Genomic DNA, 57671 nt, shown 5'->3' on the forward strand with positions numbered 1-57671 from the left:
TTCCTCTCAATCGAGGAGGAAAGCCACCATGACATCGGGATATTGCGTCCGCCTGCTCCACGTGGACGATGCGCTGATCGCCTACAGCCTGATTCAGGTGGCGGCTCCGTGCTTTTCTGCCGACGATTGGGCGCAAGTGGTGGGGAACGCCGATCTGTGGACGCTCGTCTCGTTAAAGGATCCGGCAGGCTATGTGCGTGGGCTGGCCGCCTACCGGATCGGCGCGCATCCGATCGCCGGACGATTGATGGACGTTCCGATCTTCGCGGTGGCGAGCGTCATTGACGACATGACCATCACGGACCTCCTATTCACCTCGCTTCGAAGGCGATCGGCGGGATGCGACTACATGCGGTTCTGGGCGCAGTTTCCAGGTGATTTCTCAGAGATGGAAAGCGAAGACCGATTTCGTCGGTGGGATCATGGCCTGATGTTCAGGATCGACCGGAAGCCGTCTCCGGCCTTGCTGTAAAGAGATATCCGACGCCACGAACAGACTTGATCAGGCTTGGATTTGCCGCATCCGTCTCAATCTTGCGCCGCAGCCTGACGATCAGTGCGTCGATGGTGCGGTCGAAGCCGTCGCGGCCACGCTTGTGCGTCAAGTCCATCAGCATGTCACGCGTCATGACACGCCCTGCATGGGTGGCGAATACATGCAGCATGTCGAACTCCCCCGTAGACATCGCCACTTCGTCCCCGGCCGGGTTCGTCACCGCTCTCCGTTCCACGTCAAGCCGCCATCCAGCGAAAAAGAGCACGCCTGCTTCCGGGGGTGCGGCTTCGTTGGAAACTGTGCGTCTCCGCAGAACCGTCCTCACGCGGGCGAGCACCTCCCGGAGATGGAATGGCTTGCCAATGTAGTCGTCCGCGCCGACCTCCAGACCGACGACGCGGTCCATGACATCGTCGCGGCCAGACAGTATGATGATGGGAACGTCCGACCCTGAACGGATTTCCCTTGCGAGCTGGAGCCCGTCGCAGTCTCCCGGCATGACGACGTCAAGCAGAACGGCGTCGAATTTCGCCCCCGCCATTCTGGCGCGCATCTGTGAGCTGCTGCCTGCCACGTCGACGTCGAATCCCTCCTCGCCGAGATATTGCGCGAGCATTCTTTGGATCCGAACATCGTCGTCCACGACAAGTATGCGGGTCCGTCTGACAGTTCCGCTCGTCATTCCAGCATTCTTCGCTTGTTACGGATTGTTACACGATCGCACCAAGTCTTACGCTTCTCGCATTCCGGTGTCATCAGCGTTCGGTCAAATCCAGGCCACGCAACGGCAGATGGAGCCACGACATGCAAGCGGTATCAAACATCCATTCACTCGAACGGCCACTGTCGCATGGAATGATCGACTTCGCCCCGCTGTTCATGCGCCAGACCGTCGAGACTGCCCAGTCGGGAACCACGATCTTCTTTGAGGGCGACGCCGCCCGGCACGTGTTTCGCATCGTGCGCGGGAACGTCCGCATATGCCGGTTCCTTCCCGACGGCCGCCGCCTCATCATCGGTTTTCTTGGTGCAGGCGACCTGGTCGGACTATCATTTCGCAACCGCTACATGTTTGCAGGCGAGGCTATCGATGAGGTGGCCTTCACCCGAATGAACAAGCGGACGCTGGAAGAGGAACTGCAACTCGTGCCTGATTTCCGGCTTCAGCTTCTGTCGCAACTTCGCGACGAAATCTCCGCAGCGCAGGACCACATGCTCCTGCTGTCGCACAAGAACGCCGAGCAACGCGTCTGCACCTTCCTGCTGCATCGGCTGGAACGGAGCGAGGGACGGGACGGCCGGACGATCAGTCTGCCGATGGTCCGCGCCGATATCGCCGACCATCTCGGCCTGACGATCGAGACCGTGTCGAGGACGCTTACCAAGCTGGTCGCCAAAGGCATACTATTGCCTGCGGACAAGCATCAGTTCAAGGTTGCGAGCCGGTTGGCACTGGCCCGCACCGCCGACGAAGACCCGGACGACGTGTTCGAGGACGTAGACGCAGGAGCACGCTATGCTGGAACACGCTATCAGTGAGACAGACCTGGACCGGATCGTGCGCATGTTCGACGGCTCCAATCTGATCGTCCACGGCTTCGATGGCGTCATCCAGCGCTGGACCTCGGGCTGCGAGCAGCTCTACGGGTGGTCCGCGTCGGAGGCCGTGGGAAAGGTGGTTCACGATCTTCTGGACACGCGATTCCCGGCGGACGTGGAGGAGCTTCGGACCGAAGTGCGTAACAACGGGTCCTGGACCGGACAGGTGGGGCACCGGCGAAAGGACGGTGCCAGACTCACGATCGTGACGCGGTGGACCGTTCTCGAACTTGGGGATCCGCACACGCTCATCGTCCAGTCCAACAACGACGTGACCCTCAAGCAGCAGGTCGAGGACGAGCTGCGGGAGCGGCAGGCACACCTCCAGTCCATCCTAGCTACGGTCCCCGACGCGATGATCGTGATAGACGACAAGGGTTGCATCGCCTCGTTCAGCACCGCGGCGGAAAAGCTGTTCGGGTACTCACCGCACGAGGCCATCGGGCAGAACGTCTCGATGCTGATGCCGTCTCCGGACAGGGAGGCGCACGACGGATATCTGGATTCATACATTCGGACCGGACGCCGCCGGATCATCGGCTACGGGCGCGTGGTCGTCGGCCTCAGGAAGAACGGGACCACCTTTCCGATGGAGCTCTCGGTCGGCGAGGCGGTCGCCGGCGGCAAGCGGACCTTCACGGGCTTCGTCAGGGATCTGACGAGCCGCCACCGCATTGAAGCCGAGCTGCGGCAGTCACAAAAAATGGAGGCGGTCGGACAGTTGACCGGAGGGCTCGCGCACGATTTCAACAATCTGCTCGCCGTCATCAGCGGAAATCTCGAAATGCTGGAGGCCCGTCTTGCCGAACCGGGGCAGTTGTCCCTGTTGCGGGAGGCGCAATCAGCGGCCGACGACGGCGCGAGACTGACCTCCCAGCTTCTGGCATTCGGAAGGCGGCAGGCTCTCGCACCAAAAGAGCTGGACGTCGGCGCCCTGCTTGGAGAGTTTTCAGACCTCGTCCAGCGAACGCTCGGCGACTCCGTCGAACTCCGGACGATCATTCCTGGACGGCGGCTGAGCGCGACGGCAGACAAGGCGCAGCTCCAGAGCGCGCTTCTCAACCTTTCGATCAACGCCAGGGACGCGATGCCCGCCGGCGGCCGGCTGACGATCGAGATATCCGGCGTCGAGATCGACTCCGACTACGCCGGGATGTTCCCGGCGATCCGGCCCGGCAGATACGTCCTCATTTCGGTCACCGACACCGGCACCGGGATGACGTCCGAGGTGAGGGAGAGGGCTTTCGAGCCGTTCTTCACCACGAAACCGACGGGCTCGGGAACGGGTCTTGGACTCAGCATGGTCTACGGTTTCGCCAAGCAATCCGCAGGACACTTGCAGCTCTACAGCGAACCTGGCGAGGGGACGACGGTGCGCCTCTTCCTTCCACGCGCCGACGCCGGGAAGAATTCCCATCCGGACGAGCAGCGGGCCGAGGACGCCCCGTCTCGGGGCACGGAAACCATCTTGGTGGTCGAGGACGACGCGAGAGTTCGCAGAGTGACGGTCAGCCGCCTGCAGACGCTTGGCTACTCTGTGATCGAAGCAACGAACGGGATCGACGCATTGAAGGAGCTGGAGGCGGGGCACGACGTTGCACTGCTGTTTTCAGACGTCGCCATGCCCGGCATGAACGGCGACGAACTGGCCCGCAAGGTTCGCGAGCGCTGGCCGAGGGTGAAAATCCTTCTCACGTCCGGCTTTTCAGAACCCCATGCTGCGGAGAAGGAGATCGAAGCCGGCGCCGGCTGGCTAAAGAAGCCATACACGGCGTCGGAGATGTCGACCCGTCTCAGGCTGCTGCTCGACGCGAGGCATGATAGCGATTCTGGTTGAAGGTGGGATTCCAAGTCGGCGAAACGGGTCTCATTGGCGCTGTCGCTGTTGGTATACGTAACATCGACGACGGTATCCGTCCTGGCGACAGATCCAGCTAACATCCCCGATCGGCCTTTCTGGACAACAAGCTTTTCCTGACGCTCGGGACGGAGGCTCAGCATCGGCAAGTGCAGAATTTCGTTTCGAAGACGAGAGTGACGCGGCAGTCGGGTAAAGCCGAAGAGACGGTCTGATCTTCAATCACGGGATTGGTAGCGTATGCGAGGGCGCTCGCAACGGCGCCCTTGCCGCTGAGCGGGCGGAGCGGCTAACGTCCAGCCGCTCCCAATAATTCGATCACCCAACCGTCAGCCGGTCGTCGAGAGTGCCGATCCCCGGAGCGGACCATGCAGCGCGCTCCGCTGCCTGCCGCTCGGACCAGGTCTTCACATTGCCGGATAGGGTGACCTTTCTGCCTTGGACGTCGATTCTGATTGCACCGGCCTCCAGAGCGGCGTCGCGCTGGAACGCATCTTCGATGAGTTTCTTGACGTCCATGGCTGTAATGCGCGGCTTCAGCTCCACGAGATTGGATACCCCTACAACGCCGGCGAGATCGCGCACCGCGTCGTAGGCCGCGTTCTTTTGATATTGCCACTCGACCTGGCCCCGTAGGGTGATCCACCCCTTGAGAACCCGCACCTGCACGGAATCCTTTGGCACGGAGACGTTCCAGTCGAGCATCTTGACAGCCCGACGGGCGATGTCGTCGTCGTCCGTTTCCTTCGGTCCGAAAATCTGGACCTCGATGTCGGCAGCTATTCCGCGTACGCCCTTGAAGCGACGAACCACCCGCTCTGCGGCCTCTTTCTCCGCGTAGGTACGCACGTGACCGGTCAGGGTTACGATCCCGTTGTGGACCGCGACTCCGATGCCAGCCGCGTCGATGCTGGGCTCGAATTCCATTTCGTCGAGAATGCTCTGTCTGAGATGAATGTCGTTCATGACAACCTCCTTCAGGTTTGCGACGAGACGATCTTGCCAGTGCCGGAGAGTTTGGGCGTTGATCTTCATCAAGCACGAGAGCGACCTTGGGATTTCAGCGAAAAGAACACGGTCTGCGGGGCTGTTACTGGGTCTGCACGTCGGCGGCGACAAAGAGGCTGTGGCCGTTCCTCAGGACGGTGACGAGAGCGCGGGTATGCTCCTTCACGAGTATTGCGAGGAGTTGCCCGACGTCCGTCACCGGCTGCTGGTCGAGAGCGACGATAACGTCGTCTGGCTGCAGGCCGGCCTGTGCCGCGACCGAACCCTCGGCGACGACGACGACGCGCGCGCCGAGGCCGTCGGGGGAGTTCGCCATCTCGACGTCGGCGAGAGGGCCACGGGAGATATGGATGGTACGAGGAGCGGCCGGTTCGGCGACCGGTGCGGCGGATACCTCAGGAAAGGCCTCTATCCTTCGGCTGGCGCGATCGATCTGGAAGGACGGCTTGGATTGCAATGGTAGCGATCCCACAAGCCTGCGTACGTCGGACGCGCCGCGCACCGTCCTTCCGTCGACCATTCGGACGACGTCGCCCGGCTGAATTCCTACATTGGCCGCCGGCGAACCGGGAAGGACTTCGCTGACGAGCGCCCCCGGCCCTTCATCGACGCCGAACGCCTTTGCGAGACCCGGCGTCAGGTCCTGCGTGACCAGTCCGACCTCGCCACGTACAAGCTTGCCGGTCAGGATGAGCTGCCTCATCACGATGCCGACCGTCTCGGCGGGCACTGCAAAACCAATGCCGATGCTTCCTCCGGCGGGGCCGATGATCGCGCTGTTGATCCCGACGACGACGCCGTCCTCGCTTACAAGCGCGCCGCCCGAGTTGCCGGGATTGGTCGACGCGTCCGTCTGAATGAATCCTTCGTACCCCTCCGATCCTACGGCGCGGCGTCCCAGCGCGCTGACGATGCCCATCGTGGCGGTCTGGCCCAGCCCGAAGGGATTCCCGATCGCGACCACGACGTCGCCGACATGGAGTGAGGACGCGCTTCCAAAATCGGCCTGAACAAGATGATCGGGTGGAATTTGAACGACGGCGACATCCGTCTCGGGATCAGCGCCGACGAGTTTCGCTTTGAAGCGTCGGCCATCGGAGAGCGCCACCTCGATTTTTGAGGCGCTTGCGATGACATGCTGGTTGGTGACGATGTAGCCGTGGACCTCGTCGATGACGACACCCGAGCCGGCCGATTGGAAGCCGTGCTCTGCCGGCGCGGCGTCGTCAGGTAGTCCGAAGAATTTTCTGTAGAAGGGATCGGCGAGTGTCGCATCCGCGTCGTCGAGTTCCCTGCCCTGCACCGAGATGCTGACGACGCTCGGCACGACACGCTGGAGCATCGGCGCGAGCGACAGGCTGTCTGCAACGGCTGGAGCCGACAACAGGCTCTCACCTGCGATGAAGAGCGCCCCCAGGGCTACCAACGAACGCGACATCTCTGATCTCCTCGCGGAAGCGCCGCCGGTTGTCGACGAACGTCCTGACGAAGAAGCTTCCGTTTTGCCCGAACGATCCGCATTGATCCTCGTCAACGAGGACGGCGGCTATGGAACGATCACGGCGGCTCCAGTGACGCGGCCTGCGCGCAGATCGTCGAGAGCCTCGTTCGCATGCTCAAGAGCGTAGACGCTGGTGACGCATCTGACCGCTGCCGCCTTCGCGATCGAGAAGAATTCCGACCCGTCGCTCCGCGTCAGGTTCGCCACCGAGACTACCCGCCGCTCGCCCCAGAGCAGACGGTAGGGCATGCTCGGGATGTCTGACATGTGGATGCCGCCGCAGACCACCGTTCCGCCCTTCCGCACTACGTCGAGCGCCATCGGCACGAGCTCGCCGGCCGGCGCGAAGATGATGGCGGCGTCGAGCGGCACCGGCGGCCTCTCACCGGAGAACCCGGCCCAGACGGCGCCAAGATCAAGCGCGAACTTCCGCCCAGCCTCGTCTCCAGGACGCACGAACGCATAGACGCTCTGGCCCCGATGCTTGCACACCTGCACGAGGATGTGGGCGGCCGCGCCGAACCCGTAGATGCCGATCGTCCTCCCCTCGCCCGCCATCTTCAAGGATCGCCACCCGATGAGGCCAGCGCAGAGAAGAGGCGCGGTCGCCACCGGGTCCGTATCGTCAGGCAGTTCGAACGCGTAGCCCGCCTCGACGACCGCGTGCGTCGCGAAGCCGCCGTCGATCGTGTAGCCGGTGAAGCCGGGGGCGTCGCAAAGATTCTCGCGACCCTCTCGGCAATATGCGCAGTGGCCGCAGGTGTGGCCCAGCCAGGGTACCCCGACTTTTCGACCGATAAGACGACGAGGAACGCCCTCGCCCGTTGCGATCACGGTTCCCACAATCTCATGACCCGGAACGAGGGGAAGCTTTGGCTGGGAGAGGTCTCCGTCGCAGACGTGAAGGTCCGTCCGGCAGACGCCGCAGGCCTCCACCTTGACGACGACCTGGCCGGGCGACGCTGGCGGGTCCGGCCGCTCCACGAGACGGAGCGGCCGCCCCACCTGTTCGAGTACCATCGCCCTCACGCTTCCCTCCACCGGCATGTGCCACGCTCTAATTGTATCACCACCTTCCCGACCTTGGCTTGATCCCGGTCAAACATCCGGATTGATGCTCGTCAAAGACGGAACGCCTTGGAGCAGATAGGCTTCTGGACACAGCGCCACGACCTCATCCAAAGGAGACGGACATGCGCGAACAAGAAAAGACCCGCAAGGCAGCAACCGACATAGCCACGACCATTCCTCCAGTCGAGCGAACGTCCGCAGACCTTGTTCTCGAACGTCGGGACGAGGATCGCTGGGAGGTGACGGCGGCCACGCCGCGAGGCCAGGCGTGGGCGAGAGACCATTTCTGCTGCGCGCTCCGGCAATCCTTCACTGGCACCATGTGTCTCGACATCATGAGCGCCGATCGGCTTCTCAAGGAAGCGCATGACGATGGACTGACCACCGAGTTCGTCAGCCTGTCTGGAAAGGACATATACTGACATGTTCGCCACAGTCGTCTGCGCCATCGGCCGAGGATCCCGGCAACGCATGCTCCAGCTCGTCGAAACGGCCCGCGCGCAGCTCGCGCCCAACGGAAGCCTCCACCTCATTCACGCGGTGGAGGGCCTGCCCTCGTCGGCATCGCCGGACGATTGGGCGGTCGAGGTGATGGCCGCTGCCGAGACCAGACTTTCGGAAGCCCTGCGGTCGACCGGCACTCCTGCTTCAATACACGTCCGGGCGGGCAACCCGTCGCAGCTCATCGTCGCCATCGCGAAGGAGATCGCCGCCGATCTCGTCTTGATCGCCTCTCACCGGGACGACGTGCTCGACCGGGTCTTCGGCTCAGTCGTGGACCATGTCGTGCAGCGCGCACCATGCTCCGTACTCGTCTTGCGAACGACCCGGTGAGCCGCGCGCTTCAAACAACCGTCTTCGCTTCAGCCTCCCTGACCTGACCGGCGGCGGCTCGATACAGTTCGGCGGCGTGCGACAACGTTCGTGACCCGGCCTCGCACAGCCGCGCCACCTCCCTGGGATACTCCTCTAGCTCGCTCTCAACGTAGTCCGAAAGGACCTCGACAGCATCACTGTTGTCAATACTACAGACAAGTCGAGCCAGGAAATCGAAGTATCGGAGCCCCCGTCGCGCGGCGGACGCCGTCAAATCCGTGGTGACCCTCACCGACGCGGCGCAGATCTCGTCTTGAAACAGGAACCCCGTGCGAACAATGGGCGCGAGGTTGGCGTTCAGCGTGGCGCTGCGATGCAGGCTGGGGGGATATGGCATGTGGTGCTCCTTTTGTGGGATGTGGTCTCGGCTCGAGCTTCGGCGTTCACTCCGTTCTGACTGCGCTCCGTCCCGACACGGCCGTGACAGCAATGCCGTAGAAGACATGAGGAGAACCATCGAGCATTGGGACCTCGTGGGGCTTCATGGAGCCGATCTCCCACCAGTCCGAATACTTTTGGAGAAGCGACCACGCATGGAACCTTTCGCTTCGTCGCGCGTCGCTGTCCGGAAACTCCTCGAACCGACCGTCGACGACGACGCTTTTCCAACCGCCGGCGGCAGGACGCTGCTCGACGTGAAGGCAGACCCTGTCGTTTCCCCGCATCCACTCGAGCTTCTTGCCGGGCATGGTGAAGCTATAGGCGACGCCGCTGGAGAAGGCGAAGTAGATTGCCGCCACGTAGGGCTGGCCATCCTTGCAGCATGCGAGATGACCGAAGCGCTCGTTCTCAAGGATCCGGTAACACTCACCGGGGTTGATCTCCGTCAGCTTGATCGTCATGGCCGTGTTCTCCAGCTTTAACCAAGGCACGATCATAGGAGCTTCGTTGGGCCGCGGCCTTGACAAAGCGCAATGCGACCTCTCTCCGCGGCATGCATCATGACGGCTGTTTAACCTCAGGAGGCCAGCATGAAGCCGCAGTTCCATCTTCCGTTGTCGACCTATCCCGACCCGAGTTCCTTCACCATCATCAACAACGCGATCGACCTCGCTCGGCAGAACGACGCCGATCTCGTCGCCAGTGTCCCGCAAGTCCGGATCCCCCAGGTCCATCAGCCCTTTCCCACTTTTATCGATGTCGACACATGGCGGGAACAAGCAGAGGGGAATAGCCGGGACAACGGGACTTCGCTGCGGGAACATCTCACTGGAGCTGTTTCAGAAACCGGCGTCGAATTACGAATCCATCGGTTCGAGGCCACGGACCCGTTCGTCTACCAACGTTGTTCCGAAATCGCCCGGTGCCACGACCTCTCCATTGTCGAGGCCTCTGAACTGTCGCGCCAGTTTTCCGAGACGCTGTTGTTCGGAAGCGGCCGTCCCATCGTGCTGTTCCCCGCCACCAGCGTCTGCTCCCGCGTGGACACGATCGCCATTGCCTGGGACGGTAGCGCCACCGCTGCACGTGCCCTATCCTGCGCTCGCTTTTTCGTCGAACGCGCGACCAAGCTCCATGTCATCTCGATCACCGACGACAAGGAGATCGACGAGGCGAACCGCTCGCTACTGATTTCGTCTTTGAAGCACTCGGGATTCGACGTGGACGACGTGTCGATCCAGGCGGGCACAAATACCGCGACCGCTGCAATCCAGTCGGCTGCGCTGGAACGAAAGGCGGACCTCCTCGTCGCGGGCGGATTTGGTCATTCGTGGCTTCGTGAGTTTATTCTCGGCGGCGTCACTCGGGAACTGCTCGTCAAGGCCGAGCTGCCGGTGCTTCTCGCCCATTAGAGGGCGCGAAGGGCATTGAGAATGACCGCCACGTCGATAGCCTCCTGAAGCAATGCGCCGCCGACTGGCCGAAGGTATCCCGCTCCCGCAAACCCCATCGCGAGGAGCGAGAGACCTATGCCGGCATAGATGCTTTGAAGCGCGATCTTGCGGGAACGACGCGCAATGCCGATCGCCGTCGCTATCTTGGTGAGGTCGTCCCGGACGAGCACGATATCCGCGGCCTCCGCGGCCGCCGCAAGGTTCTCGACGCCGACCGCGATTCCGACATCGGCTGCCGCCAGCGCTGGCGCGTCGTTCACGCCGTCGCCGACCATCAGCACTTTCCCGTAGACGCGCTCTTTCTCGATGACTGCGACTTTGTCTGCGGGAGCGAGCCTCGCCGCGACGTCGTCCAAGCCCAGCGAGCGAGCTATGGTTGCCGCGACAGCCAACTCGTCCCCAGAAGCCAGGACTATTCGAGATATTCCTGACGCCCTGAGCTGAGTAACGAGTTGGACAGCATCTTCGCGAAGCCGGTCTTCGAGCGTGATCGTGCCAGCCGGCGTGCCGTCAAACAGCACCTTTACACGCATTGCACTGCGTGACCCGTTAGCCCCGGACGACGGCACCTCTCCGAAATACGTGTCTCCTCCGACGCCGACACACACGCCATCGACGATTCCGGAAATTCCGGATCCCGCGGTCTCGGTCACCTCCGATGGACGGCTCAGTACCAACCCACGTCTATGCGCCTCGTCCACCAGCGCGCGTCCAACCACGTGCCCCGATGCCTGGTCCAGCGAGGCGGCGAGCCGCAGGATCCTGTCGGGATGCTCCGGTCCCTCGATGTGCCCGACTTCCGGCTGTCCCGCAGTGAGCGTCCCCGTCTTGTCGAACACCGCCACGGTCGCCTGGGCGAGCGCCTCGAGAGGTCCCGCACCCTTCACCAGAACGCCCTCCTTTGCGGCTTTCGAAGTGCCGGCCGCAAGTGCGACTGGTACCGCAAGGATCAACGGACAGGGCGTGGCGACGACCAGCACGGCCACGATCCTTGACAGGTCTCCGGACATGAATGCCGAGACTCCTGCAATCGCTACCGTGGCGAACAGGAACCACACCGAGAACCGGTCGGCCAGGCGCATCAGCTTCGCCTTGGAGCGCCTCGATGCTTCCACGAGCCTCACTATTCCGGCATAGGTGCTGTCCTCGGCTCGGCTTAGAACGCGGATTTCGATCGCGTCCCCCTCGTTCGTAGCGCCACTTGAAATGTTGCCACCCCTGGCGATGCGCACTGGGAAAGGCTCTCCGGTCAGCACCGCCTGGTCGATCGTCGCGACTTCGCCGACGAGAGCCCCGTCGGCCGGTACGACGTCACCCTTGCGTATCAGGAGCACGTCGCCGACCGCGACCCTCTCGATCGGAATTTCTTCGAAACCGGTTCCGGCAAGCCGCAGAGCCGTCCGCGGAACTTGCGCCAGCAAGGCCGACATGCCCTCGTCGGCGCGACGATGTGCGTATGCCTCCAGAAACTGACCGCCGGAATACATGAGACCGACGATCGCTCCAGCAAGATATTCGCCGAACCATAAGGAGGACCCCATGGCCAAGGCTGCGATCAGGTCCAGACCGTATTCCCCATTTCGCACCTTCTTGGCGATCTCAATACAAAGAGACAGCAGAATCAGGCTGGTGCAGCCTACCAGGATCAACCGATATCCAAGGCCATGATCCGCGAGATAAAAGGCGAGTGCGGCCGCAAGCGCAAGGAGCGACGACAGCACCAGAAGGCCCGACCGGGAGCCCGCCGCCCTCAGTCGCGACATGCCGCCCTCAGGCCACGTCCACCTACCCACCCTCCAAGCCGCCGCTGTAGCCACCTCTCACCCTCCCATCAATCCAGAAGTCAGCGGAACGATTTTGCGCAATCGATGCAGAACGGCGTATAGGGAACCGCAGTTAGCCGCTCCTTGCCGATCGGATGGTGGCATTTGACGCATCGCCCATATGTGCCGTCGTTCAGCCGGTCGATAGCCGCGTCGATGGCCGCGATCTGATCGCGCCCCTCGGCTTGCATCTCGCGAAGAACTTCGTCGTTCTCAACCTGGGTCGCACGCTCCTCGCTGTCCTTCTCGAGCGCGACGCAGAGATCCGCATCGATCGCTCCGAGACGACGGACAAGGTCATCCTTCATCGTCTGCAACACGGCCTGTACTGAGCTATTATTCATTTTAGTGCCTTCCAATCTTGCCTGATCAATGCGGGTCCACACGCGGCATCGTCGGGAACCAATCCAAGCGCAGCGCGTGGCCGCATAAAGGCGCGGTCCATAAATCGGCTCCAGCATATCTCAGTTCGATCGAAGCTCCTTGATCCCGGTCAATGCCTCGTGCGCGGGAGCACATAGGCTGTCGGGGGAGCCTTCAATGAAATCGTCGCGACAAGCCCGGAGCCCATGATGAATCTGACGGCGCAGACACCCGCCCCCACGACGCCTGCGGTGATCGGACTGACAAGCATCGAGGCCGAGGAACGCCTCGCCGAGCTTGGACCCAACACGCTGCCCGAGCCTGAGCCCCCATCGCCGCTGCGGGTCTTTCTCATCCAATTTCGCAATCCGATCATCTACATCCTCTTGCTGGCATCGGCGCTCTCGTTTGCGACCGGCAGGATCGAAGACGGCCTGTTCATTCTCGTCGTGCTTCTGATCAATGCCTCCATAGGCACCTACCAGGAGTACTCTGCGGATCGAGCGGCCGCCGCCCTTCGCAAGCTTGAGCAGCCGTCGGCCAGGGTCATACGGGACGGCGTGGCTTGCAGGATCGAGGCCAAGCGGCTGGTCGTGGGCGATCTCGTTCTTCTGGAATCCGGCGACCGAATCCCTGCCGATCTGATGCTTGTCGATGCAAGTGATCTCCGATGCGACGAGTCGCTTCTGACCGGCGAGTCGATGCCGGTCCCCAAAGGGCGAACCGTCGAAGGATCGTCGGATGAAACCGCCAGTTCCATGCTGCTGCTCGCGGGTTCGCTGGTGACACGCGGACGAGCCCAGGGCGTCGTGACCGCTACGGGTACCGCGACCATGCTTGGCGGCATCGCCACCGAGTTGGGAAGAGCCAGTTCGTCGCAGCCCCCGCTCGTTGCCCGTCTGGCGAAGTTCACGAATGCGCTCGCGGTTTTCGTAGGATTGGCAGCTTTGGTGCTGGTCGTCGCGGGCTTCATGCGGGGCCTCCCTCTGCACGATCTGATCATGATGTCCGTAGGTCTGGCGGTGAGCGCTGTTCCCGAAGGGCTCCCGATCGCGATCTCCGTCGCGCTTGCCGTCAGCATGCGGCGGATGGCCGCCCGCAACGTCATCGTCCGAAGCATGCCGGCTGTTGAGGCCCTCGGTTCGACCACGATAATCGCCACGGACAAGACGGGTACCTTGACCAGCAACGTGCAGACGGTGACCGAAATTCGCCTGCCGGACGGCACGGATATCGCCCTGGACGCCCATGCAGATCTCGACAAGTGCGAGATCAGGGCGAGCGGCCTGGACAGCGACCTGGTCCGCGAGAGGGCGCGCAGGCTGCTACGCGCTGCACTGCTCGCAAACGAAGGAACCCTGGCTCGCCGCGACGATCTCTGGGTCGCCGCCGGAGACACGGTCGACGTGGCGCTTCTTGCAGCAGGACGGAAGGCCGGGCTGGGACAGGAAGAGTTGAACGACCGATACCCGCTGGCGGCAAGGATCGCCTACGAGCCCGAGCACAAATACGCTGCATCCTTCCACCACGGCAGTGATCGGATTCATGTCTTCGTCAAGGGGGCGTCGGAGGTGCTCATAGAAATGTCTGATCGCATGGACTCCGCGGGAAACGTAGTCGAAATCGACCGTGCGTCGCTTTTGGCGCAGAAGGAAGAAATGGCCGCTCGAGGCCTCAGGGTGCTCGCGTTCGCCGAAGGGGAAATCGGCGCGTCCCTCGCCGGAAGCCTCGGACACGGTCACCTTGTCGATCTCGTGTTCTTGGGGCTGGCCGGACTGCAGGACCCTGTTCGACCTGAAGTGCCGAACGCTATGAAAGACTGCCACGCGGCGGGCGTGGAGGTCGTGATGGTGACCGGGGACGACCCGCGGACCGCTGCCGCGATTGCCCGAGATGCCGGCCTGAGCTTTCACGCGGGCCAGGTCGTTTCGGGCCACGACATCGATGAAGCCGCTCGAGCGGGCGACCAGCGGCTGGACGAGACCACGAGAGAGGCCCGCATCTACGCCCGCGTGCAGCCAGTGCAGAAATCGGCGATCGTCGCATCCCTGATCCGCAATGGACATATCGTCGCCGTCACTGGAGACGGTGTAAACGACGGTCCGGCGTTGAAGAAGGCGCATGTCGGCGTCGCAATGGGGCTCAGGGGAACCGAGGTGGCAAAGGAAAGCGCCGATCTCGTCGTCACGGACGACAACTTCGCATCCATCGTCGCGGGGATCGCAGAAGGCCGGGCCGCCTATCGCAACATCCGCAAGGTGGTGCTGATGTCGGTCGCAACAGGCGCCGCCGAGGTCCTGCTCTTCATGCTCGCGCTACCATTCGGCCTGCCCATGCCGCTCCTCCCTGTTCAGCTCTTGTGGCTCAATCTCGTGACAAACGGCATCCAGGACGTCGCGCTTGCCGGCGGCAGGCCGGAAGGAGACGAACTGGCGGGGCCGCCGCGTTCTCCGCTCGAGCCTGTCCTCGATCGGACGATGATCCGGCGCGTCGTCCAATCGACGGTTGTGATCGGCGGAGCAGCGTTCCTTGCCTTCCAGTGGATGATTGCGCATGGATATGGCGTTCCCGAAGCACGCAACATAACGCTTCTGATCTTCGTGATGTTCGAGAACGTCCAGACCCTGGCGTGCTCCTCCGAAAGACGATCGATATTCTCCGTCGATATCCTTCGGAACCGGTTCCTGCTCCTCAGCGTGCTCGCCGCCCAGACGATCCACATCTCGGCGATGTACGTGCCGTGGCTTAGCGGAACGCTCGGCCTGTCGCCAATCACGCCTCTTGAATGGAGCCTCAGCATGCTGATCGCTAGCTCCCTCGTTCTAGTGACCGAGGTCGACAAGTTCGTCTCCCGGCGACGCCGCGATCGTTCATCCCATGCTTGACGAAGATCAAAGAACGTCGCCGCAAGTGCCGTTATCCTCTCGATATTCAACAAAAGAGAGGTGATCGAAATGTCCATTCGCACGGTAATGAGCATCCTGACTTCCAAATATTTCGACGAAGACCTGAAGGCCGCCGTGGAGTTTTGCGGAGCCTCCGGAGCGCATCTCAGCGCGGTCGTGATCTGCATGGGCGCGTCGCCGATGATGGGAGAATACAACTCCCTGTCGACCGTCTGGCTGGAAGAACGCCAGCGCGAAATCGAGGAACTCGTCAAGAAAGCCGAAGAGATCAAGGCGTATCTCTCGAGCACCGAACTGTCCTACGATGTGCAGGACGTCTATACGGAATATGCCTTTGCGCGGGAGGACATTGCAGAACGGGCGCTCTATGCCGACGTCGTTCTCGTCGGCCGCCAAGCGTGCAAGGACGAGGAACTCCAGAAACGGGTCATGGATGGCGCTCTGTTCCATACGCCGACGCCGGTCATCATCAATCGCGGACGGCGGCCGCTCTCTTCCACTTCCAAATCGATCGTACTGGCATGGGATTCGAGCGACGAGGCGTCGCGTGCCGCAAGGCAGGCCCTCGACCTGTTGAAGACGGCGGAATGCGTCTACGTGACGATGGTCGATCCAGTCTCGCGAGAGCGGGTGAATGGAGAAGAACCAGGCGCCGACATCGCGAGCTTCCTGTCCCGTCACGGAGTCAAGGTTCAGGTGGATCGCGTGGCCAGCGGCGGAAACGCGGCCGACGAGGTCCTGAGGCAGCATGCGATGGACGTGAACGCCGATCTGATCGTCATGGGAGCATACAATCACCCTCGCTGGCAGCAGACGCTATTCGGAGGCGTGACGCGCAACATGATCGAGCAAAGCAGCATGCCAATATTCATGGCGCATTGAGGAAGGACACGGCCGCGTTGCACGCGCCGTGCCGGAGTGGCGGCATGTCGCTTTCAGACACGATGGGTACGACCATCTCAATCAGCGACGCCGCCGCTGGTTTCTACAAGATCGTCAACGTATTGGTGTTGCAACGGTCGCCCGCTCTTCATGCGCGAGGATCACTTCTGGACGGAAGTCACGGCTCGCCTGCTGTCGAGTCCTTCGCTTGGCGCCTTCGCCCGGCACCACCGTCCCCCAGTTCCCATACAAAATGTATGCAGCAACCACGAAGATGAGCGCTGCGAACAGGCGGTTGAGGATATTCTTGTAGGCGCTGCGCTGCGCCGCGAGCAACATACCAAAAACGCCCCCGACAATGCCACCGCCGATAAACTCGGAGGCAAGCCACCAATCCATCAAGCCTGAACTGGTATAGCTCAGGGCCGTCGCCAGTCCGAACACAGCGACGGAGAGGAGAGATGTCCCGATCTCGTTGATCATCGGCATGCCCGTCGCCAGCATGAGGCCGGGAACGATCAGGAAGCCCCCGCCGATCCCGAAGAAACTCGATGTAGCGCCGGCGGCGAGTGCCCCGGCGGCGATAGCATGGCACATCTTAAGATCGATGGGCCGACATTCTGCCGATACTGGCTTCCTGGGCTTCAACATGTGGACGCCAACGACGCCGAGCGCGGAGAATACGGCCGCGCAGCGCCACCAGACGTGCCCCTTGATCGCGTGGCTTGCGAAGTTCGCGAAGGCATTCACCGAGACCGCAAGCGCACCCGTTCCGATCGCGATATGCGGCTGGGTCACGCCAACCACGTAGAGTAGTAGCGGCGTCGCCAGGATGGACCCGCCACCGCGAGCAGGCCGAGCATGAAGCCGACGATTCCGCCGGAGCCAGCTGGCGCCAAAATGGAGGTGTTCACGTCCGTCTGCTCCATACTCTGTCATACAAGGTCATCCCGACCAGCATGGCGATGACGAACAGGAACGTCTGGGGAAGGCCGACCGATAGCGATGCGATGGCCGGACCGGGACAGAAACCAGCGATCCCCCAGCCCAGGCCGAACAAGGCCGAACCAACGACCAGCGGAGCATCGATCCGACGGTTCGTCGGCACGTGGAAGCTGTCGTCGAAGGCGGGACGCTTCATCCGTTTCATGATGTGGACGCCGGTGAACGCGACAACGATCGCGCCGCCGAGAACGAAGGCAAGGCTCGGATCCCAGGCGCCCAACACGTCGAGGAAGCCTTGGACACGGACCGGGTTCAGCATGCCGGACAGCGACAGGCCGATGCCGAAGACGATACCCGAGGCGAGAGCGGCCATGAATTGGTGGATGTTCCGGTTCATAGTCCTAGACCTCGCAGAATTGCGACGGCGATGACGCCGGCCGTCAGGAACGTGGCGACCGCCATCATCGACCGCGGCGACAGGCGGGCAAGCCCAAGCACGCCGTGGCCGCTGGTGCAGCCCGATCCCATGCGCGAGCCAAAGCCGACAAGCAGTCCGGCCACGATGAGCAGCGGCCAGCCGGTGGTGATCTGCACGACCGGCCAGCCGCCGAACATGAGCAGATAGGCGAGCGGCCCGAGCAACAACCCGAGCGCAAAGGCGAGATTGGTCGTCAAGCCGATCCCTTGCGCGAGACGCCCCACGATCCCGCTGATCCCGGCAATCCGGCCGTTGAGGAGCAGAAGCATGACGGCCGACACGCCGATCAGCATGCCCCCGACCAATGAGGGGAGATACGCGTTCACTTGTCATCCTTTACGCAGAAAATGTCATAGAGGGCGGCGACCAGTTGCGCGGGCTTCTCTTCCGTCAGACTGTAAGGTCTCGCCATGGGCAAACAACCGGTCCCATTGCGAGCCGGTCGGAGGCAAGCCCAGGCCAGTTGTAGATGCCCTTCCACAGCTTCTGGACGTCCACGAAGCGCTCGCCGCTCTCCGTTTGTGCGCCGGTCTTCCCTTGCAGATAATGGGCGGCCGATTTTGCCCGTCTTTATGTCGCACTTATGAACATTTTGAATGCCCCTCATCAATGCGGCACCCGCCCTTAATAGGACGGGGATGAGGGTTTCACCATTCTGATGATTGCCCAGATCCGCAATCAGCATGATGATACGCCCAGGATTTCCGGCTCAACATGCGTCAATTATCATTCCTTGATCCGGGCCATGCATGTTTTACATCTTCAAGGCCATCGGCTTGACCTTGAGCGTCCTTCAACAAATCCTCTGCGTAGCCTTGCGCATCGGCTATATCGCGGAAATGAAGTCCCAAATTGCGGCCACCGACCTCAATGCCGCGAAGTACATCTGCAACTAAATCTTGCCTTTCCTGAGCGTTGTGAAGGTGAAGCAATCTTGTGACACAACTCAACGCAACGAATTCAAGAACTAGCAGACGACCTTCAATTTCTCCAATCGTCGGCGCCGATGCACCGTTATTGTCGTGAGGATTTTGGTCATCGGTTTTCGACATGGCAGAGATCCTTGTAAGGAGACGAGGAACTCTTCGCTTCTCGTCTGATCGATCCTTAATTCATTAACTGTCCGTGGTGCGTCCGCTCATATCGACGATCTCCAGCGCATAGAAAATGTGTGTTTGTGATACTGCATCCGCCAACTTGGAGGCGGGCTTCAACGCGCCGGGCTCCCACCAGTCAACGTGTCGTGAAAGGAGAGCCCATGCCCGATCCTTTTCTTCGCGACATTCGTCCGCTCCGAGGTCAATGAATCTTGCATCAATGATCACACTTTTCCATGACTGTCGGCTCTTTAACTTGTCGATCTGGACGCAGACGTTGGGGTTACGTCTCATCACATCCAGCTTTTTCCCAGGCAACGTGAAAAAATACAGTCGATCATTGGCAAAGGCATATTGAACAGGAACGACGTATGGGATGTCGCCTTCGGCGCAGGCCAACCGGGCAAGCCATTGTTTCTTCACGAATGCGATACAATCGTCATATGGCATTTCTTGGATGTTCATTGCTGCTCCTATCGGAATATCCAGCCTTCCATCACGAATAGTACACGCAGTTTCGGTTTGTCGGTTTTTGGACGTCCGATAGATTTTTCATTGCGATGAAACGCGAGGACCGAGTGTCGCAGTTCATAGACGGGTAATAGAAGCGGATCGATGGTTTAAAATGCCACTCCATTTCTCAACGCCTTAAAGCTGCGGTTCCCCCTGCTCGCTCTAGCGCTTCGTCGAGTAGCGCTTTGGCATATTGCGACGTAGCCGTGATGTCGGATTCAAGCAGTTTCGATCGTTTGCACTTTCTTTCGATCGCGCGTTGAAGTGATGTTATCAGTTCGGTCTGACCACGGGCGTCACGATGGCTCAGGAGCCTTGTTAGAGCGGTAGCCGCTATCACTCGGAGAACAAAAAGGCGACCTTCAATTTCACCCAAGGATTCCACCGCGCTACCTGGCGGACCACCAAGGCTATCGCGCTTAGCTCTCAACATTGATATCGCTCCTGTTTGGCCGGCTAAACGAACGCCCCCAGGATGGCCTCTCTATTCATTTAGCGCATTGAGGCAAATCAATATACCCGTGGAAGAGATCTGGCTACCACCGCTTACACAGGTCGCGCAGCTGCGCGATAGCGAACGAAACAATCCGACACGCTGGCGGATTGCTCCGCTCACGCAGTCGTTCTCTCGACACGGGTTTATCCCGCGACGTCAACGCGCGAAAGCGCGCTCGGCAAACTTGCGTCCACCTTCGTGCATCTCATCCTGACCGGCAGGACGCCGCGGTTCCCGCCTGGTCCAAGGGCGCGTGAGGTACTTGCTATCGCTATCGACGCTAGGGCCAAGCTTTTGAAGAGCCGTCCCAAAGCTCCTTTGGGAACGTGCGGTCGGCCCGCAGCTTCGCCTTGACCCGGCGCTTGGGAACCTTGTTGCGGAGCTGAAGGTCCATCTCCTTGTAAAGGCGATAGATTCGCTTCGGATTGACCACCCATCCTTCACGTTTGATCAGGATATGAACACGACGATAGCCGTAGCGTACTCGCGTCTGACAGATGTCCTTGATCTTCAGCACGGAGCATGCGCGCCGTGTCGATACCTTCCAGTCGGCCTTGACTGTGTCGACAAGCTTCCGCTTGCGGGTAGGCCTCAAAGCTTTTTTGAGAGCATATCCTGCAGCATGGCCCTGTCCAACGACAGGTCGGCTACGATCCGCTTTAGCTTGGCGTTCTCCTCTTCGATCTGCCGCAATCGCTTCATCTCCGAAGGCATTATACCGGTTCCCACTGACTAAAACCCATGCGCCCAATTCCTCATACCGATGGACGTGATTTTCCATGGCTGGTTCTGGAGTTTGCGCCATGCGTGGCAGCAGTGCTCGACGATGTCGTCATATGATTTGAAGACTCGGTTCGAGAGATGGTGTAACGGGCGGCACCCAGCCAGCCAGGTTTGAAAGGCTGGTGGTCGTCCCCCACAATGATGGTGTCGGGGAGTCAGGAATGGCCTGCTCCATAGCATCACGGAGAGAGCGTTCGGGAGCTTGTCTACAAACGTTCGCTGCCACTTGCTACCAGAGAACTGTATATAGTCATCTCGCCTCCGGATCCTGACGCCGGGATTGTCGGCGCGGCGTTCCTCGTCATTGAGGAACAAATGAAAGAGGCGAACGTAGTCGGCGTAATAACGCGCCACAGCCAGCGACTCTCTAAGCGCTCTTCGCTTGTATCATAAAAAATCCGCGTTTTCTGCAGGCGTTGCAACTGCGGACGCTCCATTGTTGAGTGCATCCGGAAGCAATGCAACGGCCTCAACTCAAGCCGATATAAACCCAAACCCGGCACTGGCGGCGGTTGTATTTTCGTCCACATTTCCGCCCTGCGGGCCTCGGGCAGCCGCATGACGCGATGGCACGCATGGCGACGTTGTGGCTGACGTAGAGCACAGGTCCGACTCTATTCGGCTGCAGGCCACCACCCCTTATCACCAAGGCAGCGGACATCCCTGCCAATCGAGATATAGGCTTCGCCCTGTTCCCACGTGCGCCTTCAGCACCTCCACCATTCCCTTAACGCTTTCTTCGACCAAGACCTCAGGTTCGACGGAGTTGCCGTCCAGCGTACCCATCGCGGTGGCCGCCCATCCGGGATGGATCGAGAGGACCGTTGGATGGGGATGATTTGCATGAAGTGTCCGCGCGAGCACGCAGATTCACTTCTTTTAACCGGCCATGAGGGTGCAGCGATGTTATAGAGGCGATGGGCTGACTGGGTGAAGGAGATCCCAAAGGAAACGCTCAAGTCTGCCTCATTCGTCAGGTTCGCGCTTCCGGTCGTCGTTGTCGGCCAATAGCCGTTCGCGCCTTGGGCGGATTGATTGAGAAACACAGGGCAAGTCAGCGCGTTCTCATGAGGGACAATAGAACCCGCGGGCGTGCGGTCGCCACATTTTCATAGCGTGAATTGCGAAAACAAAATTCGAACCAGATGTTTAGGAGACAATCATGACCCAGCATGTCCTGTTCATCGTTACCAACGCGGCTGTAATTGGTCCTCAAAGTCGCAAAACCGGCTTCTTCTTTGCGGAAGTCGCTCATCCTTTCGACGTGCTCGACGCAGCAGGCATCGCAGTGGAGTTCGCTTCGCCTGCCGGCGGATGGACACCCTATGACGCATATGACGGCAACGACCCTGCCCAGAAGGCGTTCTTCGAGAGCAAGGCCTTTCGTCGACTGAATCGTAGCCGCAAACTTTCAGAGTTGGATGCAGCTGACTACGATGCCATTCTCATACCCGGCGGACTTGGGCCCATGGTCGACATCCAGCGCAATGCGGAGGTCCAGCGAGCGATCGTACGTGCCTGGACGACCGGCAAGCTCGTGACCGCCGTTTGCCACGGGCCCTGCGCTCTGCTTGACGTCGACCTTGGGAACGGCACGCCGTTCGTGCAAGGCAAAAAGCTCACATCCTTCTCGAAGAAGGAAGAATATGACTACGCGCGCGAGGACGTACCCTACGAGCTTGAGGATGCACTGAGAGCCGAGGGTGCAGAATATTCGTCCGCTGCCAACTGGGAGCCGCATGTCGTCGTCGACGGGCGCCTCATCACCGGGCAGAACCCCGCCTCGGCAGGAGAACTCGGGAAGAAACTGCTGGCGGCCCTGCGGGAAGGTACCGCTCCCGCCTGAAGCGGCAACATTCGACGGGAGAACACCATGTCGCAGTCGTTCGTGAAAATCACGGCGAGCCTGACGGCCCATCCTGGCAAAGCCGAAGAACTTCGTGGGTTGCTGCTCGACATGGCGCCGCATTGTCGGGCTGAACCGGGCAATCTGCGCTGGGACGTCTGGCGGGATACGACACTGCCTGAGCGCTACGTGCTCGATGAGCTCTATCGTGACGCCAAGGCGGTTGAAGCGCATCGCCAAACACCGCATTACCAAGCCTATCTCGCCAGAGTTCCCGCTTTGGCGGATCGCTTGGCACTCATTCTCGAACCTGTCGCGCTTGAAGTAAGCCGCTCCGGAGGACCCTATGCTTGAGGTCGTGCAAGCCTATGATCGCAAACATATCGCCGATTTGCCAACGGACGACGCTGCCGCGCTCGAACGCAAGCTGACCGTTGCCCGCGAGCGCTTTGAAAATCGGAGCGGCTGGCTGAAGCCTCACCAAAGAATGGCTGTGCTGCACCGGCTTGCAGATCTGGTCTTAGAGCAGCGCGAGACGTTCGCGATGCGCATCGCAAGTGAAGGGGGCAAGCCTTACAGCGATGCGATAGTTGAAACCGATCGCGCCATCGACGGGATCCGTGCCGCTGCCGACCTGCTTCGCACCCGCGGCGGGACCGAGATACCGATGGGGCTGACCCCAGCCAGCGAAGGGCGACGCGCCTGGACGATTCTGGAACCCATCGGCGTCATTGCCGCGATCTCTGCTTTCAACCATCCTCTGAACCTCATCGTGCATCAGGTCGCGCCGGCGATCGCCACAGGCTGTCCAGTCATCGTCAAGCCTGCAGCGGCGACACCGCTTTGCTGTCTGGAACTTGTAAAGCTCGTTCATGAAGCCGGCATGCCGGAAGGCTGGGTTCAGACCCTCCTCCCCGAGAGCCGGGATCTGTCGAGCGCTTTTGCGAGCGATCCGCGTATCGCCTTCCTGAGCTTCATCGGCTCGGCCGCGGTGGGCTGGCATCTGCGCGCAAATTTGGCGCCTGGAACACGCTGCACTCTCGAGCACGGCGGCGTAGCGCCAGTGATCATCGACCGCAGCGCCGACATCGACGCGATCATCGAACCGCTCGCGAAGGGCGGCTACTATCATGCGGGGCAGGTCTGCGTCTCGGTCCAACGCATATACATCCATGAAACACTTAAGGATGTCTTTGTCGAACAGTTCTCCGAGCGCGTCGGGCGACTGCGTACTGGCGACCCCCGGCTTGCCGAAACCGAAGTCGGCCCCCTGATCGCACCGGCCGAGGCCGAGCGCGTCGCCACCTGGATCGCGGAAGCAGCGGCGGGGGGCGCCCGCCTGATCGGAGGAAAACGCCTCAGCGACACGACTCTCGCGCCGGCAATTGCCGTCGATCCGCCGGCAAAATCGAAAGTATCGCGCGAGGAGGTGTTCGGCCCGGTCACCTGCATATTCGCTTTTGACGATCTTGACGGAGCAATCCAGAGGGCAAATTCGCTGCCGGTCGCATTTCAGAGCAGTATCTTCACACGCGATCTCGCTGTCGCGCTCGACGCGGCCGAACGTCTCGACGCCTCGGCAGTCATGATCAATGATCATAGCGCCTTCCGGACAGATTGGATGCCGTTTGCCGGCCGTAGGACATCAGGCCACGGGGTCGGTGGCATTCCCTATACCGCCCGTGAGATGACGGCGGAGAAAATGATCGTCTTCAAGCAGTGATTTAGTCGATTTCTATCCATTGGCGCGATCAGTTCATCAGCATTTGTTGGGCCAACAGCTCGTCGTTACATTGAGCTCCTGCATCTGCGCCGGTGTCTGCAGCTCGAGCATGCGTGCAAGACTGCAAGTGTAACGAAAACTTCCACAAGTGGGACAAGCCAGCAATTTAGACCGGTCTTTTATGGCCTCTTCCGGAGGTCACTATGTCTACAAGAAAACACCCCAATGCCATTCCAGAAGACCCGCATCCTCACGTGAGACTTGTCTGGTCGATAGACGAGGCAATCGCGAATGCAAAAGCACCGGATCCAGTGCCCGTGTCTCCTGGCTACCGAATATTCCGGGACTGGCTTCGCGGCCTTGCGCTTGCCGGCACGGCTTTACATACGTCACCTGAGTCAATCGCGACACAGTCGACGATCCTGGGATCCGGCCTTGCTCAAAAGCGAAGCCGAGCCGGATTTCTGCGACGCGCAAAGCGATGGCTATTCCCCTCTAGACTGCGCGAATTGCTGGGCCGGAACTGTGCGCTCGGTTCTAGTTTCCATGATTTGGATCTGATGACGCCGACGACGAACTCAACAACCGATAACAGTAGAACCAACAGCTGCAGAAAACAGGAAGAAGAATGTCTATAGTGAATTTCCGGGTCCACCGTTGTCACGACTACGAAAGCCGTCGACGGCGAGCCCATCGTTTGAAGGTCAACGAGGGTCGCAAGATCGCCGTTACGCTGATTTCCCGGCTGCATACGGAAGCATCGGGCGGTTTCGGGTCATTGCCGGATTTCGAATTGTGCGGGCGATTGTGGTGTTAAAATCTGCAAGCTCGCCCAGGGGAACTGGTCTGCAGCGGCCGATCCTACGGATCGCGCGTGTTACCTCGCGCTGCTTTTTGTTAGTCGCAGCTAGTGCGTTTCTCCTCGACCGATCGACAGCTTCGGCGGCGGCTTGGCTGCCCGATTGGCTTTCCCAGACCGCGCGGTGGATTTCGGAAGCCGCTTCGCCCGTCGTTGTCCTGCCGATGCTGTCTGGTGTTTGGATCATTCAGCTCTTGCGCGCGCACGCCCGCCCATCGCATCGACAGCATTTCGGGTTTGTCAGCCTATGTTGCGGGCTCAGCGCTCTTGCCTCATCGGCCCTCATCAAGAACGCGATCGGAAGGGCTCGCCCTTACGTATCGAACGGTCTGGATCTGTTGCGCTTCAAGCCTTTCGCATTTGATGATGCTTTCGCATCCATGCCTTCTTCTCAGTCGGCGTTCGCGGTAGCGGTTTCATGCTCGTTGGCGAACCATTTTCCACGGTATCGCACGCTGCTGATGCTCTTATCGCTGCTGGTCTGCACCTCGCGCGTGGTTGTCGGCGAGCATTGGGCCAGTGACGTGATAGCAGGATGGACGATCGACCACCTCGTAGCACTTGCAATGCTTGGGCATTTTGCCGACAATAACCGCGTATCAGTAGAGGCAAACATCGATAGGGATCGGTTTGGACTTACGCCGAGGCGGTAGTGGCGCGGGAATGCCCTACGAGCACTTGTTCAGGTCGGCTCGAGCCATTGCGGCATTTCAGTTGAATTCCAGGCGAAACATCGCAACAAAGGCAAGACCACCACGCACCCGAGTAAGGTTAGCCGCGAGCTTCATTCAACCCATGCGTTTCTGAGGCCAGCGCCAGACTGTAAGGTCGGGCGGCCTGGCATTTTAACGAACCTGGTCACGACTGCTTCACCGAGAAGACACAGCAACCGCACGTCAAAATGGTTCCGGTATCTGCGCCCCCGCGGGCAGCCTCTGGCTTCCGAACGTCGAGGATCGGTTGGTCAAGGAATCACCCGAGCGAGGATCGATACCGCTGATCGTGCAATCCGGTGTTTTCGACGCGAATAAGGAAGTGTCTGCAAGACTGAAGCCGAATGGCGATACTGATTGGTGTCACGTTTATGGATTTGGCCCGATGCGCAACAGCGCCGACCGTTCATGGACGAAACATGCGCTTTGGCACCTGGGTCACGACTTGATTAAAGGTTTCAAGGCCGCCAGAAACTCGACAGGCATGAGGATGAAATCTTCGATGGCATCGTGACCACCTCTGTGTAGCAATCACATCGCCTTGGCGTAAGTCTCCTGATCGTCCACGTCCGACCTCGCGCCCGACCGGTACTCGCGAATGAACGCCAGCACGGATTCTTTAAATTTCCGAGGTTCCTCATGAAACGGAAAGTGTCCTGATTCCTCGAACCTGATCAACGTAGCGGCTGGAATCTCCCGCGCCAAAAGCCTGCTGGCTCCAGGTGTGCAGGCCCAGTCGTGGCTGCCACTCAGGATCAGCGTCGGAACGTTGATCGCGCCAAGCTGCATGCGGACATCATACGATGGTCCTAAGGACCGTAAGAAGTGGCGCAACATCGCCTGATTGAGCGTACTGAGAGCCAGCCAGCCCGTGACGAAAGCCATGTGGTCCGGCGCTGCGTAATATGGGGCCACAATAGTGGCAAACGCCGACACCGTTTCCTCGGTCAGGTCACCGGATGACAGGCGCATGGCAACGGCAAGCGCTTCAGGAGTGGCCCTGCTCGCCAATGTCGGCTCGGGGACATTTTCTTCGTCGATAACAGGAGCCCGGGTCGCTGCCGAATTGCAAAGAACGAGTCCTCCCACCAAGCCTGGATGCCGCAGGACTGTGTGAAGTGCCACAAAGCCGCCAGCCGAATGGCCAAACAGTATCGGGCGCCGAATACCCAGCCGTGTGCAGAGGGCTGCGATGTCGTCGGCCATTTCTTCCAAGCCACAGGCTTCCAGAGGTGGACGAGAGGAGCGGCCGTGCCCGCGCAGATCCACGAGTATCACCTGCGCTTCGTCGCGAAACTGATCCAGTGCGGGCTTCAAATAACCGTGGTCAAATCCGAGCCCGCCATGAATGGCGATGATCGTGGGTCTCTCGACCAATCCTGTACCCTCTATGCCGAAGTGGCTCCCGCTCACGTCAAAGAAAATCTCAAGGTCCTCAAGTCTGGCGAACATTGGCAAATCTCGATTGGATGTACATGAAACCACCCTATGGTGTTCCGATCCGACCGATATCTCGTGCGCCGACATTTCATGTTACACCCGAAACATAAAGGGCTAGGACGTTTTCAGGCAGGCGCGTCCAGCCTGGCGGATCCGGGTCCGGTTGAAGCGTCGCGATTGGCAACGATATGTAGAGCAACTTTCTGCTGTGCACTGTCCGGCAGACGAGCCCCATCGCAGAGAATGTTTCCTTCAGTCGAGCGCGGTCAACCAGACCGGAACTCCAAGGTTTACCTGATGCCTGCCAGCATATCGACAGGATCACATTCTGCCGGCACGGGGCACAAAACACCGACGGACATGCCGAGACATTGCAGATCAAAGGCCTGTTTCGATCAGGAACTCCTCGGCTTCCTTCAATTCGGGCATCGGCAGATTTCGCGCAAAGCTTTCAAAAAGCGGGGCAAGACGTGACCGGGCCTCGCTGTCACAGCCCTGATCGCGAAGAAGTCGCGCAAGACCGACCGTCGCGCGAAGTTCGAGGAACGGAGATCTCTGGCTACGCGCAATTCCAATCGCACGTTCAAAATGCGCTCTGGCGATCGTCGCGCTTCCATCCGACGACCGTCGCTCAATCTCACCGGCGACTCGGTAAACATCCGCCTCGCACCATCGTTCCCCTGAGACATCGATCTGTTGCATGGCCTCGCGGATCCGGCTTCGGGCTTCCCCGAACCCTCCGAGCTCGGCGTGCACCATCGCCATGACACTGAGCAGATGGGGAAGCTCGACGCTCGATGCCAGCGTCTGATAGGCTTCAAATGATTTCTCGAAGAGACAGACGGCCTCCGCGCTCTGCCCACAAGCCGCAAGCGCACAGGCCCGGTCGGCCATGCCGTGAGCAATGTAGAATGGGGCTGCTTGTTCCTTGGCCAGCGAAAGAAGTTCGTCAGCCTGCGCTTGCGCGGCCAAGATGTTTCCTAGACGAATTTGCGTCGCTCCTGTCAGATGCAGCACGACCATTAGCGTCGGGATGTGCGCAATTCTGCGCGCCGCCGCGATTGCACGTTCCACATCTTCGCTTGCAGCCACCGGATTTCCGAGGAGCCAGTGCGCACTTGCCCGAAAGGACATGAAACCCGCCCCGAAATCCATGCCGAAACGCACGGCGAGCAACTCGCCATGCCGATCAGGCTCTTGGAGCGCCATTGATTTCTGGAGGTGATCGAGACCTGATCTGAAGTCTCCGGACACAACGAGCGCGGTGCCGAGCAACGCATGCGAGACCAGCAAGGGGATTGTCGCCCCCTGCGGCTCGGCAAGCGCCAGAGCTTGAGCGGCAACGTCGCGAACGGCACCGGCGTCGAACGCGACGAAATGCGCGACCCAGAAACCGAAGAGAACAGAGAACATGACAAACGGATCCTCAAGAGAATCCCCAAGCGCCTCGGCATGTTCGACGAGCTGTCGTGTCCTGTCGAATGCCTCTTTCGTTTCACCAGCGACGTAGCCTCTCGTATACATGAGGGCATTTGCTAATCCGATCTGTGCCCTGATCTCTTGGCGGCGCTTATCCGGACTATCCGGCAATCCGGCAAACATTGAGAGCGCGCGCTTGAATTGCGCCTCCGCCTCGACATTTGCCGACCGGGAGAGCGAACGTTGGCCAGCTTGCGTCAAAAGTCCGGCAGCGCTGTCGACGAGACCTGCCTCGGCACAATGACGGGCCAGCAATTCAGGTTGACTGTCGCAAAGATCGGGAAAATGGGTCTTGAGGACCTCGGCGATGCGTGCATGAAGGCTACGGCGCGGATCCCGCAACAGGGTGCCGTAGGCGGCATCCTGCACCAGGGCATGTTTGAAGACATAGGACGAATGCGGAGCCGATCCCTGACATGTCATGAGACCGGACTGAACGAGACGATCGAGCGCGGTTGACAAGATCGGGTCGGGCAAGCCGGTAACCAGTGCGAGTATCTCGTAGGAAAAGTCACGTCCGATCGCCGCTCCGATCTGCGCAACGGTCCTGGCGTCGCCGAGGCGGTCAAGCCGCGCCATCAGCGAGGCGTGCAAGCTAGCTGGCACGGACAGCGCCGCTGATGGGATTGCAGCGATCCTGTGCGCCATCAGCCCCTCCCCCTTTGCCTCCACCACGGCTTTGGTCATTTCCTCAACAAAAAGGGGTATGCCATCGGACCGCTCGACAATGTCCTGGCGCACGTCGGCCGGCAAGGTCCCGCCCCCCGTTACAGTGTCGATAAGGCACTCGACCTCCGATTTCGTGAATCGGCTGACTGTCAGCGGCGTCACATAGGCGCGGCCCGTCCATGGCGCGGTGAATTCTGGCCTGAATGTCAAAAACAAGAGGGCCGGAAGGAAGACGATCTTGTCGATCAGCCGCCCTAGGAATTCCAGAGTTGAAGCGTCCGCCCAGTGGACATCTTCAAACACCAGCAAGACGGGCCCCTGACGTGCGGCGATGCCGATGCGCGCGATCAGAAGATCCATTGTCTTTCGCCGTCGAATAGGCGGCGGCAGTTCGCTCATCGGAAAGCGATTGGGCTTTGGCAGTGACAGGAGTTCGGCAATCAATGCCGCGTCCGTATCAGATAGATCCCATGCGTTCAGGATCGCATCGAGTTTGTCGAGCCTAGTGTTCGTATCATCATTTCGATCGAGACCTGCAGCGCGCTCRATTTGTCCAATGACTGGAAACAACATGGTGTCTATTTGATGTGGCGAACAATAGTATCGAAAGCGGTCATACGTGCCTTCGGTCACCTGTGCCTGGAAGGATGTGGCAAGGCGCGACTTGCCGATGCCGGCTTCACCCGAAAGCATTACGACTTGGCCTTCGCCGGCTTTCGCCCGTTCCCATCGCCTGTCGAATATCTCCCTTTCCTCCTGACGCCCGACAAGTTGCGTGAGCCCATTGGCATGGAGGGCTTCGAACCGGCTCGCGCGCGCGCCCTGGCCGGTCACTGCCCAGGCAGGCGTAGGGGTTGCAATGCCCTTGAGTTCCTGCGGGCCAAGGTCGACAAGCTCGAACAGTTCACCGAGCAGGCGTCGTGTCCCCTCCGCAATGACGACCTGGTCGGGTGCCGCGATAGCCTGAAGTCGGGCGGCCAGATTCGGCGTATCACCGACCACGCCACGTTCACGAGCCTCGCCGGCGCCGAGGAGGTCGCCGACGACGACGATCCCCGTGGCAATCCCGACCCTGACGTGGAGAGGTTCGCACTGTGGCATGTCGAGCGTTGGCAACCTTTCGACAATCTCCAATCCGGCACGTACCGAACGCTCCGCGTCGTGTTCATGCGCCAGCGGATATCCGAAATAGGCGAGGATGCCGTCGCCCATATATTTGGCGACGAACCCGCCATTTCTTTCGATCAGTCCCGCGCACGACTTCTGATAGTTGCCGATGATCGTGCGCATGTCTTCCGGATCGAGGCGGCCCGACAGAGCTGTGGATCCGACGAGATCGCAGAACATTACCGTGAGCTGGCGGCGTTCGGCGACATCGTTCGGGGGCTGGAGGTATCGATGTCTCTCATCACTGGCTTCGAGGCCGAGAGCGGCGACCGCCTTCAGGATCCGCTTGCGATGGCCGAACGGCACGCCAAACTTCTCAAGATCGGCATCGGTGAGCTCGGGCAGAACCTCGTCATCGATCTCGTTTGTGCGAAACAGGCTCTCGTATTGACCAAGCCCGATACGTCGTAGCCAATCACCTACGTCCATGTTTGCGGCGTCCTGGAGAAAATACTTTGAACTATCCGACCCTGCACCGGCGCTGTCAACGTGTCGCAGGACCGACAGCCTAGATGGGGACGCTTGCAGCACCATCACGAGGCATAAGCAACTGACGCGCGGCCAGCAGATCGGTCGACTCGGCACGTCTATCAAACCGTTCATAGATGGAAGCCAGATATGTGGACGCGCAGTCGTCGCGGCCCGTCTGGCGGGCGAGCTGACAACGGCTGACCGCCGCGCGCAGCTGAAAGCTCATGGCTCCGCTCTGTTCAGCCGCTTCGGTCGCCCTCTCCAACAAAGTGATTGCAGCCTGAACGCTACCTTGCTTCCACCGGACGAGACCCAACGTGCGCAAAAGCTCCGGTGCGCACCAGGCCTCGGCTCGCCGGAGGAGATCCTCGACATCGGGAACAACCGCCTGTGCGATATCGAGCCGACCACATGACAGTGCCGACTCGACAAGAGTTACAATATGCATCGGGAAATGTATCTTGAAGTTGCGGTATCTGAGCTCCCGAATGGTCTCCAGCATGCGGTCGATTGCGCTCGCATCGCCACGGGAAGCGTCGATCGTCGCTTGATAGAAGCGCGCGACATGTGTCCATATGTCGATCTGGCAAACGGCCATCTGTGCCTGCAGCGTGCGCACGTATTCCTGCGCCCGATCGAAATGGCCGCACCAGAGCGCGACTGAAATCGCGCCCATTCCCAATATATGCATATGGGAGACGATGTGATTGATTGTTGCTGCTGCCGCAACACCTTCGCGCGCGAGCGTGATCGCTTGAAATTGCTCGCCTTTGACCCAAAGCATGGGAGCAAGATAAGAGCGGATTCCAACGAAACGATCGAGCTGGAAACGCGACGTTCGCGACCGGTGGGCAATTGTCGCGTGTTCGCGTGCAAGTGCTCTGAGGCCCTCAGCTGCAGCGACGATTTCGCCGCAGTAAAACCGGTTGATGAGCTCCAGCCGGGTGAGGTCCGGGGTGGCCGTATTCTCGCCTTCGGCATCGACAATGGTTCGAAGTTCGGCGATTTTCGGCAAGACCTCGCGATGGCGTCCTTCGAACGTCCTTGCGCCGATCCAGCTGATTGTGGTTCTCAGCCTGTACTCGACCACACCAAGTTCGTCGGCGAGCCGGCGCGCTTGCCGCCAGGTCCTGTCAGCATCCGCACCATCATGATCATGATAGTTCAAATTCTGCGCATGCGCTGCCACGAGCTTCATCTTCACTATTGGGGGACAATCAGGCCAGTTCTCGACAGCGTCCAGTGCCTTCGTCACACGTGTGCGGATTTCCGAGACCGAAGAAAGCTCGCCCCAGAGCGGGATGCCAGCGGTGGTCAACTGGACGCCGAGTGCAAGGTTGTTTGCATCTTCGAAGGCCCAGTCGATCGCCCGCCGAAGGTCTGTTACCCGATATCCGTATCGCCCCATCCAGTCTTCGCGGGTCAACCAGTTCCACTCGGATTCAGCCTGTTGGAAGAGTCCAAGAAGGAAGCGCGCGTAGGCTGCCATGGCCGGCCCTTGCTCGTCGTGGGCAACAGCGCGCTCCGATGCGAAGCTTCGTGTGCTATCGAGCAGTCGGTAGCGGCGGCCGCCCGCCTGATAGCTTGACGAGATGAGTGATTTGGCGGCAAGATTGTCCAGCCATGACGCAATATCCTCCGCCTTTGCGAGGTTTGCGAATATGCCGATCGCATCATCCAGAGTGAAAACGCCACTCGGCACCGACAGGTGACGCAGCAGGCGCGCTTCGTTCTCCGACAACAACCGGTAGCTCCAGTCCAGTGTCGCCATAAGTGTTGTGTGGCGTACGGGTATGCCGCCGTCACGCGATACGAGTGGTTCGAAACTATGACCGAGCAAATCGCGCAATGTCATCGCGCCGCGCGCAGAAACCTGCGGCGCAGCCAGTTCGATGGCCAGCGCGATGCCGTCCAGCCGACGGCAGATGGCAGCAAGCGAGCATGCGTCGTCACGGTCAATTTGATATCCGTGTTCCTGCGCTCTGCGAACGAGGAGCTCAACGGCCGGGAACGTGATCACGGCATCCGCACCGATGTCGCCCTCGGGAGGGCATTGAAGCGGCGAGAGCCTGCGAACTGTCTCCAGCCGGCATCGCAATGGCTCACGACTGGTCGCAAGAATTGCCAATCCCGGAAGCAAATGAGACAGGTAATCTGCAACGCTTGCGACCTCGCTCAACAGATGTTCGCAATTGTCCAGCACCAGTATCAGCCTCCTGTCGCGGAGCATGTCGGCGAGCCCGGCGGCACTGTTGACAAAATTGGCGTTAAGCCCGAGCGCAAGCGCGATCGCCGGCACGACGAATTGCGGCGCTTCGATCGCGGCGAGGTCAACGAAGCAAACATCTCGTATCAACCGCTCGGCCACGTGGCGTGCAAGAGCGATTGCGACGCTGGTCTTTCCAACACCGGCAGGGCCGACGATCGTCAGCAACCCCGCGTCACCGAGCGCGTCGGCCAGTTCGGCGACATCGTCGTCGCGTCCGATCAATGTCGGTACCGGCGGCAATTCGCCCGTCATGCTCCTCACAGCGTCCGGGAGCGTTGTTTCCTCCCCCGGCGCAAGAACACGAAGCGGCGCGACGAAGCGGTAGCCGCGGCCGGGGATGGTTGCGATAAAATCGTTCCTGCTTCTGTCGCGGGCGAGTGCGCGGCGCAAACCCGCGATATTCACCTTGAGGTTATTGTCATGGACGAAAATGCTCGGCCAGACTAAACGGATTAGTTCCTCCTTGCTGAGAACATCCCCCGGGCGCTGTACAAACGCATGCAGAAGCTCAAGCGCACGAGCCCCGACACGAACTGGAACGTCGCCGTGCAGCAACAACTGCCGATCGGGAATGAAACGGTACTCCCCGAAACAATAGACAGTTGCCCGCGGGCAGTCAGATGCGTCCATGTCTCTCAACCATCTTCAGTCGCAGCTCACCGGGACCGGTCCTGCGCCACCACCCTGTCCGCTGGTCCCCAAGCAGCCTGAAAACGCATCCCAGGCAGTTCGATATCATGCTCTCCTCTCCTTATACCATCAACGCGAAGAAGACGATCTACCCGTCCCGGAGAAGGCTCGACAACCGCGCCGCGCGGGAGGTGCGCTTGGACAAACAACGGCCAGCGCTAAGCATGACGCCGCAGATGGGCAGCGACCGATGATATCAGATGCTTCATTTCTAGGGTTCGTTGGCGAGGTCATGTCGGAGCGGAAGCAGTCGGTTTCAGGTTCGCTCGCCTCGACCGATGGGCAGGGCCTCGGTCCATTTCGTGAACATCGCCGCTTGGCCATGATGGTGTCCGTGCCTGTCCCGTAGCTGCCATACGATCCCGTCCTCCATCCGAAACCGGCTCCCGCAGCGAGTTGTCTGCTGCCCCCGGTAATCGGCCACATAGCCGTCGCGTGTCAGCGCGTCGAGCAGTGCCTGCTGTTCTTGACGGGTCTCGGATTCTCCGGGCGTTTGCGCTTTCAGGCTCGTAAACTCACGCCAGTTGTAGCCGAAGAGGCGCTGAGCTGTCGCATTGGCATAAATGAAAATCGGATCGGGTTGATGTCTTTGCGCGATGATCACGAAAGGGGCATCGCCATAAAGCCATTCAGGCCCGCGCTCCTTTTCGACCAGCCTTTTCCCGACCAGCCGTCTGAAGCTTCCGACAAGGAGATCGAAAAAATCAGGATCATTCGGATTCAACGCATCGTTCAGGGTCATTGTCCTTCCTACCGCTTGTTTGAGCCTCCCGAGCGGTCGATAGGGGACTGCTTCGCAGACAGATTTCTAAACCCGGCGCAGTTTGTTACGACTGTAACGCGGTCAACGTTCCATGCCGTCATAGACTGGCATGCGTCCTTCAGGATCCTTCTGCGGGTCCAAGGAGGAAACATGCATTCCATCTGGAAATTCAGTCTATTTATATGCAGGGCAACGGCACATTACGGCGTATGGAGACGACAAAGGTCGCTACCCGTCTTCGACAATCACCTGATGCGGGACATTGGATTGTGCGAGATTTCGATGTCTGTAAGACACGACCTTCCTTCCCTCTCGGATCAAGAAGGTCGACGCAACAGGTTTCGTGGCCCGTAGCCAGTTTCCTTCGTTGACCGGGAAAGGCCGAGAAGCACCCTTGACCGAGGTTCAGACAAGGCTCGCTTTCTTGTTGTTTGCGGTTGTGATTTTATTTAATACAGGATTCCGCAGGACAACGGGACCGTCGAGCCCGCTTTTCCGTAGGTGGATCACCTCAGGAAATTCGGTCCGCGCGCGGCCACCTTTCGGTCGATCTTTTTCTGAGCTTGCCAGCTCTTGGCGGGCGCCACGATCAATCCGGACAATGTAAATCCCGTCGTCCCCCGGTCCGTTCACGAGCGGACCTACGGAAGGAAAAATGCGCCAAGTTATTCTCGAAGAATCTGATTCTGACCACGCCGCAAGCATGGCTCGTTTTTTTGAACGACATCTGGTGGATCTGTGCGTGTCGCAGCCATTTGCATTCAATTCCAGCTTGGCCCTCTACCAGGCCGCCGACGCCGTGATACTTTCGGCGGGCAGCAATGTTTCGAAATCGGCCGAATACCTGTCGGAGACCCAAAAATCCTTGACGTGTCCTATCGTGGTGATCGGCGAACGGCCGTTCACCGAGATCGAGGAATTGCACCTGTTTGAATCCGGCGCCGCCGACTGCATCTCCCCGCCCTTCGAGTTGAGAGAACTACTTGCACGCCTCCGTGCACGGGCGCGTAGGGTTTCCATCACACGTTCTCGCGGGCGTTCACACAATTACCGCTTCGACCGGTTTGCCCTGAATTGCGAGACGCGCGAGCTGTTTACGTCGACGTCGCTGACCAGGTTACCGAAGAAGGAATGCAGTCTTCTTCGTCATTTCCTCATAAACAACCATGCCTGCATAAGTCGGGAGGAACTGCTCGACGTCGTCAACAGGGAGAAGCTCGACGTCAACGACCGCAGCATTGACAGCCTTGTTTCGCGGCTCCGCGACCGATTGGTCGGACAGGGAGCAAGCACGCGCCTGATCAGAACGATCCGGGGATTCGGCTACATGCTCGACACCTCGGTTGACGCTGTTTTCGCCGAGGATGACCTGCGTGCATTCCTGTGATGGCCTTGGAGGATGCCATACGAAACGCGGCCCTGGTTATAGCGGACAGCCGCCTGCCGTGGCTCAACGGATCACCGATAGAGGCTTTCTCTAACTATTGGCCGATCGCGTCACATCTTAGCTCGTGCGTCCCTTTCCCATCGCCGAAAAGATGCGCATTGCCTGCTCCAGAGCGGCGGCAACTGCGTCGGGGTGGGAAATGGCATTGCCATCGGTCGCCCGACTGAACTGATCCGTTTCGTTTCGGAACCGAGCGACCGGACGACGGTATCCTTCAAGCCTGAACCGGCGCCGCAAAAACGTAGCCTTTTCCACGGACGGTCTGGATCATCGCTCCACCGTGGGATCCACATTCTATCTTCCGTCTCAGTCGAAGGATGAGGACATCGATGCTCCGGTCTACGACTTCGCCGTCGTTGAGTCTCGTCTTGGCAATGATTTCCTCGCGCGAGAGAATGGTCTGCGGATGATCGAGAAAGGTCAGGAGAACGTTGAATTCAGCAGCGCTCAGCTTCGTTTCCTCGCCGGAAACATGGCGCAGGATGCGCGATTTCGTATTCAAGGACCAGTCTGCAAACGAAAATGTGCGCATTCGAGCCGATCTCTCGGCGTTCTTTACGGGGCGCAGACACACGCGGAGGCGCGCAACAAACTCCCGTTTGCCGAAGGGTTTCACTATGTAGTCGTCAGCGCCGCATTCCAGCCCGCGCACCTTGTCGGCCTCCCTGACCTGCTCGTCGCCGATCACGACGACAGGAAAATCGAGAGCCAAGCGCGTAACCAGATGCAGGCCGACCTCGGCGCCGAGGTTGAGGTCGACGAGGACCAGATCAACGGAGGAGGCTTCCAGCAGACAATCGACTTCGGCGATGTTGGATGTAACGGCGACGCCGAAGCCGTGCTGCGACAGCAGATCACAGATCTGCGCCGGACCGGCCCCGTCAGCCGAGACAAGCAGTATGCTTCGTTTGGTTTTCAGGCTCTTGTTCGGCGATGGCACCGGGATGGACGGAGATGGATTGGCGTCTGGAGCCATAGCGTCGATAACCTTGTATCTACCCATGCGAGTGTAGTGTACCGTCTGGTACGACACCGGGTTCCCTTTTTCAAGCTGCCCGGTCGCCCCTATTGCCCGCACGACAGAAGACCTCCTCCCTGCGAAGGCGCCGCGCTTGACGGAATTGCCAATAACGCTTGCCCGGAAATACTCTTCCTTCGGTTGCGAGTGAAACCCGACAATCGAAACGTCGCATGTCACAGACATGTTGGCCTGTCACATCGCGTCCCATCACGGACACGAGGCGGGAGCCAAATATGCGCATTCCAGTTGCAGCTACAGTTTTAGGTTTGACCACGAGTGCATTGGCCGGCACGCCGGCGACTGTCGATCAAATCATCCATTCATCGACGACGATCGCCGACCAGCCCATTGCACTGCCACAAGGGCCTGTTGAGGTTTCCGCATCGGTGTTCACCATCCAGCCGGGTGCTTCTCTGCCGGTCCATCGTCATGCGTTTCCGCGATATGGCTATGTGCTTTCCGGAAACTTGAGCGTCAACAATCTCGATACAGGCAAGACACAGGAGTTTCATTCGGGAGACTTCATCATCGAGTCTGTCTCGAAATGGCACAGCGGTGCAAACAGCGGCACGGAACCTCTTAAACTGCTGGTGATCGATCAGGCTCCAGCCGGAGCCCAAACGACCGAGGTGAAACCGTAGCGCCGCCTTTCGCACCTGCTGGCGCTCCACCAGATGCGTTCCTATATGTGGCACACCGCCCGAACAGAGCGTTCCGACCCTGCCCGTACAGTTTGTTAACGTCAGGCAGGAATGTTTCCCCGCCAAGCTGGTCAGTCTCGACATGCAAAGACACGTAGCCATCGTCGATGATGATCGCGTTATCCGCGAGACGCTCTCGGAGTGTCTTGCGGAGGCCGGGTTTCAGCCGCACGCGTGCGCGAATGAAGCCGAACTCGATCTGCTCATGAGCCGGTCATCCATTGATCTCCTCATTGTGGATCTCAATCTCGACGGCGAGGACGGACTGGACATCGTAAAAAGGATCGCACACCGGGAAACAATTCCGGTTATCATCATCACGGGCGAGCGGATCGATGATGTCGACAAGGCAATCGGGCTCGAATTCGGCGCCGACGACTATCTCGAGAAGCCGTTCGGGCTTCAGGAAATCATCGCCCGAATCAGAGTTTGCCTACGGCCGTCAGTGGTGCCGGTCGAAAGAGTACCGGAACAAACATTCCGTTTCGCGGGATGGTCGCTGAACATGCGCCAACTCAGCCTGCGCGACCCGAACGGAAATCCCATCGAACTCAGTCCAAATGAATTTCGTGTCTTGGCGGCGCTCGTCCGCTCACCGCAGACCGTCCTATCCAGAGAACAGTTGCTGCGGTCGCGAGATCACGATTGCGGCGAATTGGATTGCCGAAGCATCGATGTCGTCGTGAACCGCCTGCGCCGAAAGCTTGAACATGGTTCGCCGCAACGATCGATGATCGAGACCGAGCGCGGCATTGGATATGTCTTCGTCCCATCCGTCCAGCAGATTGAAGTGCGCGCGGAGCCGCACCTGCTCTTAACGGCAACGGAGGCCGACCGTTCTGTTGAGATAGGCTTTCCGGGACAAGAATGTTGATCGCATCAGCTCTGCAACAAGCCACAGGCCTGACGCCATAGGCACATGATTTGCCGCCGGTCCTGTCCGCCGTCCACTGAAATACGCACACACCGGAAGGAAGGAAAAAGATGAACGTAGCACTTTCGCTCAATATCCTGCCATCGACGATAGAAGAGGTCGAAAGGGACGCCTGGATAGACCTCTACGCAGCGGCCCCGATCGAAACGAGCAAGCGTTTCGGACTGCAGGCAGCCCTCTTTGGAAATGTACCGGCTCTCGCCGGACCGGAAATACCGATATCCGAGTTCAACCGAGCCTTCATGCTCGATGACAGCGCAGTGACAGATCTCGACGAGGCGTTTCGATGGCTCAATTGCCATGCATCCCCGGAGTTTGCGCTTCAGATAGCAGCAGACGAGATGGTGCGCGATCTTCAAAACTGGGCCGTCGAGAGGGGATTTTCGCCGTCCGGAAACGGTTGGTCAAAACTTGTCAGGACCATCTCTTCGAATGAGGACGGCGCGGAGGCGGACGACGAGCGGTTTGAGATCATCACAAACCCCGAAGCAAGCGTCTATGGCGATCTGGTCGTCAACGCGTTCGGCTTGCCACAAGAGACGAGAGACTGGTTTTCGGCACTCGTTGGACGACCGGGCTGGACCGTCCTGGTCGTTCTCATGAACGGCGAACCCGTTGGTTCAGGCGCGCTCTTCGTGAAAGGCCAGTGGGGTTGGTTCGGCATCGACGGAACTCTCGATCACGCGCGGCGTCAGGGCGTTCAGTCGATGTTGATCAAAGCGCGCGCCCGCCTCGCGCGTAGCCGGGGGGCGCGCTATCTGACTGCGGAAACCGGCCGGCCCGAGCATGCCTACGAGAAACACACGTCTCGTGAAAACTATCTTCGCAACGGCTTCACGGAAGCCTATCATCGCTCCAATTACAAGCGATCCATTTGAGACGGCACAGTGCCGTCAACCGACATCTCGCCAAGCTTCTTCCGGATAGTTCTCATCAAGCGACGTGGATCCAATGGCCAAAGGACAAGATCGACGCCTGTCGTGTGATCGGCATTGTCATCGCCGATGAACATGACGGGCACATTGGCAAGGGAGGCGCTGATGCAGCCACTCTCCTCGGATGGGCCAGATGCGTGGTCGACCAGGAGAAGCTGTGGCGGGTCCAGCTCACGAAACCGATCTAGAGCCTCCGCGATGCCGCTAAAGCCAATCGGCTCATATCCGAACGACGCGATACAATCTTCGAGCTCTGTTCGGCGCTCCTCATCGGCATAGACGATCGCAATGAGTTCGCCATGTCCGAGCGGGATCACGGATTCCGGGAAGAACGCATCTAGCGGCACGGGGGAATCGTCCACGAGCGGAAAAAAGACATTGAAACGAGTACCGTGACCCGCCGAGCTCTTGACATTGATCGGTGCCGACAAGGCTGCTGCGCTTCCGTGCACCACCGAGAGGCCGAGGCCGGTTCCGCCAAGATGTCCCTTCGTTGTGAAAAACGGTTCAAACAGATGGGTCAAAAGATTGGATGGAATGCCCGGCCCCCTATCTTGAACGGACAGACTTGCATAGGACCCTGGCGCAAGCTCGCCGTGAGAAAGTGATTCCGCGACGCACGTATCATACCGTTCCAGTTTCACGGCACATCGACGGTCCGGGGGCATTGCCTCGAAGGCATTCCTGCAGAGGTTCGTCACGATCTGCTTTACCTCGACAGGATGACCGCGGATCACGAAGCGGTCGCCCTGCACGCATAGGTCGAGGTCAAAATGCGCCGACAGCGATACTCGCAGATTGCCGATTACATCTTCGACCTGCTGGCGCAGATCGAAGGGCCGACGGTCGCGATCGCGCCTGCGACTGAAGCTGAGGATCTGCTCGACCGTAACCATTGCACGATGACAGATGCCGACGATTTCGGCCGCGTAGGCATATGACCTGGATCGCCGTCGCATCGACTGGCGAAGCATTTCCCCGTAGCCGAGAAGCGCACCGATATAATTGTTGAATTCATGAGCGATGCCCCCGGCAAGAGTCCCGATCGCCTCCAGCCGCTTTGCGTGCTCGAGACGCTGCTCGAGCACGGTCCGGTCACGTCGCATCCAGTTCAATCGAATGGCATCGGTCATAACGTCCATTGCCGTATGCATCTGTGCCTTGAGACGTTTTGTGAGCCTTGGGGCGGCGTGCGGGTAAGTCAGGATACATCCGGCTATCATCGCCATATCGCCTGGCATGGCGGCCGTAATCACAATCTGCCCATGTCCGGCGACGCCCTCGTCGACCACGAGAAAGCCAGGCGAACCCGTGTCGTCACTGCCTGCCTGCCGCAGAAACTGGATGTTGTCTTGCCAGGCAGCCACTCCCGCATTGCAACCGTCCTCGCCGTGAGTGTAAATCTCTCCGGACCCGTCCTCGTCCCGGTCCATGATCTGCAACGCAACCCGCGCCTTGAAAAAAGCTGAAAACGTCGCAAGTGCAGCCCGCAAGGCTTCATCGAAAGCATCTGGTTCGGCGTTGGCCAGCCCCACTCTGGCGAAGCCGGCGGCTGTTTCAAAGGCAAGCTGCTCAGCCAGTCGCTGGGAACGTCCACGCAGTCGCGCAAGCAACACAGCAACGAGACCGCACAATGTGAACGCGATCAACGCTAAGACTATCTTGGCCAGATTGGCAAAACGATCGGCGCGGACATAGGCATCGACGTATGTCTGCTCGATCCGCTGTATCAGCTGTGGAACAGACGATTTTTGAACGCCGGCCAAGGAGGCATCCACCAGCGGCCGCGCCATCAATATCATCTGGCCGTGGCGAGACAAGGCGTGGGATCGGTCATCATCGGCGCGTAGAAGGGCGACGAATTTCAGTTTCAGGGATGCTGCACGGTCCGCTTTCGGTTCTTCCGTGAAGCGCATCATGAGACTGGCCAACCCGTCCAGACCAACTCGACCTGGCTCGTCGATCGTCGATCCGGCCGCCGGCGCGGGCGCCATCAAATGAACGAAAATCCTGCTGGAGTTCACCAGAAGTGCATTACGCGTCTTGAATTCCTCAACGTAACGTTCTTCCGCATCGATATTGGTCCGGAGTTCGCTGAATTGCGCGCGGAGGGATCCTGCGAGATCCAGATTGGCCGTAGCGACAAGACGCTCGAGTGTCTCGACATCGCGATGAAGATTGACGACCGATCCGACGAGTGGATCGTAATTCGCAAGAAGGCCGGCTCGGATCTGCAACATGTCGCGCTGCAGCGAAGCCTGATCGACATGCAACTGCCAGAATGTTGTCATGACCGACTGATGAGCTCTTCCATCCGGACCACGTCCAACCGCAACAACGCTTGCGACAATAGCGCCAACGAAGAACAGAATGATCAGCAGGAATTCAGTCTTTGGATTTGAGCGGTTTTCCATTGAATGTTCCAGTCAAGCTATTCAGAAAGGCGACGAGATCCTCCACATCGTTTTCAGGTATCTCCTGGCCGAGCTGAACGCGGCCCATCAACCTGACGGCCTCTTGAAGCGACGCCACCCTCCCATCGTGAAAATAGGGGGCGGTCAATTCAACATTCCGCAGACTTGGCACGCGAAAAACGCCGATATCGCTATCGTTATGGGTCACCGTCCATCGACCAAGATCGCCGTTGCTCACACCCCTGTTACCCAGGCTTTCGACAAAGATCCCGAACTTCTGGAAGACATTGCCGCCGACGTTCGAACCCTGGTGACATGAAGAACAGCCATACATCTTGAACAGCCGGTATCCGCGTTCCGCGGCCTCCGACAGGGCTTCGAGATCACCGCGCAGATAGCGATCAAATGGCGCATCTGGCGTTACGAGTGAGCGTTCATAAGTTGCCAAGGCATTCAATACGTCTTCGCGACGGATCGAGCGTCCGTAGGTCTTCTGGAACGCCGCTCTGTAGCGAGCGCTCGCCCTGAGGCGGAAAATAAGGTCAGACCAGGAGATCGCCATCAAGGTCCGGTCCAGCAATACGGCTTCGTTCTGTTGCTCCAGGGAGGTGAAGTTGCCTCTCCATCCCAGACGATAATTGCGCCCGACGTTGAATATCGACGGCGCGTTGAACCGGTGCATGCGCCCGTTATAGCCGATAGTCCGTTTCGCGCGTATGGTCCCTCCCAGGGACAGATCGTGACACGACAGGCACGAGAGCATGTTTTTCGACGACAGTTGCCTGTCGGCAAACAAGAGGGCGCCGAGCGCGACCCGGCTCGGGTCGAGGTCCTTTACAGGTTCAATCGGCTCGACAGGTTCACCACGATCGGGACGATAAAGATCCTCGGCGGCGGTCAGTCGAAAACATCCGACGATCGCGATCACGATGATACAGGTGCGAAGGATGGCGCGGATCTCAGGTTGGCGGGCGGAAATCAACGAACCTCTCATTGCTCCGCCACATCTGCATCGAACACATATCCAGCATTGCGGATTGTCTTGATCAGCACCGGTCGCGAGCCGCAATGCTCGATCTTTCTGCGCAGTCGCAATACGAGGACATCTATGCTTCGGTCGATCACGACCTCTCCGTTCACCCGACTCTCGTTCAGCAGATACTCGCGGGAAAGCGCCTGTTTCGGCGAGCGAAGGAAGGTGGTCAAAAGATTGAATTCACCGGCCGAAAGTTGAATCTCTCCGATCCCATTCCGATGAAGCTGGCGCGTGGCGAGATTCATCTGAAAGTCAGCAAAAGCGTAGGCGCCCCGTCTGGTGTTGGCTCCCCGATCCTTGCGACGTCGGAGCTTCGAACGCACTCGGGCCAAAAACTCGCGCATTCCAAATGGTTTCGTCAAATAGTCGACTGCACCGAGCTCCAAGCCGACGACCTTGTCAGCCTCATCGATGCGGTTGCCCGTGATGATGATGACCGGGATGCCCTGGCCGGCAAGTTCACGCACGACGTGCAGGCCATCCTCCCGGCCAAGATTGAGATCGACGACCGCAAGGTCGATCGTACAGCGCAAGGCCAGTCGCCTCGCTTGGGCGCCATCGCTGACGACGCTCGTATGATAGCTATTCCTGCGCAGACAGTCGGCCAACATCTCACGCATGTCGCGATCGTCGTCGACGATTAAGAGGTGCTTTCCAGGATCGCTTCCCGCCTGCGGGGTTTTGATGTCATTCATCACAATTTGCTCGGGGCATTCGAGGGACATCTGCGATTTTGTCCCCCGCTGAAGCACTGGCAAAGAAGCGTCGATGCTCGTCCGCCAGTGCGATTTTGAGATTTCGTCCGATCAGTGGCCGCTGGGGCTTGGCATTCCGCTGACTTGCCGTGCGGGGACGAGCAGATTGACGACAACGGCGACGACGATGTTCGCCGCAAGAGCCAGAAGCCCGGTATAGACGGTGAAGCTCGCGCCGCCGATGGTCACCGCGTGCAGCGGCTTCCAGCCCGCCTCCCAGACGAGGTAGGTGCCGCCGAAGAAGCCGACGAACCAGCCGGCGAGCAGGCCGGGTGCGCGGAACCAGCCTGAATAGAGGCCGAAGACCAGGGCCGGCAGCGTCTGCAGGATCCAGATGCCGCCGAGCAGCTGCAGGTCGAGGGCAAACTGCGTCGGCAGGAAGAGGATGACGAGCAGCGCACCGATCTTGACGATGAGCGACGAGATCTTCGCGACCTTCGCCTCGCCCGCCGGAGACACGGCGGGATCGACGTAAGCCTTCCAGAAATTGCGGGTGAAGAGATTGGCCGCACCGATACTCATGACCGCTGCCGGCACCAGCGCGCCGATGGCGATGGCCGCGAAGGCAAAGCCCGCAAACCAGCTCGAGAACAGGGTCTTGAACAGCGCCGGAACGACATCGTTGGCGCTGTCCAGTTGCAGATGCGCAGCATGGCCCATGTAGCCGAGCAGCGCCAGCAGGCCGAGCAGCAGCGTATAGGCCGGCAGCAGCACCGCATTCTTGCGGATCGTGTTGCCGCTGTTGGAGGCGAAGATGCCGGTCAGCGTATGCGGATACATGAAGGCGGCAAGCGCCGAGCCGAGCGCCAGCGTCGCATAGGCGACATACTGGTTGGAGCCGAGGAGGAGATTGCCGGCGCCCTTGGCCTGGAAGGCTGCGTCCGCTGCGGCAAAGACATTGGCATATCCGCCGAGCCGCGAGGGGATGAGGGCCACGGCCGCGATCACCACGATATAGATCATGATGTCCTTGACGAAGGCGATCAGCGCCGGTGCGCGCAGGCCTGCGGAATAGGTATAGAGCGCCAGCACGATGAAGGCGGTGGCGAGCGGCAGTTCGCCATGCAGGCCGAGTGCCTTGAGCACTGCCGTCATGCCGACGAGCTGCAGGGCGATATAGGGCATAGTTGCGATGACGCCGGTGACGGCGACCGCCAGTTCCAGCCAGCGTGAGCCGTACTGGCCGTGCACGACGTCAGCAGCGGTGACATAGCCGAATTCCTTCGCCCGCTTCCACAGCACCGGCATGACCATGAAGACGAAGGGGTAGACGATGATCGTATAGGGCAGCGCGAAGAAACCGTAGGCGCCGACGGTATAGACGAGYGCCGGCACGGCGATGACCGTGTAGGCGGTGTAGAAATCGCCGCCGACGAGGAACCAGGTGATCCAGGTGCCGAACGAGCGGCCGCCGAGACCCCATTCGTCGATATGGGCAAGCGTTTCGGGCTTGCGCCAGCGAGCGGCGACGAAGCCCATGATCGTGACAAGGACGAAGAAGAAGATGAAGACGGAAAGCGCCGTTACGTTGATGTCACTCCCCATCGCGCACGCTCCTGTAGGCGATCCAGATCAGGGCTGCGGTGATCGGCACCCAGAGCAGCTGATACCAGTAGAAGAAGGGAAAGCCGAGGAATTCCGGCTCGCGGTAATTGTAGAACGGCACCCAAAGGAGGCCGATATAGGGAATGAGCAGCAGCCAGAGCGCCGCCTTTCCAAATGTTTTGGTCATTGATGAATACCTTTAGAAGGGGCCTTCCGGGCGTCGATCAGGCTGCTGCCGAAGCGGAGCCGGCAGTCGGAACTTCCGAGATCGTCTTGAGAACCTGCGACGCGATCTGGTAAGGGCAGCCCTGAGAGTTCGGGCGGCGGTCTTCCAGGTAGCCACGGTAATCGTTCTTGACGAAGGAATGCGGAACGCGGATCGATGCGCCTCGGTCGGCAACGCCGTAGGAGAACTTGTTCCACGGAGCCGTTTCGTGCTTGCCGGTCAGGCGCTTGTCGTTGTCGGGGCCGTAGACATTGATGTGGTCCATCAGGTTCTTTTCGAACTGGGCCATCAGTGCCTCGAAATAGGCCTTGCCGCCGATTTCGCGCATATACTTGGTGGAGAAGTTGCAATGCATGCCCGAGCCGTTCCAGTCGGTGTCGCCGAGCGGCTTGCAGTGATATTCGATGTCGATGCCATATTTCTCGGTCAGGCGCTGCAGGAGGTAGCGCGCCATCCAGATCTGGTCGGCGGCTTTCTTGGAGCCCTTGCCGAAAATCTGGAATTCCCACTGGCCCTTGGCCACTTCGGCATTGATGCCTTCGTGGTTGATGCCGGCAGCGAGGCAGAGATCGAGATGCTCTTCGACGATTTCGCGGGCAACCGAGCCGACGTTCGAATAGCCGACACCGGTATAGTACGGACCCTGCGGAGCCGGGTAGCCGCTCTCCGGGAAGCCGAGCGGACGGCCGTTTTCGTAGAAGAAATATTCCTGTTCGAAGCCGAACCAGGCGTCTTCGTCGTCGAGGATCGTTGCACGAGCGTTGCTTGCATGCGACGTGACGCCGTCCGGCATCATGACTTCGCACATGACGAGCACGCCGTTGGTGCGGGCCGGATCGGGATAGATGGCAACCGGCTTCAGCACGCAATCCGAGCTGCGGCCTTCGGCCTGCATCGTCGACGAACCATCAAAGCCCCAGAGCGGGAGCTGTTCGAGCGTCGGGAAATTATCGAATTCCTTGACCTGTGTCTTGCCACGCAGGTTCGGTACAGGAGTGTACCCATCGAGCCAAATGTACTCGAGCTTATACTTTGTCATATTGTCCTCACAGTGATGCCCGGGTTGCTGGGCGGGCCGACCATCAGGCCCGGTGATTGCCCGTTTTTTCCCTTCCGACCAAAATTTCTTACCGGTGAAACACAAGGCCGCGACGGATCGACCGCTTTTTACATGTCCAATTCCGGGGAAACGCCCTGGCCAAACAGAGCCGTGTGCTATTCGGCGAAAAGGTAAGCCTTGCGCAAATAGGCTGTTTGAAACCCGGTCCGTTTCAGGTTGTCATTGGAGATGTTCGGTTCGCCGGATTGTGGTTGATCCGTTTCGACGGCGAACTCACGAACGCCCATCGCACCGCCCTCATTCAGGCGGGCATTGATGAGAGCCTTCTGCACCCCTTTGTTGCGGAATGGGGCAAGCGTCGATCCTCCCCCGAACCATGCAAGACCGCCGCAGGCATACATGGCGGCGGTACCGGCCGGGACCCCGTCATAGTCGGCGATGAAGCACGACCAGCCGCTCTGCCCGACGATGGCGGACCAGAGTTCGATCATGTCGGCCGGCAAACCGAAGCCTTCGCACATCAACCCGGCGAATGACGTGGCCTCGTGGACCTGGGCCTTGCGGACCACGATCGATGGTGGGAGTGGAAGCGTTGCATCCGGAGCGGACCGCCGAAGTTTCGCAAGTCCGTTTTTGTCCTCGGTGAGGTCACACGCGTGGATCCAGCGATTTGTACCCGACGGCATCAAGCTGTCGTCGACCTGCAACCACCGACTTCCCCGTCTGTCGCTCATCCACGAATGCGCGATCTCAAGATCTTCCTGGCAGGACATGCCGAAGATGCGATTGAGCCCTCGAACGGGTGCGGAAGGGAAGGAGATCGCGAGACCGGTGCCGATCTGGCGGCATTCGAAAACACCCATATCCTTCAATGACCGGGGGGCGCGTTCGAAAAGATCCTGGAACGCCATGACCTCAATGACCTCGATATCTGGTATTTGCCAACGTGCATTGTTCAAGTTCACACCCTTCGTTGAAGTGACCACCGGTCGTTCAAATTTCTGCCTTCGCCTCGAGATCCTGACTGCAGTCATCCGAGACGCCCGTCGGCTGTGCGTAGAACAAGCCCCGGCCGGGTGCACCCCATAACTGATATGCACGACACGACGCGCTATTGCGGCGGCTTGCCGGAACTCGACGCGTCGGGTACCGGCGCGATTGCTCCCTTCATTTGTGCGTCCGGGCACGGGTTGAGTGAACAGTTTTGAGGACCGGCGCCCTCCGGGACGATGGGTAGCCAGCCTCTCGTGCGCTTCGCGGGTAGAAACCGGTAAAAGGGGGTAAAATCATTCGACTGGGAGGGTATTTTACCTGGTCTTACTTCACCGCGCGGACGGCTTTCGATATCAAACTGCCGGGAGTTCCGATCGCGGAGGCAAAAAATGACACCTGTTCAGGACGACGCGGCCGGAGCACGGTGTCAAGCTGCTGACATCGACGGTCTTCCGCTGACACGCCTGCATGTGCTCATCCTTTGCGGCTGCTGCGTGGCCTTCTCCTTCGATCTGGCGGAGATCGCGTTCGGCAACATTCTTTCTACCGTGTTCTCGGCGCCACCTCATTCGGTCTCGGACAGACAGTTGTCGTGGCTGCTCGCTTCCGTCTATATCGGTGCCGTCTTTGGTGCCCCGTCCCTCGGTTGGATCGCCGACCGCTACGGCCGCCGAATTGCCATGGTTTCGGCGATGGCCTTGCTGGCCCTCGCATCCTGGTGGGCTGGCGCGGCCGCGAATATCGACGCTCTCATCGTTTCGCGGATCGCGGCCGGAATTGCCCTTGGCGCCTATCCGCCACTCATGTTCTCCTACTTGACCGACATACTGCCAGCCAGCCGGCGTGGCGTCTGCATTGTCATGGCGACAGCAATCGGCTACCTCGGTCCGACCGTCTTCATCTTCTTCGTGCTTGCTCTTGCTCCGGTCGCACCACTTGGGTTGGAATCGTGGCGTTGGGGGTTTTTCACAGCCGGCCTTGGGGCGGCGCTGTGTACGCTCGGCTTCTGGTGGCTTCCAGAATCCCCCCGATGGCTCCTGAGCAAGGGAAAACTCGCCGAGGCCGCTCAGATAGCCGACGCGTTCAGGCGGTCGGCAGTGATGACAGGTTTCGACAGGTCACGGCCCAAGCCGCCGGGACAACAGAAGCGCGCGAACCCAGTCTCTTCCTCCCTCCCCATTGGCCAGACGGTCTTTTTCCTGCTCCTCTATGTTTTGACGCCATGGGCAATCGTCGGATTCACCCTCCTTTCGGGGACGATCCTCGTTGCCAAGGGAATGAATGTTCAGGAGTCACTGCTTTACGTCGGCATCTCGACGTTTGGACCGATAATCGGCACGTTGGGCGGCGGCCTCTTCGTCGACAGGTTCCAACGAAAGTCCTTCCTGACTGTGACAGCCACGGTGATGGGTGTGCTGGGAATGGTATTCGCAGCCACGGGAATACCGTGGTTACTCGTCTCGAGCGCGTTGCTTTTCAACATGGTCTATTCTCTCTTTCTGCCCGTGCTGGTCCTTTATACGGCCGAGGCAATCGCCACTCCGCACCGCGCGAAGTTGACGTCCTTGGCGTGGATGGCCAACCGCGGCGGTTCGGTGCTCGTGCCGCTTCTGCTGCTGCCAGTTCTAAAAGGATACGGGCCCCTGGCGATGTTTGCCATCATCGCCTTGACGCTCACGCTTTTTGTCTCGCTGATCTCGATGTTCGGCCCGACCGGCCGATCGGGACGTCCTGTCGAATAAAAGAAGCCTGCGGTTTGAAGCGCGCCATTGCGGAAGAAATGCGCCGCAAAAGGTTGCCCACGACCAGCACAAGACCATATGATATGCTTCGATTGGTCGCAGGTGAGACCGAAAACTGCTTGTCCGAATGGTGCCCTCGTTGAGCGACGCTATCAAATTCGAGCACGACGTCACCAAGCCGGTTGACGGCCATGCCACTGTGGCGCCCCATGTCCAAAGGGGATATGCGTTCGCGCGTTTCGTTCTTGATCCTGTCCGGCGCGCTCTTTTCGACGGTCGCAGTCAAATCCGGATCGGCAGTAGGGCAACGGCAATCTTGACCGCGATGGTTGAACGTGCCGGCGAGATCGTGACGAAAGATGAACTGATCAAGATCGCCTGGCCAACGACACTCGTTGAGGAGGACAACCTCAAGGTCCAGATCGCAACAATTCGTAAGATCCTTGGCGATGATTCCGACAGTCCACAATTCATCACCAACATCATCGGCGTCGGCTATCGGTTCATCGAACCGGTACAATCGATCCTTATAGAGGGATGGTCGACAGGCGGCACAGATGCCGCCGTGCCGTTGGAACCTCCAAGAGGGTTTCCGGCTCCGGTAGCCAGACTTATCGGACGCGATGAAGACGTTATTGGCATCGTTCGGCTGGTCGAGGTGCACCGACTGGTAACCATTGTTGGACCGGGGGGTATCGGCAAAACTGCTGCGGCACTTGTCGCCGGCCAGCAAATTTCCTCGTCTATCCCCCACGACTCGATATTTGTCGACCTCGCCGCTGTCGCGCACGGGTTTCTCGTGCCCTTTGCTATTGCCGCAGCATTCAAAATGTCGGCCGAAAGCGACGATCCGACTGCCAGCCTGATCCGATACCTGGAAAGCCGCCAAGTCTTTCTCCTGCTCGACAACTGCGAACACGTCATCGAGGATACGGCAACGCTTTGCGAAGCCCTGCTGAAAGGCGTGCCCGGGCTCCGCATCCTGGCAACCAGTCGTGAGCCGCTCCGGACGGACGGTGAGAGGCTCTTCCGGCTGATGCCATTGACGCTTCCTCGCGACGATCAGCTTACATTGGGAGACGCGCTCGGCTATTCCTCCATCGAGCTTTTTGTTGAACGCGCCGCGTCGGATGAACGGGGGCTGCCACTGACGGTCGACGACGTCCCCTTTATCATTGCCATTTGCCAGAAACTGGATGGACTTCCGCTTGCCATCGAAATTGCCGCCGCCCGCGTCGAGGTGTTTGGCATCGCGGAATTGGCTGAACGGCTTGAGAACTGCCTCGACGTTCCAGGCCTGCGCACAGCTGTTGACCGGCATCAGACCATGCGCAGGGTTCTGGACTGGTCCTATGAAAACCTCAATTACAGCGAACGCGCGCTGCTGCGCCGCTTAGCAATCTTTGCCGGTCAGTTCTCACTCGAGGCCGCCACGATGATTGCCGGCGACGAATATTTGGCGGCGTCGACGATCATCGAGACCTTATCAAGCCTGGTGCGTAAGTCCCTCCTGCATCCAACGCCTGGACCCGGAACGATGTCCTACCGGTTGCTGGAGAGCACCCGGCTCTATGCTGTCGAGAAGCTCGCCGAGGTCGGCGAGATTGAGAGGATGCGCCGGCTCCACATCCAGTTCGCAATCGATATTATGCAGCGCGCAGAAGACGAGTGGGCCGTTACGGCGCGGGCACCATGGCTCGAGCGCTACGCTCCTATGGTGGACGATATTCGACAAGCCTTACAATGGGCATTCTCGCTGGAAGGCGACGCTGCAGCAGGTGTGCGTTTAAGCGCCCTTGTGATGCCGCTCGGTATGCAGATGGGTCTGGTGGACGAATTCCGTCAGCGCAACGACGCCGCCATCGTCGTTGCCGCGAAACTGGAGCGTCCCGAGCTTGTCGCCGAGATGAAGCTCAACATGTTCCACGGATTCTTGAATTCCAACCAAGGCGAGCCGCAGGATGTCACTATAGCCGGCGTGGCTCGGGCACTTCACCTTGCCGAAATGACGGGCGAGGACCGATATCGCATCCAACCTCGCGTGTTGATGGCCGGCTTCCGTTTTGGCATGGGTAGCTACCGCGATGCGCTCCGCTGGGCCGAGGAGGCGGCCTTCCTCGGCCGCACTCTGTCCAATGATCTGGCAACGTTGGGTACACAGCGAATATTGGCCCAGGTGACGCATTTCAATGGCATGCATCGACGATCCATTGAGCTCGCACGCACCGTACTAGCCAGTCCGGTCGTCAACATTCCCTTGGCGTTCGGCGGCGTCCAGATCGATAAACGCGTATCCATGCGGATCATGTTGTCGCGCTCGCTCTGGCTGCTAGGGCAGGCGGAACAGGCTCTGGCCGTCGTACGGGAAGCGCTCGCCATCGCACCGCAAGCTGGCGCCGCCGCACTCTGCCAGACCCTTTCACAGTCTGCTTGCCCGATCCTATTTTGGAGAGGAGATACCGAGGAGGTGTACGAACATGTCCTGCATCTCCTGAATGAGTCTTCGCGCTTCACGCTGACCCATTGGAATTCATGGGGGCGATTGTACGAACGGATTCTGGAAAAGGAACATACTGACAGTGCCCGTTCCCGGCAAATTATCCGCACCGAAGGCGTCCTCCAGATCCATACGCTGGCGACCTTGAACGGCCAGATCTCGGGGATCGATTTTTCCGATCGGGCTTTGGAAACGACATGCGGGTGGGCAGCGCCCGAGATAATCCGGCGACACGGAGTCGCACTCTTGAAAACGGATGTCCGGCAAGGTGAGGCGTGGTTGTCCCGCTCCATCGCGCTCGCTCGACAGCAAGAGGCCTTGTCATGGGAGTTGCGAGCGATGACGTCGCTTGCCCAATACTGGCATGGCAAGGGCCACTCGCGCAAAGCCGCCGATGCGCTTTCCGCTGTGTACGCGAAGTTCAGCGAAGGCTTCGAGACTGCAGATCTCAAGACGGCTGCACATCTTCTGTCGATCCTGCAAGCGACCTGACGGCTATGCAATCCGCCGATCCCGTGTTTGTGTTGTCGGACCACCCACGCTTGCGCTGCATTGAGAACGGCTCTGACGCCTCAAGCGAGTACTCGTAAATAAAACAACTTACGAGAGATTGACTATCGAACAACCCGCTCGCCCTTCCGGGTCCCGACCGGTCGATCTCTCGCCGCACTCGCACGCCCGTCGCCAGCACGACTTCAGTGTCGCTCCTCAATTCCCGGTGGCCCGTGACAGGAGGCTTGACGCAGCCATGAGGTCCTGTGTGGCAAACCCCTCCGAAAAAGTCCGATAGAGGGTCCCGAGCTCTCCTGCAGCGGCGTCACTGCGGCCGATTTCGAGATAATGGGCGGCCAGATCATTGAGTATGCGCAGTTCGAACAGGGCTCCGTCCATCGCGCGGGCCTCTGCAAGCGCAGTTTTGAGAAGGTTCTCGCCATCCTCCCGTTGTCCGTCGCGCAGCAGGATCGATGCTAGAATCCGCTGCAGTTCCGGGCGGCACCAGCGCTCTCCCTGTTGCTCCTGATAGAGGAGCGCGGTCTCGATCCTCTCTCTTGCCTCATCGAGCCGCCCATGGCGGACGAGCGCGCGTGACAGACCGGCAAGATACATCGCGATCCAATGAAGACGGTGGCAATCGACAAATTCGTCAACAGCATCCCTTATTCGCGCAAGGCCATCCGCGCCGCCGTGCAAGTCGCGCAAATGACCTGAATAGTAGCGATAGACGGGCATCCAAGATGAAAGACCATCATGCGAGAGGTTGGAGTGAAGCTGTTTCGTATGTTTCTCCAGCGCATTCATGTCTCCCGTCTCGAGCGAGAGCGGCAATGCGGCCAGGGCCAGCGCGTTCGATTGTGATGCCCAACATTGCAGGCGTCCGGACGCCTCAACGGCATCGCGCGCGACCATCGCGGCGTGATCTGCATGACCGGTCATAAAGGCAGTAAAGGTCAAATAGCAGCGGGTCGTCACGATCTGTTGTAACTCATAGCGGGACAGGTTCGCAGCGCGCCGGCCCAACGGATCCCGCGCAGCAAGACGCTTGAGAACGTGTCGTCCCGATGCCAGCTCACCGCTATGCGCTCGGGTCCAGGCAAGGGCACGAAGTCCATCGAAAGCACCCGACCAGTCCTTATCGAGGTCGGACGATCCCTCTGCCTTTCTGAGGCATTCAATTGCCTCCCCCACCCTGCCGGCGTTGAGAAGACAGCGCGATAGGCCAATCAATCCGCGCTGCTCGTACTCAAGGCTGTCGGCGCGTCGGGCAAACAAAATGGCTTCAGTCCAGGCATCTTCGCTGCCGCCCGGGCCGCCGACATAGAAGAGAGCCGAGGCCCGGAAACAGGCGAGTTTCGCCTTCAGCAAATCCGAACAGTCTAATGCCTGCGCCCATGAGAGTGCTGTTTCAACCCATTTCGGTGCTTCGTTCTGTTCCGTGGTTTCAGACCATAGCGGAATCGCCGCCGCGGCGAGGCGCACGCCAAGGTTTGGGTCGCCCGTTTCGCCGAACGCCCATGACAATGCAGCCCTAAGATCGGCGATGCGGCCTGTGTAGCGTCCGGCCCAATCGGCGGCTTCGCGCCAACTCCATTCGGCTTCGGCGCGCTCGAACAACGTGAGGATGCGCTGAGCATGTGCGTGCGCGATCAATGGGCCAGATGAGTCCTCCTCGCGCTTCCTGATCGCATACCGTCTCGTGCTGTCGAGGAGCCTGTGGCGGATTACCTCGCCGTGGGCTGCGGCGGCCAAAAGGGATTTTGATACGAGCCCGCCCAGACCGGTCACAACATCGGCCATGTTCATCCCTGTCGCTCTGGCGACGGCAGCAACGTCCTCCAATTCAAAGGAATCCGCGAAGACCGATATGAGGCGAAAGATGGCAGCCTCGTCCGGCGAAAGAAGCCGGAAGCTCCAGTCGAGCGTTGCCATAAGTGTCTGTTGCCGTACCGGAAATTGGCGTGTCGGGCCGTGCTCGAGGTCTTGAAAACTGTCCAGGCTCTCAAGCATTTTCTGCGCACCACGCGTCTCGACGTTTGCGGCGACGAGTTCAATCGCCAGCGGCAGCCCGTCCAGTGCCCGGCATATTGATACGATGCTGGAACAATCCGTATCGACCAGTTGATAACCGGTCCATTGCCAGGCGCGACGGACGAACAGTTCAACCGCTGGAAAGCCAAGCGCCTCCTCGACGCTCGGGCAAGAGTCCGGGTCCGGTGAGGCAAGCGGCTCTATCCTGATGATGCGTTCTTCAAAGGTGCGAAGCGGCGCCCGGCTGGTGGCAAGCAGTCTGATGTTCCCGCCGGGTTCGACAAGAGCGTTTGCAAAAAGTACCGCGGCCGGCAGCACGTGTTCGCAATTGTCCAGAATGAGCAGCATGCGACGTGAGCGCAGGGCGTCAAAGCACGCATTTGGCTGGTCTCCAGCCTTTAATCTCACACCGAGAGCAGTCAAAACGGTGACGGGCAGATGCGCGGGATCATCGATCGGCGAAAGGTCGACAAAGCAGACGCCGTCCGGACAGTCGGACGAAAAGGCGTGGCCCGCGGCAATCGCCACAGTCGTTTTGCCCACTCCACCGGTTCCCACGATTGTGACGTGGCGCCCCCGTTGCAGGGCCTCGAGAATCTCCGCAATCTCGGTGTTTCGGCCGACGATGTCCCGCCAATCGGGCAGCGGTTCGGCCGCTGCCTGGTCTGAACGAAGGCGAGGCGTCTCCGGTAGGCTCGTATAGTACCCATCCACTTTCGCAACAAAGCGGTAGCCGCGCCCTCCGACCGTTGCGATATACGTAGGGCGCAAAGGCGTGTCTCCGAGAGTGCGGCGCAGACTGTGCATGTTGACCTTGAGATTGCTCTCATGGACGAAGGTGGCGGGCCAGACGGCTGCGATGAGTTCGTCCTTGCCGACGAGATCGCCCGCACGCTGCACGAGCAGGCGCAGCATGTCGAAGACGCGCCCGCCGAGTTTTACCGGCTGGTCACCCAAAAGAAGGAGCTGCCGGCTCGGTATGAGGCGATAGGACCCGAAGGAAAAAATCAGCTCCTTATCGGTGGGGCCAGCAGATATATCCATCGCAGAACTCCGATATATACCGATTGCCAATCGTCGAATGTCGGGTCGAGCCATAGCGCACCCGTCGCAACTGACGCGACGTCACGACGCGCTTGGCCGGCGCTCGCCCATGCTTCGCTTTTCAATCCCCGGCTTCCTGAATTTTCGGATTCACAAGTTCGCTGATGCCGGCGCCCGGAAGCTCACGACCATATCCCGATCGCTTGACGCCGCCGAAAGAAAGTACCACCGAGATGGAGGAAGCGATATTGATCCGGATTGATCCGGTCCCGATGCGCGAGGCGCTGCCTGGCGACAACTTGGCCGCTGCCAGGCGATATCGCTTCCAGGCTCGGCTTGTACCCGAATCAGAACGTCAGGACGGATCGTCCGACGATCTCATTCTTCCTCAGGCGATCGAGATAGGGATTGATTTCCTCGAAGGAGAAGGTCTCGATCGTGTGGCGGATCTTGTTTTTGGCGGCCAAGGCCATGACCTCGGCGAGGTCGGTATTGTTGCCCCAGAACGACCCCTGGATCGTCTGCTCGCGGGAGACGCGGGGAAAGAGCGGGATGTCGATGCGATCGGCGATGAAGCCGACATCGACGTAGTGACCACTGATCGCCAGCAATCCTGTTGCAAGTTCCACGGTCTCTTTGGCACCGGCGCAGTCAACCGCCGCGTCGATATCGGCCTGCCCGGTCGCTGCCTTAAGTTCATCGGCTATGTCGCTGACGGATTTTCCGTTGATGTTGATGACATCATCGGCCCCGTATTCCTTGGCGAGAGCCAGCTTGTCGGGATTGCGCGCAAAGGCAACCACCCTCGCGCCACTTCCAAGCAGCTTTGCATATTGTACCGCGTAGGCACCGAGACCACCAACGCCGAAGACGCCGATCACCCGGTCTGCGTTAAGGGCCCCCGCGTTGCGGAGCTTCTTGATCGCACGGTAGGGAGTGAGACCGGCATCGGTGAGCGGCGCCATTTCCTCGAATTTAAGGCGTTTGTCCACCTTGATCACGTAGCGCGCCGGAACCGGAATGAATTCCGCAAACCCGCCATAGGCACCGAAGCCCGGCCAGCGGACATTGGCGCAGATCTGTGTATTACCGACCAGGCAATGCCGGCAGGTGCCATCACCCCAGCCGGGCGCCACGACGACGTGATCGCCTTCCTTGATCGCTGACTTCGGCACCAGGCTGCCGACCCTGTCGATGATACCGGTGATCTCGTGTCCCGGAGTGATGGGCCGCGGAATGTCGGCATAGGTGGTGAAGAAACCGTCCACGAGCAGAACGTCTGATCGGCACATTCCGCAGGCCTTGATACTGACCAGAACCTCGTCCGGCTGAATGTCGGGAACCGGCACCTCCTCGAGGACGAGGGGCTTGTTGTATTCGTATAAGCGGGCCGCTTTCATGTCTTTCTCCTCTTCGATCTTGATTGAATTCCCATCGGAACGACTTCGTCTGGAACCTACGCGATTGCCGCGACTGCGGCCTCGGCGACGGCGATGTCCTGCTCGACGGATCCTGCGCTAGCCCCGACCGCGCCGATGATCCGGCCGTCGCGGACGACAGGAATGCCTCCGCCGAAAATGACCACGCTTCCTCGGTTTGTCTGATGGATCCCGTAGAGCGGCTGTCCTGGTTGTGCGAGCGTCGCGAGATAAGCCGTCGTCTTGTCGAAGATCCTCGCCGTTACCGCCTTGTTGATGGCCAGTTCGATACTGCCGATCAGCGCATCATCCTGACGGACGAACGCGACGAGATGGCCGCCGACATCGACGACAGCTATGTTATAGGCAATACCGAACGCTTCGGCCTTGGTCTCGGCAGCGCTGAGCATCCGCTTTGCTTCGTCGAGCCTGATTGATGCGTTTGACATGAACATCAGTCCTTGATCCAGATTGCTATCGCGCCGATCGTTCGGCTGGGCTGCGTGCTTCAGACCATGCACCGCGTTGGTGGTTAGCGGACGAAGCTGCCGCTGCAATTTCTGACCTCACGCTAGCATCCAAGCGCAAACGCCACCCGTTAAAGCTTGAGAATCGAAGGGAATCCATCGAGACACGACCGTCGTGGCTGCTGCAAACTGAAACACCGGCAGTCACTTAGCTTCGGCATAGGGAAAATGGTGTCTTCCCCACGATCTGGGATTACGTCTCATCCGCGTTTTGACCAGATAGCGCAGTTG

Annotated in this window: 47 protein-coding genes and 4 pseudogenes; 19 read left to right on the top strand and 32 right to left on the bottom strand. The window is 59.7% G+C overall.

Features of this window, described 5'->3' with window-relative positions; genetic code table 11:
* The first annotated feature begins 61 nt into the window (after positions 1 to 61).
* Positions 62 to 472: a hypothetical protein gene (locus AC1DF8_RS27265; protein WP_478155745.1), complete on the top strand. Its 411-nt coding sequence runs from the start codon at positions 62 to 64 to the stop codon at positions 470 to 472.
* Here AC1DF8_RS27265 and AC1DF8_RS27270 read toward each other — a convergent pair.
* Entirely contained in the window at positions 435 to 1178 is a 744-nt protein-coding gene (locus tag AC1DF8_RS27270; protein ID WP_478155746.1) for a response regulator, read from the bottom strand. The two genes, AC1DF8_RS27265 and AC1DF8_RS27270, sit on opposite strands and share 38 nt — an antisense overlap.
* A 122-nt stretch (positions 1179 to 1300) precedes the next feature.
* Here AC1DF8_RS27270 and AC1DF8_RS27275 point away from each other — a divergent pair, with 122 nt between their 5' ends.
* Together AC1DF8_RS27275 and AC1DF8_RS27280 are read left to right on the top strand one after the other, a co-directional pair.
* Positions 1301 to 2035 carry a helix-turn-helix domain-containing protein gene (locus AC1DF8_RS27275; protein WP_027689848.1) on the top strand — a complete coding sequence of 245 codons (735 nt, stop codon included), beginning with the start codon at positions 1301 to 1303 and terminating at the stop codon, positions 2033 to 2035.
* The gene (locus AC1DF8_RS27280) at positions 2013 to 3932 is read left to right on the top strand and encodes a hybrid sensor histidine kinase/response regulator (protein WP_478155747.1); all 1920 of its coding nucleotides are present in this window, start codon (positions 2013 to 2015) and stop codon (positions 3930 to 3932) included. The genes AC1DF8_RS27275 and AC1DF8_RS27280 overlap by 23 nt, the downstream gene beginning before the upstream one ends.
* Positions 3933 to 4271: 339 nt before the next feature.
* On the opposite strand, the gene AC1DF8_RS27285 is transcribed toward AC1DF8_RS27280, so the two are convergent.
* From AC1DF8_RS27285 to AC1DF8_RS27295, 3 genes are all read right to left on the bottom strand, one after another.
* Positions 4272 to 4919 carry a BON domain-containing protein gene (locus AC1DF8_RS27285; RefSeq protein ID WP_478155748.1) on the bottom strand — a complete coding sequence of 216 codons (648 nt, stop codon included), beginning with the start codon at positions 4917 to 4919 and terminating at the stop codon, positions 4272 to 4274.
* A 124-nt stretch (positions 4920 to 5043) separates the two neighbouring features.
* The gene (locus tag AC1DF8_RS27290) at positions 5044 to 6399 is read right to left on the bottom strand and encodes a trypsin-like peptidase domain-containing protein (RefSeq protein WP_478155749.1); all 1356 of its coding nucleotides are present in this window, start codon (positions 6397 to 6399) and stop codon (positions 5044 to 5046) included.
* Positions 6400 to 6507: 108 nt separating this feature from the next.
* Entirely contained in the window at positions 6508 to 7491 is a 984-nt protein-coding gene (locus AC1DF8_RS27295) for a zinc-dependent alcohol dehydrogenase family protein (protein ID WP_197729467.1), read from the bottom strand.
* Between the two features lie 164 nt (positions 7492 to 7655).
* On the opposite strand from AC1DF8_RS27295, the gene AC1DF8_RS27300 reads away from it, so the two are divergent.
* Together AC1DF8_RS27300 and AC1DF8_RS27305 are read left to right on the top strand one after the other, a co-directional pair.
* Positions 7656 to 7955 (top strand): hypothetical protein, encoded by a 300-nt coding sequence (locus tag AC1DF8_RS27300; RefSeq protein ID WP_033180261.1) that lies wholly within the window; start codon positions 7656 to 7658, stop codon positions 7953 to 7955.
* Position 7956: 1 nt separating this feature from the next.
* Positions 7957 to 8367 (top strand): universal stress protein, encoded by a 411-nt coding sequence (locus tag AC1DF8_RS27305; RefSeq protein WP_033180260.1) that lies wholly within the window; start codon positions 7957 to 7959, stop codon positions 8365 to 8367.
* 10 nt (positions 8368 to 8377) lie between these two features.
* Here AC1DF8_RS27305 and AC1DF8_RS27310 read toward each other — a convergent pair whose 3' ends face one another.
* Together AC1DF8_RS27310 and AC1DF8_RS27315 are read right to left on the bottom strand one after the other, a co-directional pair.
* Entirely contained in the window at positions 8378 to 8746 is a 369-nt protein-coding gene (locus tag AC1DF8_RS27310; protein ID WP_029872999.1) for a hypothetical protein, read from the bottom strand.
* 46 nt (positions 8747 to 8792) lie between these two features.
* The gene (locus AC1DF8_RS27315; protein ID WP_197729457.1) at positions 8793 to 9251 is read right to left on the bottom strand and encodes a pyridoxamine 5'-phosphate oxidase family protein; all 459 of its coding nucleotides are present in this window, start codon (positions 9249 to 9251) and stop codon (positions 8793 to 8795) included.
* 129 nt (positions 9252 to 9380) lie between these two features.
* Between AC1DF8_RS27315 and AC1DF8_RS27320 the strand changes: the two genes are divergently transcribed.
* Positions 9381 to 10202 carry a universal stress protein gene (locus tag AC1DF8_RS27320; RefSeq protein ID WP_478155750.1) on the top strand — a complete coding sequence of 274 codons (822 nt, stop codon included), beginning with the start codon at positions 9381 to 9383 and terminating at the stop codon, positions 10200 to 10202.
* Here AC1DF8_RS27320 and AC1DF8_RS27325 read toward each other — a convergent pair.
* Together AC1DF8_RS27325 and AC1DF8_RS27330 are read right to left on the bottom strand one after the other, a co-directional pair.
* The gene (locus tag AC1DF8_RS27325; protein ID WP_478155751.1) at positions 10199 to 12061 is read right to left on the bottom strand and encodes a heavy metal translocating P-type ATPase; all 1863 of its coding nucleotides are present in this window, start codon (positions 12059 to 12061) and stop codon (positions 10199 to 10201) included. The two genes, AC1DF8_RS27320 and AC1DF8_RS27325, sit on opposite strands and share 4 nt — an antisense overlap.
* A 26-nt stretch (positions 12062 to 12087) precedes the next feature.
* A complete protein-coding gene (locus AC1DF8_RS27330; protein WP_130686279.1) occupies positions 12088 to 12411 on the bottom strand; it encodes a TraR/DksA family transcriptional regulator in 324 nt (107 codons plus the stop codon).
* A 225-nt stretch (positions 12412 to 12636) separates the two neighbouring features.
* Between AC1DF8_RS27330 and AC1DF8_RS27335 the strand changes: the two genes are divergently transcribed.
* Both AC1DF8_RS27335 and AC1DF8_RS27340 read left to right on the top strand, forming a co-directional pair.
* Positions 12637 to 15315 carry a cation-translocating P-type ATPase gene (locus tag AC1DF8_RS27335; protein WP_478155752.1) on the top strand — a complete coding sequence of 893 codons (2679 nt, stop codon included), beginning with the start codon at positions 12637 to 12639 and terminating at the stop codon, positions 15313 to 15315.
* Positions 15316 to 15384: 69 nt separating this feature from the next.
* Positions 15385 to 16218 (top strand): universal stress protein, encoded by an 834-nt coding sequence (locus AC1DF8_RS27340; RefSeq protein ID WP_478155753.1) that lies wholly within the window; start codon positions 15385 to 15387, stop codon positions 16216 to 16218.
* A 114-nt stretch (positions 16219 to 16332) separates the two neighbouring features.
* On the opposite strand, the pseudogene AC1DF8_RS27345 reads toward AC1DF8_RS27340, so the two are convergent.
* The 8 genes and pseudogenes from AC1DF8_RS27345 to AC1DF8_RS27380 form a co-directional block, all read right to left on the bottom strand.
* Positions 16333 to 17147: pseudogene (locus AC1DF8_RS27345) on the bottom strand (sulfite exporter TauE/SafE family protein).
* Positions 17129 to 17560, bottom strand: a complete 432-nt coding sequence (locus AC1DF8_RS27350; protein WP_478155754.1) for a DUF6691 family protein — start codon at positions 17558 to 17560, stop codon at positions 17129 to 17131. The pseudogene AC1DF8_RS27345 and the gene AC1DF8_RS27350 overlap by 19 nt, the downstream one beginning before the upstream one ends.
* Positions 17557 to 17967, bottom strand: a complete 411-nt coding sequence (locus tag AC1DF8_RS27355) for a YeeE/YedE family protein (protein ID WP_478155755.1) — start codon at positions 17965 to 17967, stop codon at positions 17557 to 17559. Before AC1DF8_RS27355 ends, AC1DF8_RS27350 begins: the two co-directional genes overlap by 4 nt.
* A 48-nt stretch (positions 17968 to 18015) precedes the next feature.
* A pseudogene (locus tag AC1DF8_RS27360) lies at positions 18016 to 18199 on the bottom strand (bifunctional sulfur transferase/dioxygenase Blh); the annotation flags it as partial.
* A gap of 161 nt (positions 18200 to 18360) precedes the next feature.
* Positions 18361 to 18693 carry a hypothetical protein gene (locus AC1DF8_RS27365; protein WP_478155756.1) on the bottom strand — a complete coding sequence of 111 codons (333 nt, stop codon included), beginning with the start codon at positions 18691 to 18693 and terminating at the stop codon, positions 18361 to 18363.
* A gap of 63 nt (positions 18694 to 18756) precedes the next feature.
* Positions 18757 to 19203 (bottom strand): pyridoxamine 5'-phosphate oxidase family protein, encoded by a 447-nt coding sequence (locus tag AC1DF8_RS27370; RefSeq protein WP_478155757.1) that lies wholly within the window; start codon positions 19201 to 19203, stop codon positions 18757 to 18759.
* An 851-nt stretch (positions 19204 to 20054) separates the two neighbouring features.
* Positions 20055 to 20467, bottom strand: a pseudogene (locus AC1DF8_RS27375) (IS3 family transposase); the annotation flags it as partial.
* A 12-nt stretch (positions 20468 to 20479) separates the two neighbouring features.
* Positions 20480 to 20608, bottom strand: a pseudogene (locus tag AC1DF8_RS27380) (IS630 family transposase); the annotation flags it as partial.
* Between the two features lie 1084 nt (positions 20609 to 21692).
* Here AC1DF8_RS27380 and AC1DF8_RS27385 point away from each other — a divergent pair.
* The 5 genes from AC1DF8_RS27385 to AC1DF8_RS27405 all read left to right on the top strand — a co-directional run bounded on the left by AC1DF8_RS27385 (position 21693) and on the right by AC1DF8_RS27405 (position 26185).
* Positions 21693 to 22376 carry a type 1 glutamine amidotransferase domain-containing protein gene (locus tag AC1DF8_RS27385; RefSeq protein ID WP_478155758.1) on the top strand — a complete coding sequence of 228 codons (684 nt, stop codon included), beginning with the start codon at positions 21693 to 21695 and terminating at the stop codon, positions 22374 to 22376.
* 27 nt (positions 22377 to 22403) lie between these two features.
* Complete coding sequence (locus AC1DF8_RS27390; RefSeq protein ID WP_478155759.1) at positions 22404 to 22730, top strand: putative quinol monooxygenase; 327 nt, start codon at positions 22404 to 22406, stop codon at positions 22728 to 22730.
* Positions 22723 to 24099, top strand: coding sequence for an aldehyde dehydrogenase family protein (locus tag AC1DF8_RS27395; RefSeq protein WP_478155760.1), 1377 nt, complete (start codon positions 22723 to 22725; stop codon positions 24097 to 24099). The genes AC1DF8_RS27390 and AC1DF8_RS27395 overlap by 8 nt, the downstream gene beginning before the upstream one ends.
* A 795-nt stretch (positions 24100 to 24894) precedes the next feature.
* Positions 24895 to 25611: a phosphatase PAP2 family protein gene (locus AC1DF8_RS27400; RefSeq protein ID WP_478155761.1), complete on the top strand. Its 717-nt coding sequence runs from the start codon at positions 24895 to 24897 to the stop codon at positions 25609 to 25611.
* Between the two features lie 307 nt (positions 25612 to 25918).
* On the top strand, positions 25919 to 26185 hold the full coding sequence (locus AC1DF8_RS27405) for a hypothetical protein (RefSeq protein WP_478155762.1): 267 nt from the start codon (positions 25919 to 25921) through the stop codon (positions 26183 to 26185).
* A gap of 17 nt (positions 26186 to 26202) precedes the next feature.
* On the opposite strand, the gene AC1DF8_RS27410 is transcribed toward AC1DF8_RS27405, so the two are convergent.
* From AC1DF8_RS27410 to AC1DF8_RS27425, 4 genes are all read right to left on the bottom strand, one after another.
* Positions 26203 to 27123, bottom strand: coding sequence for an alpha/beta fold hydrolase (locus AC1DF8_RS27410; protein WP_478155763.1), 921 nt, complete (start codon positions 27121 to 27123; stop codon positions 26203 to 26205).
* A gap of 366 nt (positions 27124 to 27489) precedes the next feature.
* Positions 27490 to 30855 carry an AAA family ATPase gene (locus AC1DF8_RS27415; RefSeq protein ID WP_478155764.1) on the bottom strand — a complete coding sequence of 1122 codons (3366 nt, stop codon included), beginning with the start codon at positions 30853 to 30855 and terminating at the stop codon, positions 27490 to 27492.
* A gap of 79 nt (positions 30856 to 30934) precedes the next feature.
* Positions 30935 to 33796 carry an ATP-binding protein gene (locus tag AC1DF8_RS27420; RefSeq protein ID WP_478155765.1) on the bottom strand — a complete coding sequence of 954 codons (2862 nt, stop codon included), beginning with the start codon at positions 33794 to 33796 and terminating at the stop codon, positions 30935 to 30937.
* Between the two features lie 316 nt (positions 33797 to 34112).
* Positions 34113 to 34598, bottom strand: coding sequence for an MEKHLA domain-containing protein (locus AC1DF8_RS27425; RefSeq protein ID WP_478155766.1), 486 nt, complete (start codon positions 34596 to 34598; stop codon positions 34113 to 34115).
* 676 nt (positions 34599 to 35274) lie between these two features.
* Between AC1DF8_RS27425 and AC1DF8_RS27430 the strand changes: the two genes are divergently transcribed.
* A complete protein-coding gene (locus tag AC1DF8_RS27430) occupies positions 35275 to 36006 on the top strand; it encodes a winged helix-turn-helix domain-containing protein (protein WP_478155767.1) in 732 nt (243 codons plus the stop codon).
* A 274-nt stretch (positions 36007 to 36280) separates the two neighbouring features.
* Here AC1DF8_RS27430 and AC1DF8_RS27435 read toward each other — a convergent pair whose 3' ends face one another.
* The gene (locus AC1DF8_RS27435; protein WP_478155768.1) at positions 36281 to 37099 is read right to left on the bottom strand and encodes a winged helix-turn-helix domain-containing protein; all 819 of its coding nucleotides are present in this window, start codon (positions 37097 to 37099) and stop codon (positions 36281 to 36283) included.
* 221 nt (positions 37100 to 37320) lie between these two features.
* On the opposite strand from AC1DF8_RS27435, the gene AC1DF8_RS27440 reads away from it, so the two are divergent.
* The 3 genes from AC1DF8_RS27440 (at position 37321) to AC1DF8_RS27450 (ending at position 39600) form a co-directional block, all read left to right on the top strand.
* Positions 37321 to 37728, top strand: a complete 408-nt coding sequence (locus AC1DF8_RS27440) for a cupin domain-containing protein (RefSeq protein ID WP_478155769.1) — start codon at positions 37321 to 37323, stop codon at positions 37726 to 37728.
* Between the two features lie 142 nt (positions 37729 to 37870).
* On the top strand, positions 37871 to 38662 hold the full coding sequence (locus AC1DF8_RS27445; protein ID WP_478155770.1) for a response regulator: 792 nt from the start codon (positions 37871 to 37873) through the stop codon (positions 38660 to 38662).
* A 110-nt stretch (positions 38663 to 38772) separates the two neighbouring features.
* On the top strand, positions 38773 to 39600 hold the full coding sequence (locus AC1DF8_RS27450) for a GNAT family N-acetyltransferase (protein WP_478155771.1): 828 nt from the start codon (positions 38773 to 38775) through the stop codon (positions 39598 to 39600).
* On the opposite strand, the gene AC1DF8_RS27455 is transcribed toward AC1DF8_RS27450, so the two are convergent.
* From AC1DF8_RS27455 to AC1DF8_RS27485, 7 genes are all read right to left on the bottom strand, one after another.
* Complete coding sequence (locus AC1DF8_RS27455) at positions 39582 to 42071, bottom strand: DAHL domain-containing protein (RefSeq protein ID WP_478155772.1); 2490 nt, start codon at positions 42069 to 42071, stop codon at positions 39582 to 39584. The two genes, AC1DF8_RS27450 and AC1DF8_RS27455, sit on opposite strands and share 19 nt — an antisense overlap.
* Positions 42043 to 43053: a cytochrome-c peroxidase gene (locus AC1DF8_RS27460; RefSeq protein ID WP_478155773.1), complete on the bottom strand. Its 1011-nt coding sequence runs from the start codon at positions 43051 to 43053 to the stop codon at positions 42043 to 42045. Before AC1DF8_RS27460 ends, AC1DF8_RS27455 begins: the two co-directional genes overlap by 29 nt.
* A gap of 8 nt (positions 43054 to 43061) precedes the next feature.
* A complete protein-coding gene (locus tag AC1DF8_RS27465; RefSeq protein WP_478155774.1) occupies positions 43062 to 43802 on the bottom strand; it encodes a response regulator in 741 nt (246 codons plus the stop codon).
* A 111-nt stretch (positions 43803 to 43913) separates the two neighbouring features.
* The gene (mctP, locus tag AC1DF8_RS27470) at positions 43914 to 45407 is read right to left on the bottom strand and encodes a monocarboxylate uptake permease MctP (protein WP_478155775.1); all 1494 of its coding nucleotides are present in this window, start codon (positions 45405 to 45407) and stop codon (positions 43914 to 43916) included.
* On the bottom strand, positions 45397 to 45594 hold the full coding sequence (locus tag AC1DF8_RS27475; RefSeq protein ID WP_478155776.1) for a DUF3311 domain-containing protein: 198 nt from the start codon (positions 45592 to 45594) through the stop codon (positions 45397 to 45399). Before AC1DF8_RS27475 ends, mctP begins: the two co-directional genes overlap by 11 nt.
* Before the next feature lie 37 nt (positions 45595 to 45631).
* Positions 45632 to 46672: a glutamine synthetase beta-grasp domain-containing protein gene (locus AC1DF8_RS27480; RefSeq protein WP_478155777.1), complete on the bottom strand. Its 1041-nt coding sequence runs from the start codon at positions 46670 to 46672 to the stop codon at positions 45632 to 45634.
* A 176-nt stretch (positions 46673 to 46848) separates the two neighbouring features.
* Entirely contained in the window at positions 46849 to 47793 is a 945-nt protein-coding gene (locus AC1DF8_RS27485; RefSeq protein ID WP_478155778.1) for a GNAT family N-acetyltransferase, read from the bottom strand.
* Positions 47794 to 48075: 282 nt separating this feature from the next.
* On the opposite strand from AC1DF8_RS27485, the gene AC1DF8_RS27490 reads away from it, so the two are divergent.
* Entirely contained in the window at positions 48076 to 49428 is a 1353-nt protein-coding gene (locus AC1DF8_RS27490) for an MFS transporter (RefSeq protein ID WP_478155779.1), read from the top strand.
* Positions 49429 to 49567: 139 nt separating this feature from the next.
* Positions 49568 to 52417, top strand: a complete 2850-nt coding sequence (locus AC1DF8_RS27495) for a winged helix-turn-helix domain-containing protein (RefSeq protein ID WP_478155780.1) — start codon at positions 49568 to 49570, stop codon at positions 52415 to 52417.
* Positions 52418 to 52633: 216 nt separating this feature from the next.
* Here the strand turns inward: AC1DF8_RS27495 and AC1DF8_RS27500 are convergent, their stop codons facing one another.
* The 4 genes from AC1DF8_RS27500 to AC1DF8_RS27515 all read right to left on the bottom strand — a co-directional run bounded on the left by AC1DF8_RS27500 (position 52634) and on the right by AC1DF8_RS27515 (position 57362).
* Entirely contained in the window at positions 52634 to 55495 is a 2862-nt protein-coding gene (locus tag AC1DF8_RS27500; protein WP_478155781.1) for an ATP-binding protein, read from the bottom strand.
* A 121-nt stretch (positions 55496 to 55616) separates the two neighbouring features.
* A complete protein-coding gene (locus AC1DF8_RS27505) occupies positions 55617 to 55793 on the bottom strand; it encodes an aldehyde dehydrogenase family protein (protein ID WP_478155782.1) in 177 nt (58 codons plus the stop codon).
* Between the two features lie 49 nt (positions 55794 to 55842).
* Entirely contained in the window at positions 55843 to 56895 is a 1053-nt protein-coding gene (locus AC1DF8_RS27510) for an NAD(P)-dependent alcohol dehydrogenase (protein WP_478155783.1), read from the bottom strand.
* Between the two features lie 56 nt (positions 56896 to 56951).
* A complete protein-coding gene (locus AC1DF8_RS27515) occupies positions 56952 to 57362 on the bottom strand; it encodes a GlcG/HbpS family heme-binding protein (RefSeq protein ID WP_478155784.1) in 411 nt (136 codons plus the stop codon).
* Positions 57363 to 57671 lie beyond the last annotated feature (309 nt).

The organism is Rhizobium sp. 05N49 (genome assembly GCF_056396805.1).

Excerpts from the sequence above, each read along its gene's own strand:
- AC1DF8_RS27270 (WP_478155746.1), bottom strand. The coding sequence starts at position 1,178 with ATGACGAGCGGAACTGTCAGACGGACCCGCATACTTGTCGTGGACGAC.
- AC1DF8_RS27275 (WP_027689848.1), top strand. The coding sequence starts at position 1,301 with ATGCAAGCGGTATCAAACATCCATTCACTCGAACGGCCACTGTCGCAT.
- AC1DF8_RS27280 (WP_478155747.1), top strand. The coding sequence starts at position 2,013 with ATGCTGGAACACGCTATCAGTGAGACAGACCTGGACCGGATCGTGCGC.
- AC1DF8_RS27285 (WP_478155748.1), bottom strand. The coding sequence starts at position 4,919 with ATGAACGACATTCATCTCAGACAGAGCATTCTCGACGAAATGGAATTC.
- AC1DF8_RS27290 (WP_478155749.1), bottom strand. The coding sequence starts at position 6,399 with ATGTCGCGTTCGTTGGTAGCCCTGGGGGCGCTCTTCATCGCAGGTGAG.
- AC1DF8_RS27300 (WP_033180261.1), top strand. The coding sequence starts at position 7,656 with ATGCGCGAACAAGAAAAGACCCGCAAGGCAGCAACCGACATAGCCACG.
- AC1DF8_RS27305 (WP_033180260.1), top strand. The coding sequence starts at position 7,957 with ATGTTCGCCACAGTCGTCTGCGCCATCGGCCGAGGATCCCGGCAACGC.
- AC1DF8_RS27310 (WP_029872999.1), bottom strand. The coding sequence starts at position 8,746 with ATGCCATATCCCCCCAGCCTGCATCGCAGCGCCACGCTGAACGCCAAC.
- AC1DF8_RS27315 (WP_197729457.1), bottom strand. The coding sequence starts at position 9,251 with ATGACGATCAAGCTGACGGAGATCAACCCCGGTGAGTGTTACCGGATC.
- AC1DF8_RS27320 (WP_478155750.1), top strand. The coding sequence starts at position 9,381 with ATGAAGCCGCAGTTCCATCTTCCGTTGTCGACCTATCCCGACCCGAGT.
- AC1DF8_RS27330 (WP_130686279.1), bottom strand. The coding sequence starts at position 12,411 with ATGAATAATAGCTCAGTACAGGCCGTGTTGCAGACGATGAAGGATGAC.
- AC1DF8_RS27335 (WP_478155752.1), top strand. The coding sequence starts at position 12,637 with ATGATGAATCTGACGGCGCAGACACCCGCCCCCACGACGCCTGCGGTG.
- AC1DF8_RS27340 (WP_478155753.1), top strand. The coding sequence starts at position 15,385 with ATGTCCATTCGCACGGTAATGAGCATCCTGACTTCCAAATATTTCGAC.
- AC1DF8_RS27350 (WP_478155754.1), bottom strand. The coding sequence starts at position 17,560 with ATGAACCGGAACATCCACCAATTCATGGCCGCTCTCGCCTCGGGTATC.
- AC1DF8_RS27365 (WP_478155756.1), bottom strand. The coding sequence starts at position 18,693 with ATGTCGAAAACCGATGACCAAAATCCTCACGACAATAACGGTGCATCG.
- AC1DF8_RS27370 (WP_478155757.1), bottom strand. The coding sequence starts at position 19,203 with ATGAACATCCAAGAAATGCCATATGACGATTGTATCGCATTCGTGAAG.
- AC1DF8_RS27385 (WP_478155758.1), top strand. The coding sequence starts at position 21,693 with ATGACCCAGCATGTCCTGTTCATCGTTACCAACGCGGCTGTAATTGGT.
- AC1DF8_RS27390 (WP_478155759.1), top strand. The coding sequence starts at position 22,404 with ATGTCGCAGTCGTTCGTGAAAATCACGGCGAGCCTGACGGCCCATCCT.
- AC1DF8_RS27395 (WP_478155760.1), top strand. The coding sequence starts at position 22,723 with ATGCTTGAGGTCGTGCAAGCCTATGATCGCAAACATATCGCCGATTTG.
- AC1DF8_RS27410 (WP_478155763.1), bottom strand. The coding sequence starts at position 27,123 with ATGTTCGCCAGACTTGAGGACCTTGAGATTTTCTTTGACGTGAGCGGG.
- AC1DF8_RS27420 (WP_478155765.1), bottom strand. The coding sequence starts at position 33,796 with ATGGACGCATCTGACTGCCCGCGGGCAACTGTCTATTGTTTCGGGGAG.
- AC1DF8_RS27425 (WP_478155766.1), bottom strand. The coding sequence starts at position 34,598 with ATGACCCTGAACGATGCGTTGAATCCGAATGATCCTGATTTTTTCGAT.
- AC1DF8_RS27430 (WP_478155767.1), top strand. The coding sequence starts at position 35,275 with ATGCGCCAAGTTATTCTCGAAGAATCTGATTCTGACCACGCCGCAAGC.
- AC1DF8_RS27440 (WP_478155769.1), top strand. The coding sequence starts at position 37,321 with ATGCGCATTCCAGTTGCAGCTACAGTTTTAGGTTTGACCACGAGTGCA.
- AC1DF8_RS27445 (WP_478155770.1), top strand. The coding sequence starts at position 37,871 with ATGCAAAGACACGTAGCCATCGTCGATGATGATCGCGTTATCCGCGAG.
- AC1DF8_RS27450 (WP_478155771.1), top strand. The coding sequence starts at position 38,773 with ATGAACGTAGCACTTTCGCTCAATATCCTGCCATCGACGATAGAAGAG.
- AC1DF8_RS27455 (WP_478155772.1), bottom strand. The coding sequence starts at position 42,071 with ATGGAAAACCGCTCAAATCCAAAGACTGAATTCCTGCTGATCATTCTG.
- AC1DF8_RS27465 (WP_478155774.1), bottom strand. The coding sequence starts at position 43,802 with ATGAATGACATCAAAACCCCGCAGGCGGGAAGCGATCCTGGAAAGCAC.
- AC1DF8_RS27475 (WP_478155776.1), bottom strand. The coding sequence starts at position 45,594 with ATGACCAAAACATTTGGAAAGGCGGCGCTCTGGCTGCTGCTCATTCCC.
- AC1DF8_RS27480 (WP_478155777.1), bottom strand. The coding sequence starts at position 46,672 with ATGACAAAGTATAAGCTCGAGTACATTTGGCTCGATGGGTACACTCCT.
- AC1DF8_RS27490 (WP_478155779.1), top strand. The coding sequence starts at position 48,076 with ATGACACCTGTTCAGGACGACGCGGCCGGAGCACGGTGTCAAGCTGCT.
- AC1DF8_RS27500 (WP_478155781.1), bottom strand. The coding sequence starts at position 55,495 with ATGGATATATCTGCTGGCCCCACCGATAAGGAGCTGATTTTTTCCTTC.
- AC1DF8_RS27510 (WP_478155783.1), bottom strand. The coding sequence starts at position 56,895 with ATGAAAGCGGCCCGCTTATACGAATACAACAAGCCCCTCGTCCTCGAG.
- AC1DF8_RS27515 (WP_478155784.1), bottom strand. The coding sequence starts at position 57,362 with ATGTCAAACGCATCAATCAGGCTCGACGAAGCAAAGCGGATGCTCAGC.